Annotated in this window: 46 protein-coding genes, 4 tRNA genes and 1 other RNA gene; 24 read left to right on the forward strand and 27 right to left on the reverse strand. The window is 37.4% G+C overall.

Features of this window, described 5'->3' with window-relative positions; translation table 11 throughout:
- The first annotated feature begins 58 nt into the window (after positions 1-58).
- The 7 genes from Q0N70_RS09125 (at position 59) to Q0N70_RS09155 (ending at position 4,800) form a co-directional block, all read left to right on the forward strand.
- Complete coding sequence (locus Q0N70_RS09125; RefSeq protein WP_294016069.1) at positions 59-796, forward strand: EpsG family protein; 738 nt, start codon at positions 59-61, stop codon at positions 794-796.
- A 12-nt stretch (positions 797-808) separates the two neighbouring features.
- Positions 809-1,084 (forward strand): hypothetical protein, encoded by a 276-nt coding sequence (locus Q0N70_RS09130; RefSeq protein ID WP_294016006.1) that lies wholly within the window; start codon positions 809-811, stop codon positions 1,082-1,084.
- Positions 1,069-1,767 (forward strand): hypothetical protein, encoded by a 699-nt coding sequence (locus Q0N70_RS09135; protein WP_294016007.1) that lies wholly within the window; start codon positions 1,069-1,071, stop codon positions 1,765-1,767. The genes Q0N70_RS09130 and Q0N70_RS09135 overlap by 16 nt, the downstream gene beginning before the upstream one ends.
- Positions 1,764-2,873, forward strand: coding sequence for a glycosyltransferase family 4 protein (locus tag Q0N70_RS09140; RefSeq protein WP_294016009.1), 1,110 nt, complete (start codon positions 1,764-1,766; stop codon positions 2,871-2,873). The genes Q0N70_RS09135 and Q0N70_RS09140 overlap by 4 nt, the downstream gene beginning before the upstream one ends.
- Positions 2,874-2,941: 68 nt before the next feature.
- The gene (locus Q0N70_RS09145; RefSeq protein ID WP_294016011.1) at positions 2,942-3,433 is read left to right on the forward strand and encodes a glycosyltransferase; all 492 of its coding nucleotides are present in this window, start codon (positions 2,942-2,944) and stop codon (positions 3,431-3,433) included.
- Positions 3,408-4,097, forward strand: a complete 690-nt coding sequence (locus Q0N70_RS09150; protein WP_294016013.1) for a glycosyltransferase — start codon at positions 3,408-3,410, stop codon at positions 4,095-4,097. Before Q0N70_RS09145 ends, Q0N70_RS09150 begins: the two co-directional genes overlap by 26 nt.
- A gap of 46 nt (positions 4,098-4,143) precedes the next feature.
- Complete coding sequence (locus Q0N70_RS09155) at positions 4,144-4,800, forward strand: glycosyltransferase (protein ID WP_294016015.1); 657 nt, start codon at positions 4,144-4,146, stop codon at positions 4,798-4,800.
- A 302-nt stretch (positions 4,801-5,102) separates the two neighbouring features.
- Here the strand turns inward: Q0N70_RS09155 and Q0N70_RS09160 are convergent, their stop codons facing one another.
- Positions 5,103-6,140, reverse strand: coding sequence for a helix-turn-helix domain-containing protein (locus Q0N70_RS09160; protein WP_294016017.1), 1,038 nt, complete (start codon positions 6,138-6,140; stop codon positions 5,103-5,105).
- Between the two features lie 133 nt (positions 6,141-6,273).
- On the opposite strand from Q0N70_RS09160, the gene Q0N70_RS09165 reads away from it, so the two are divergent.
- Positions 6,274-6,402: a type II toxin-antitoxin system HicB family antitoxin gene (locus tag Q0N70_RS09165; protein WP_294016019.1), complete on the forward strand. Its 129-nt coding sequence runs from the start codon at positions 6,274-6,276 to the stop codon at positions 6,400-6,402.
- Between the two features lie 62 nt (positions 6,403-6,464).
- Here Q0N70_RS09165 and rfbD read toward each other — a convergent pair whose 3' ends face one another.
- From rfbD to Q0N70_RS09180, 3 genes are read right to left on the reverse strand one after another with little or no spacing between them, the layout of a single operon-like run.
- Entirely contained in the window at positions 6,465-7,424 is a 960-nt protein-coding gene (gene rfbD / locus Q0N70_RS09170) for a dTDP-4-dehydrorhamnose reductase (RefSeq protein WP_294016021.1), read from the reverse strand.
- A 27-nt stretch (positions 7,425-7,451) separates the two neighbouring features.
- Positions 7,452-8,567 carry a mannose-1-phosphate guanylyltransferase gene (locus tag Q0N70_RS09175; RefSeq protein ID WP_294016023.1) on the reverse strand — a complete coding sequence of 372 codons (1,116 nt, stop codon included), beginning with the start codon at positions 8,565-8,567 and terminating at the stop codon, positions 7,452-7,454.
- Entirely contained in the window at positions 8,568-9,323 is a 756-nt protein-coding gene (locus tag Q0N70_RS09180; RefSeq protein WP_294016026.1) for a DUF6675 family protein, read from the reverse strand.
- A gap of 351 nt (positions 9,324-9,674) precedes the next feature.
- Between Q0N70_RS09180 and Q0N70_RS09185 the strand changes: the two genes are divergently transcribed.
- Genes Q0N70_RS09185 through Q0N70_RS09205 form a run of 5 tightly spaced genes read left to right on the forward strand, consistent with a single transcriptional unit; the run spans position 9,675 to position 15,810 of the window.
- Positions 9,675-10,601, forward strand: a complete 927-nt coding sequence (locus Q0N70_RS09185; protein ID WP_294016027.1) for a ribonuclease Z — start codon at positions 9,675-9,677, stop codon at positions 10,599-10,601.
- Complete coding sequence (locus tag Q0N70_RS09190; RefSeq protein WP_294016028.1) at positions 10,591-11,310, forward strand: ABC transporter ATP-binding protein; 720 nt, start codon at positions 10,591-10,593, stop codon at positions 11,308-11,310. The genes Q0N70_RS09185 and Q0N70_RS09190 overlap by 11 nt, the downstream gene beginning before the upstream one ends.
- Positions 11,307-13,538, forward strand: coding sequence for a GldG family protein (locus Q0N70_RS09195; RefSeq protein WP_294016031.1), 2,232 nt, complete (start codon positions 11,307-11,309; stop codon positions 13,536-13,538). Before Q0N70_RS09190 ends, Q0N70_RS09195 begins: the two co-directional genes overlap by 4 nt.
- Positions 13,535-14,380, forward strand: a complete 846-nt coding sequence (locus tag Q0N70_RS09200) for a hypothetical protein (protein WP_294016033.1) — start codon at positions 13,535-13,537, stop codon at positions 14,378-14,380. Before Q0N70_RS09195 ends, Q0N70_RS09200 begins: the two co-directional genes overlap by 4 nt.
- Complete coding sequence (locus tag Q0N70_RS09205; RefSeq protein WP_294016035.1) at positions 14,377-15,810, forward strand: folylpolyglutamate synthase/dihydrofolate synthase family protein; 1,434 nt, start codon at positions 14,377-14,379, stop codon at positions 15,808-15,810. Before Q0N70_RS09200 ends, Q0N70_RS09205 begins: the two co-directional genes overlap by 4 nt.
- Here the strand turns inward: Q0N70_RS09205 and alr are convergent.
- Complete coding sequence (gene alr, locus Q0N70_RS09210; protein ID WP_294016037.1) at positions 15,804-16,955, reverse strand: alanine racemase; 1,152 nt, start codon at positions 16,953-16,955, stop codon at positions 15,804-15,806. The two genes, Q0N70_RS09205 and alr, sit on opposite strands and share 7 nt — an antisense overlap.
- 112 nt (positions 16,956-17,067) lie before the next feature.
- Between alr and Q0N70_RS09215 the strand changes: the two genes are divergently transcribed.
- Positions 17,068-17,787 (forward strand): HAD family hydrolase, encoded by a 720-nt coding sequence (locus Q0N70_RS09215; protein ID WP_294016039.1) that lies wholly within the window; start codon positions 17,068-17,070, stop codon positions 17,785-17,787.
- 3 nt (positions 17,788-17,790) lie between these two features.
- Here the strand turns inward: Q0N70_RS09215 and Q0N70_RS09220 are convergent.
- The 3 genes from Q0N70_RS09220 to Q0N70_RS09230 form a co-directional block, all read right to left on the reverse strand.
- Positions 17,791-17,874: transfer RNA gene (locus Q0N70_RS09220), tRNA-Leu, on the reverse strand.
- 77 nt (positions 17,875-17,951) lie between these two features.
- Positions 17,952-18,341 (reverse strand): zinc ribbon domain-containing protein, encoded by a 390-nt coding sequence (locus tag Q0N70_RS09225; RefSeq protein WP_294016041.1) that lies wholly within the window; start codon positions 18,339-18,341, stop codon positions 17,952-17,954.
- Positions 18,341-19,318 (reverse strand): hypothetical protein, encoded by a 978-nt coding sequence (locus tag Q0N70_RS09230; protein WP_294016043.1) that lies wholly within the window; start codon positions 19,316-19,318, stop codon positions 18,341-18,343. The genes Q0N70_RS09225 and Q0N70_RS09230 overlap by 1 nt, the downstream gene beginning before the upstream one ends.
- Positions 19,319-19,424: 106 nt before the next feature.
- On the opposite strand from Q0N70_RS09230, the gene mfd reads away from it, so the two are divergent.
- Positions 19,425-23,162: a transcription-repair coupling factor gene (mfd, locus tag Q0N70_RS09235; RefSeq protein ID WP_294016045.1), complete on the forward strand. Its 3,738-nt coding sequence runs from the start codon at positions 19,425-19,427 to the stop codon at positions 23,160-23,162.
- Between the two features lie 111 nt (positions 23,163-23,273).
- On the opposite strand, the gene Q0N70_RS09240 is transcribed toward mfd, so the two are convergent.
- From Q0N70_RS09240 to rpsF, 18 genes are all read right to left on the reverse strand, one after another.
- Complete coding sequence (locus Q0N70_RS09240; protein ID WP_294016046.1) at positions 23,274-26,000, reverse strand: DUF2344 domain-containing protein; 2,727 nt, start codon at positions 25,998-26,000, stop codon at positions 23,274-23,276.
- Positions 25,997-27,316: a rod shape-determining protein RodA gene (rodA, locus tag Q0N70_RS09245; protein ID WP_294016047.1), complete on the reverse strand. Its 1,320-nt coding sequence runs from the start codon at positions 27,314-27,316 to the stop codon at positions 25,997-25,999. Before rodA ends, Q0N70_RS09240 begins: the two co-directional genes overlap by 4 nt.
- The gene (gene mrdA / locus Q0N70_RS09250; RefSeq protein WP_294016048.1) at positions 27,313-29,226 is read right to left on the reverse strand and encodes a penicillin-binding protein 2; all 1,914 of its coding nucleotides are present in this window, start codon (positions 29,224-29,226) and stop codon (positions 27,313-27,315) included. Before mrdA ends, rodA begins: the two co-directional genes overlap by 4 nt.
- The gene (gene mreD / locus Q0N70_RS09255) at positions 29,223-29,735 is read right to left on the reverse strand and encodes a rod shape-determining protein MreD (RefSeq protein WP_294016049.1); all 513 of its coding nucleotides are present in this window, start codon (positions 29,733-29,735) and stop codon (positions 29,223-29,225) included. Before mreD ends, mrdA begins: the two co-directional genes overlap by 4 nt.
- A gap of 20 nt (positions 29,736-29,755) precedes the next feature.
- The gene (gene mreC, locus Q0N70_RS09260) at positions 29,756-30,634 is read right to left on the reverse strand and encodes a rod shape-determining protein MreC (protein ID WP_294016050.1); all 879 of its coding nucleotides are present in this window, start codon (positions 30,632-30,634) and stop codon (positions 29,756-29,758) included.
- A gap of 21 nt (positions 30,635-30,655) precedes the next feature.
- Positions 30,656-31,708, reverse strand: coding sequence for a rod shape-determining protein (locus Q0N70_RS09265; RefSeq protein ID WP_294016051.1), 1,053 nt, complete (start codon positions 31,706-31,708; stop codon positions 30,656-30,658).
- Between the two features lie 37 nt (positions 31,709-31,745).
- Positions 31,746-32,708, reverse strand: a complete 963-nt coding sequence (locus tag Q0N70_RS09270; RefSeq protein WP_294016052.1) for a tetratricopeptide repeat protein — start codon at positions 32,706-32,708, stop codon at positions 31,746-31,748.
- Positions 32,709-32,774: 66 nt separating this feature from the next.
- Positions 32,775-33,168: RNase P RNA component class A (gene rnpB / locus Q0N70_RS09275), an RNA gene on the reverse strand.
- Between the two features lie 3 nt (positions 33,169-33,171).
- Positions 33,172-34,035, reverse strand: a complete 864-nt coding sequence (locus Q0N70_RS09280; protein ID WP_294016053.1) for a C4-type zinc ribbon domain-containing protein — start codon at positions 34,033-34,035, stop codon at positions 33,172-33,174.
- 79 nt (positions 34,036-34,114) lie between these two features.
- On the reverse strand, positions 34,115-36,073 hold the full coding sequence (rpoD, locus tag Q0N70_RS09285) for an RNA polymerase sigma factor RpoD (RefSeq protein WP_294016054.1): 1,959 nt from the start codon (positions 36,071-36,073) through the stop codon (positions 34,115-34,117).
- A 3-nt stretch (positions 36,074-36,076) separates the two neighbouring features.
- Positions 36,077-37,879, reverse strand: a complete 1,803-nt coding sequence (gene dnaG, locus Q0N70_RS09290) for a DNA primase (protein ID WP_294016055.1) — start codon at positions 37,877-37,879, stop codon at positions 36,077-36,079.
- A gap of 6 nt (positions 37,880-37,885) precedes the next feature.
- Positions 37,886-38,941 carry an endolytic transglycosylase MltG gene (mltG, locus tag Q0N70_RS09295; RefSeq protein ID WP_294016056.1) on the reverse strand — a complete coding sequence of 352 codons (1,056 nt, stop codon included), beginning with the start codon at positions 38,939-38,941 and terminating at the stop codon, positions 37,886-37,888.
- The gene (locus Q0N70_RS09300; RefSeq protein ID WP_294016057.1) at positions 38,938-39,888 is read right to left on the reverse strand and encodes an MBL fold metallo-hydrolase; all 951 of its coding nucleotides are present in this window, start codon (positions 39,886-39,888) and stop codon (positions 38,938-38,940) included. The genes mltG and Q0N70_RS09300 overlap by 4 nt, the downstream gene beginning before the upstream one ends.
- Positions 39,889-39,955: 67 nt before the next feature.
- Positions 39,956-41,284 carry a replicative DNA helicase gene (gene dnaB, locus Q0N70_RS09305; RefSeq protein WP_294016058.1) on the reverse strand — a complete coding sequence of 443 codons (1,329 nt, stop codon included), beginning with the start codon at positions 41,282-41,284 and terminating at the stop codon, positions 39,956-39,958.
- 93 nt (positions 41,285-41,377) lie between these two features.
- The gene (gene rplI, locus Q0N70_RS09310; protein ID WP_294016059.1) at positions 41,378-41,899 is read right to left on the reverse strand and encodes a 50S ribosomal protein L9; all 522 of its coding nucleotides are present in this window, start codon (positions 41,897-41,899) and stop codon (positions 41,378-41,380) included.
- A gap of 68 nt (positions 41,900-41,967) precedes the next feature.
- The gene (gene rpsR / locus Q0N70_RS09315; protein ID WP_013701432.1) at positions 41,968-42,282 is read right to left on the reverse strand and encodes a 30S ribosomal protein S18; all 315 of its coding nucleotides are present in this window, start codon (positions 42,280-42,282) and stop codon (positions 41,968-41,970) included.
- A 49-nt stretch (positions 42,283-42,331) separates the two neighbouring features.
- The gene (locus Q0N70_RS09320; RefSeq protein ID WP_294016060.1) at positions 42,332-42,820 is read right to left on the reverse strand and encodes a single-stranded DNA-binding protein; all 489 of its coding nucleotides are present in this window, start codon (positions 42,818-42,820) and stop codon (positions 42,332-42,334) included.
- Between the two features lie 23 nt (positions 42,821-42,843).
- The gene (rpsF, locus tag Q0N70_RS09325) at positions 42,844-43,134 is read right to left on the reverse strand and encodes a 30S ribosomal protein S6 (protein ID WP_294016061.1); all 291 of its coding nucleotides are present in this window, start codon (positions 43,132-43,134) and stop codon (positions 42,844-42,846) included.
- A 253-nt stretch (positions 43,135-43,387) separates the two neighbouring features.
- Here rpsF and Q0N70_RS09330 point away from each other — a divergent pair, with 253 nt between their 5' ends.
- From Q0N70_RS09330 to Q0N70_RS09370, 9 genes are all read left to right on the forward strand, one after another.
- Entirely contained in the window at positions 43,388-43,666 is a 279-nt protein-coding gene (locus tag Q0N70_RS09330; RefSeq protein WP_294016062.1) for an HU family DNA-binding protein, read from the forward strand.
- A gap of 185 nt (positions 43,667-43,851) precedes the next feature.
- Positions 43,852-44,196: a helix-turn-helix transcriptional regulator gene (locus Q0N70_RS09335; RefSeq protein WP_294016063.1), complete on the forward strand. Its 345-nt coding sequence runs from the start codon at positions 43,852-43,854 to the stop codon at positions 44,194-44,196.
- A gap of 70 nt (positions 44,197-44,266) precedes the next feature.
- Positions 44,267-44,340: transfer RNA gene (locus tag Q0N70_RS09340), tRNA-Val, on the forward strand.
- A gap of 8 nt (positions 44,341-44,348) precedes the next feature.
- Positions 44,349-44,421: transfer RNA gene (locus tag Q0N70_RS09345), tRNA-Pro, on the forward strand.
- A gap of 282 nt (positions 44,422-44,703) precedes the next feature.
- Positions 44,704-44,776, forward strand: a tRNA-Phe gene (locus Q0N70_RS09350).
- 53 nt (positions 44,777-44,829) lie between these two features.
- Complete coding sequence (locus Q0N70_RS09355) at positions 44,830-45,006, forward strand: hypothetical protein (protein WP_294016064.1); 177 nt, start codon at positions 44,830-44,832, stop codon at positions 45,004-45,006.
- Between the two features lie 56 nt (positions 45,007-45,062).
- Positions 45,063-46,100: a S66 peptidase family protein gene (locus Q0N70_RS09360; RefSeq protein WP_294016065.1), complete on the forward strand. Its 1,038-nt coding sequence runs from the start codon at positions 45,063-45,065 to the stop codon at positions 46,098-46,100.
- Positions 46,101-46,106: 6 nt separating this feature from the next.
- A complete protein-coding gene (locus tag Q0N70_RS09365) occupies positions 46,107-46,661 on the forward strand; it encodes a GNAT family N-acetyltransferase (protein WP_294016066.1) in 555 nt (184 codons plus the stop codon).
- A gap of 18 nt (positions 46,662-46,679) precedes the next feature.
- Positions 46,680-47,795, forward strand: a complete 1,116-nt coding sequence (locus Q0N70_RS09370; protein WP_294016067.1) for a class I SAM-dependent methyltransferase — start codon at positions 46,680-46,682, stop codon at positions 47,793-47,795.
- Here Q0N70_RS09370 and Q0N70_RS09375 read toward each other — a convergent pair.
- Positions 47,782-49,236 (reverse strand): DUF3943 domain-containing protein, encoded by a 1,455-nt coding sequence (locus Q0N70_RS09375; protein ID WP_294016068.1) that lies wholly within the window; start codon positions 49,234-49,236, stop codon positions 47,782-47,784. The two genes, Q0N70_RS09370 and Q0N70_RS09375, sit on opposite strands and share 14 nt — an antisense overlap.
- Positions 49,237-49,396 lie beyond the last annotated feature (160 nt).

The raw sequence follows: 49,396 nt of genomic DNA on the forward strand, positions 1-49,396 counted from the left end.
ATTTGGTTTTTCTTGGTGAACTATCTGTGGTTAATTCAGGCGAACTCTAATAGCGGTTATAACTTATGCAAATATAGGAATATTGATAAATAAATATAGCGTTTCAAAATTTGAATCTCTTATGATTTATTTATGTTTGTTTTATCTTACTGACTTAAGCACGATAAGACAGGCTGTAGCCGTTTCTTTTGTGTTTTATGGATTCAAATATATTGAGCAAAGAAAAATATTTAAATACTTTTTGATTTGTATTGTATCAATTCTCTTCCATAAATCAGCTGCAATAGCTTTGCTTTTTTATCCTTTATATTATGCAAAGCCTATGACAACAATGCTTGCTGTCATAGGAATATATGTCGGAATGAAAGTCGTTCTTCCAAAAATCCTTGGAAGTATTTTGCCGATTTTTCTTATGTATCTTGAAAAAGGCGGCATAAAAGATTCCAGCGGAAGTTTTCAGAGGCTTGTTTACTTGATTCTTTTTTTATATGCCCTTGTATTTCATAGAAAAAATTCTTCTGGGTTTGTTAATATCTGTGCTGTTGGCGTGATTCTCCCTTTTGTTTTGGGCGGACACACAGGCGGACGTTTAGCTCAGTATTTTTTGATTTATTATTGTCTTCTGATTCCTGAGTGTAATAAACGCTTTAACATTAACTACAGAATTCTTTTTATGATTCCTTTTTATGCGTACTTCTTTATGTATTTAATAGTTTCTGTAACTGCAAACCACAGCAATGAATACGTGCCGTTTAGGTGGTACTTTTTTGAAGACCTAAATCAAAATTTGATGTAATGGAGATTTTTCATGAAAATTAGTTACTGTATATTGGCCTATAACGATCCGGAACTTCTTTCAAGAACTGTAAAGAAATTGGATGGACCAGACGTTGATTTTTTTATCCATGTCCAAAAATCAGTTGACGCGAGTCCTTTTAAGGCTCTGATTCCTGAACACTGCTTTATAGATGACGATGAGCGTATTGAAACTATTTGGGGCGATATTACTTGTGTAGAAGCTTCTATTTTGCTGATGAAAAAAGTTTTAGAGAAAAATAGAAAAACTCCGTGGGGGGGTACATAATACTAGCATCTGGGTCTGATTATCCAATAAAATCAAACAAATATATAAAGGAATATCTTTATAAAAAATATCCGACAAATTTTTTTGCTTTTTTGAGTTTTGACGAACTTGAAACTTATGGTAAAAAATTTAAAAAAATGTGTCTTTCAAATAGAAATAATTATTGGCTGTCATTTCTGCATACTAAATTTAAATTAGAGATAAAACCATTCTGCTTTATTCGTCCTAGATGTTTTAAAGGACAAAGAGTACCAATAAAAGAAATAATTAAAAGATTACCTGAAATTTTTGGTTTCTTTTTTCATGTAAAAAAAATTAAAAATTTGAAATTGAACTGGTGTACATCTGAAACCTGGATGGAACTTACATATTCAACTGTGGATAAACTTCTCATCTATATAGATAAGAATCCATACATTTTTGAAATTGGAAAATATATTCATAATCCTGAAGAAATTTTATTACAAACGATAATTAATACAATTGAAAAAGAAATCCCTAGAAAAGACTATCTTGTTAATTGTGAACAACGGCTTAGAAAGAATGGCTCATTAGAAATAACTGATGATGATAGAGAATTTGTGATTAAAAAAATGAGTGAGAATGATTGGCTTTATATGAGAAAATTTAGCTCTGTAAATAAAAACATATTGGATTTTATAGATAAGGAAATAGAAAAATGAAAATTACAGTTTTATATTTAGGAAAATCGGGGGGAGGCTGTGTTTACACTTATGAGATGGTTCGCCATCTTTTGGAGCAAAAAGTGGAAATTCAGCTTATTCTTTCAACTTTGATTGAAAACAAGATCGACTTTGATAATTTAAATAACAAAGAAAATCTGAACCTGATTTTTACACCGACATATAAAAATGGAAAGGATTTTGTTTTAAAAAGTCTGAATATTCTCAAATTTATAAAAATTGGAAACAGAATAGACTCATTTTCACCTGACTGGATTTACATACCTATGATTTCTATTTGGGCAAGAATGATTTTGCCTTCTGTAAACAAAAAAACAAAAGTTATAACAACAATCCATGATGTTTCCATGCATTTGGGTGAGAAAAATTCCTTAATTGATAGATTCAACGATTATATTATAAGACACTCACATAAAATTGTTACTCTTTCCGAAAGATTTATACCTTTGATTTCTGAAAAATATGTTCTTAATACAAAACAGATTTGCTGGATAAGGCACGGAAATTATAATTATTACAGGTCAGTAAATTTCCAAAATAAAAATTCAATAACAAAAAGGATTCTTTTTTTCGGAAGAATCCATGAATATAAGGGAATTTCTGTTCTCCTTGATGCAATGACTATAATAAAGGAAAAAGATCCGGATATTGTGCTGAACATTGTTGGAAAAGGAAAATTTTCAGATTCTGATAATGAGAAAATAAATTGGCTTGGAAAATCTTGCAATGTTGTAAATAAATATATCCCGAACGAAGAGATTTACAGATATTTTGAGGATATTGATTTTGTTGTAGTTCCTTATATAGAGGCTTCCCAGTCCGGTGTTGTAATGCTTGCGTATTCGTTTTCAAAACCTGTTATTGTTACAAATGTAGGCGGATTGCCAGAACAGGTATTTGAAGATACAGGAATTATTATTCAACCAAATGACAAAAATGCTCTTGCTGATTCGATTCTAAAAATGTATGAAGAACCGCAAAAGATTCCTGAAATGGGAAAAGCCGCAGAAGAAAAAAATGAAACTATTTTCTCGTGGAAAACATCAGCAAACAAATTACTTAAGTTTTTAGAAACTGATTTCTAATTCGTTCGTTTATTTCAATTCATATAAAAAATCTTTTACATAACATTCTTCTCAAAATGAGGCTAACCATGGATAAAAATAATTCGTATCAACGTAAAGTCCTTTTCCTGTCCAACACCGCCAACTTCTCCAAGTTCAACCGGCCCTTCATGCGGTGGTTCCGGGAGCAGGGCTGGCAGGTGGATTACTGTTCCGCAGGGGAGGAGCAGGTTGCCGACTGCGACAGGCAGTTTGCCATCAGCATTGCCCGGACTCCCTTCAGCCTCAAGAATCTTCGGGGACTGCGGCAGCTGAGGGGAATTTTAGCTAGCGGGAACTACCAGATTCTCCACTGTCACACCCCCATGGGCGGTGTCCTGGGGCGGCTGGCGGCTAAAAAGCTCTGGAAACAGCACAAAATCAAGGTTATTTACACTGCGCACGGATTCCATTTTTACAAAGGTGCGCCGGTCTTGAACTGGCTTTTGTATTATCCAATGGAAAAATGGCTTTCGCACTGCACTGATGTGATTGTAACAATAAACGAGGAAGACTATGAACGGGCAAAAAAATCATTCTGAGATTTTCAAGATCGACGGCGTTGGAGTAAACCTTTCAAGATTTCATCCTTGCTCTCTGGAAGAAAAAAATGCGCTGAGAACGGAGCTTGGATATTCTGAAAAGGATTTTATCATCACGGTTGTTGCGGAACTGAACAAAAACAAGAACCAGATTATGCTTGTGAGGTCTGTTCCAGAGCTTGCAAAAATCATTCCGAATCTGAAAATTCTTCTGATTGGAAAAGAGACTCTTCCGATTGTGCGCGAATTTGTCCAGAAAGAAAACCTTGAAAAATACGTGGAATTCTTAGGCTACAGGCGCGATGTCGAAAAACTCACGATGATGAGCGACGTGGCGTTTTCCGCAAGTCTTCGGGAAGGGCTTCCTGTAAACATCATCGAGGCAATGGCGTGTAGTTTGCCAGTTGTTGTAAGCGACAACCGTGGACACCGTTCGCTGATAAAAGACAAGGAAACAGGCTTTATTTTCAGCCCGAAATCAGAAAAGAAAATGACAGATGCGATTATTCTTCTGTATAAAAATCCTTTGCTGCGTGAGGAAATGGGCAGGCGGAATGTTGAGGAAGCGAAGAGATATTCCGTTGATATTGCAGTGGAGAAAATGGCAGGAATATACAACGAGGTCATTTCTGAAAATGTCGTGGGGGGGGCAACTGTAGAGTAGTTTTGCAGTTCTGCTTGCCTTCATTCTTGAATGTGGAGGCTGCGTGATGAAAAAACATGCTCAGGTTTTCATGATGGACGGAGTGGGAATAAACCTTGAAAAATTCAAGGCTGTTTCTCCTAAAGAAAAACTTACGCTCCGCTCAAAATACAAATACGATTCCGATGATTTCATAATCCTCTACATTGCTGAATTCATTCCGCGGAAAGACCACGGTTTTTTCATAAAAAACATTCCGGAGCTGAAAAAGCGGATTCCGAATCTGAAAGTCATAATGCCAGGACGAGGCGTTCAGCTGAAAGAAATGAAAATTCTTGCCGTGAATCTTGAGGTTGAAGACATAATCTGGTTTCCCGGCTACAGAAAAGACATAAATCTGCTGTGTGCGATTTCTGACCTTTACGTTACGACAAGTCGGCAGGAAGGTCTTCCAATCAGCGTGATTGAGGCGATGGCGAGTGGTCTTCCGATTGTGGCAAGTCGTATACGTGGTCAGACCGATGCCGTTGCTCCAGGACGGAACGGAGAACTTTATCAGCTGGATAACAACGCTGACTTTGTTGAAAAGATTGTGGTTCTTTATAAAAATTCCGAGCTTCGAACAGAAATGGGAAAGAGCAACATAGAAGATTCTAGAAAATATTCAGTTGACATTGCGGTAAGGAAGATGGCTGAGATTTATGGGGAGTGTATGAAAGGGTAAACTGTATTTTCTTATTATATAAAATATATTCAGTTTTTAAAAATAAAAAAAGGTAGAGTTATAGGATATATAAAATTTCTGATTATTCTGTTGTGCAATTAGAAAATATGAAAAAAAATTATCCAGATGGTATATATGTTTGGTTTTTATGGACTATAGATTACAAGACTTATTTTTATCTTTTGTGATGTGCTTTTTATTTGTCATAGCAAGTCTATGATTTATTTTATCATAAACTTACTATTTTGGGAATTTACAGAAAGACTTTCACAGAAACATTATGTTTAGGATTGATGTTTATATTAAAGTCCTTTTATAATCATATCACTATCAAACTGTTTATTGAAAACATTTAAGTTTATCCAATTTTTTATTTTATCATATTTTGTTAATTCCTTTGTTTCAAATCCACAGTATTCAAGAATATTTTTAATTGTCGGGTTTTCATAAACTGATTTGTTATCCTCATAATAAAAAGGAAACCAAATCTGATTTTTATTTTTATCTTCTAAAATCAATTTGAAAACAATTGTTTGTCCAATACTATATGATTTCAAGAAGTAACCATTCTGAATGGCTTCTTCATCTGAACGTATAAAACTTATTGAATAAGGATTAGGCATAAAGTCTTTGTATTGGTTTAATATTTCAACGATATTTTGTTCAAAAATGAAACTGTCATCCTGAACAAGAATTAATTTGCCATCTTGTGTAAAAAATTTTAGTCTCGTTTTATTTTCGATATTGTCTTCAAGACTGGAGTTTCTGTTTATAGAAAGAATCCATTTTCCATTTATTTTATTGTATTCAATTATTTTAGAATTGATTTTTCCCTCAGAATTATCTATACCAAGGTCTTCAAGTATTTGTACTGATCCGGATGCTCCAGTTCCGCAATAGCCACACTTGCAGCCGCTTAACCACATTTCATTGTATGTTCCTTTTATTATCATATAAGGAACGTCTATTCGATAAAGGTTCCGACCATACAAATCTTCTGATTTTTCATAATTTCCATCATGTATAGCATCTATAGCATTTGCATAGATTGTAATTCTATAAATTTCACCTATTTCACTTTTATGATTTTTGTAAAATTCCAGGGATCTCGATGTTATTTCTGCTAAATCTTTCAGTTTCTTACTATGAAAAACATCCTTGTTCATGTATTCTTCAATGTCCTGCCGCAAAATAATCAGCCCACCATTCGACTGTTTTTTGCAGTGAATTTTATTCTCAGCTATTAAAACAGAAAGCCGTTGCTTTGAAACACCTAATATTTCTGATGCTTCTGATGCTGTTAAAATATCTTTTGTAATTTCTTCATTAATGTAACTCATGTGATAAATATAATGTTAAAATAGACAAATGTCAATTTCAACTTAATTGCATTTTGTTCAAAAATGATTCAAAGAACAATTCTTGTCATTTCGTTTTCCGCATGTTAATATTGTTGAAAACAGAAGGTTAAAAATGACATTAAGGGTTGTATTGGAATACGACGACGTTGTTAATTCTTGGGCGGCATATTGCCCGGAGCTTCCTGGAATAAATTCATGCGGAGCGACTTTGGAAGAGGCTTCTACTGTAAATTTGCAATAGATTATCAGCCCGATAATGACATTTTTGGCATCAAAAAAAATTTTATCCAATTTTTCAGTTGGCTATTTTATTAAAAATCTGTCGTTTTTTATAAACTTTTCTAGGCTTTCTTGCCATTCAGGAATTTTAATTTTCAGCAAGGTTTGAATTTTTTCTTTGCTTAAAACCGAATATGCAGGACGTTTTGCAGCGCATGGATATTCATCGGTTGTGCAAGAATTTATAGCGCAGTCCTCTGTAATTCTGCCGTACTTTTTTCCAAGCTCATATATTTTTTTTGTAAAGTCAAACCAAGTCGTTTCGCCTAAATTTGTAAAATGATAAACGCCATAGGGCAGGGCTGATTTTTTTCCAAACAGGCTTTTTGCTTTTTCTGATGTGGACATAATTTTTAAAATTGCAGAAGCCAAGTCCACAGTGCAAGTCGGAGTGCCTTTCTGGTCGCAAACAACGCTCACTTCATCTTTTGAATTCATTGCTTTTGTCATTGTGTAGACAAAATTTTTTCCGTCGAAACCATAAAGCCATGCAGTACGCAAAATGTAGTACTGGGTCATTTCTTTTTCTACAAAATCTTCGCCCGCCGCTTTTGTTCTTCCGTAAACTGAATCAGGACATTTCAGCATATCTTCTGTATATGGAAAATTTCCAGTTCCATCAAAAACATAGTCGGTTGAAATGTGAATCAGCTTTGCGCCAAGTTCGCGTGTAATCCTTGCAATGTTCTTTGGACCTTCAGCGTTTAGTTTTTCCGCAAGTTCTGAATCTTCTTCGGCTTTATCCACAGCAGTGTAGGCGGCACAATTTATTACCCAAGTGATTTTTTCTGGAACAGTTCCGCGGGCAACAGAAATTCCAGTTCTTCCAGCGGCAGTTCCGTGATTGTGCGCAAATTTTGAAAGCTCTGCAGGATTTGTTATGTCAACATCTCTGTCGCTTCCAATCCAGTCAATTTTATTTTCTGTAAGCTGCTTGGCAATTTCACTTCCAAGCATTCCTTTGTAACCGATAAGCCAAACCATTTTTTGCTCCAAAGTAATAAAACGCTTTTACTGTTTTTCCTTGAATTTTTTTACAACATCTCTAACGGAAGAACTCGCGCCTTTTTTCATAACAAGGATTTTACCATTTTTTACAACAACAATCAAATCCTGCACTCCGCAAAGGGCAACCGGCATATCGGAATAGACAAAGTTTCCGCCGCTTTCAACTGAAATAAATTCTTCTTCGGCTTGCTCAAAATATTTTTCAAATGAATCCCAGCTTCCAACATCGTCCCAGTTAAAAGAAGCTTTTACACAAACCGCATTCTGTGTCCGCTCGGCAACGGCATTGTCAACTGCAATTGATTTTACAGATTTATAGGCTTCATTAAGCGGCTGCCAGTTTTCAATGTACTTTATCGAATTAAGAAGCGCTGGCTCTGGAAATTTTTCAGCATCAAAAATTTTAAAAGTTTCGTACATTTCACTTTCATACTTTTTTATTTCAGACTCAAAAAGCGAATTTGAAAATCCAAACATTCCGCTGTTCCAAGCATATTTTCCGCTCGCAAGATAAGCCTTCGCAGTTTCCAAGTCAGGCTTTTCCTTGAAGCTTTCAATCTTTAAAACTGAATTTTCAGAATCCAAAGGCTCGCCCATATTTATGTAGCCGAATCCAGTTGAAGGTTCATAAGGCGGAATTGCAAAGCACACAAATTTTCCCTGATGCGCAAAATCCGCAGCTTTCTTGCAGTCAGAAACAAAATTTTCCAAAGGCGAAATAACTTGGTCGCTTGTCAAAACCAAAATCAAATGCTCTGATTTTTCCGCAAGCTCAAGGAATTTGCAGGCAAGCAAAAGGGGCGGGCAAGTGTGCCTAGAGCAAGGTTCTGCAATTACGTACAAGTCATTTTCAATTTTCTTTTTTTGCTGTACGGAAACTTTTTCTTTTAAAATTTCAACTTGCTTTGTAAGCTCTACGCAAATTTCAGGACGCGAAATAATGAGAATTTTTCCTGAAGGCTCAACTGCCAACGCTCTTATGACTGCATTCTGCAAAAAAGAAATTCCGTCTGCAAAAGCCATAAACTGCTTTGGAAATTCCGGAGTTGAAGCGGGCCAAAGCCTTTCACCAAATCCGCCAGCAAGAATCACAACATCAGTAAAATTTGAATTGCCCATTTATTGCTCCTGTTGTTTCTGCTCTTCCATTTTTGCAAAGAAGTAGGCGCAGAAAGTTTTTATCCTGTTCATAAAAGATGTGTCAACGCGTTCTCTAAGAAAAAAAACACTTGGAGCTTTTACCGCTCCGATTCCATAAAGAATCCATTTGTCATCAGATCTAAAAATCACAATTATTGACTTCATGTTTTCCGGACTAACGCAATTGAATTTATCGTAGTAACGCATTGTAGAAAGATTCGTTGATTCATAGTAATAATATCCGTCGTTTTTTTCCGAAGTGATTTTCATCGGAACAAGGCCAAAAGGCTTCATTTCAAAATCGGCATTTACAATCTGAGTATTTCCATCTTCCTGAGCTGACTTTATTTCCGCGGAAGTATACAAGTCATACCATTCTTCGGCTCTTTCTGAATAATAAGGAATTCCTGCATAAGATGGAATGTCCATTACAAGCGAAGAAAAATTTTCAAGAAGATTTTCATTGCCTTCGTAAGGATATTCTTTTATGACTTCCGCAAAATAAGCAGGCTTAAGTTCAGTTACAGTTTCCACAGCTTTTTTCAAGCCTGGATTTTCGCCTTTCATGCACATTTTTTTATATGAGCCTGTATTTTTAATTACAGTTTTTCCGCTGCCTAAAGATTCAATATCTTCAGCTGACAAATTTTTATTATAAGGCGATTCTGAAAATGCACCGGCAAAAGCAACAGAAAATAAAGCAAGAGCAACAATATTCTTAAAAATAGTTTTCAATGTTTTCCCCTATAAAAATAAAGACTAATTATTATAGTAAATAAAAATCAAACTTGCAAGGTTACATCAAGAATTCTAAACAGGGCAAACGCATTATAAATATATTCAGCATAAAACTGGCTCCCAGTCACGGTTTCGTGGTTCAAAAACGCGCAATAATGCGCTACACGCTGATTGTTGCAAAGTAACTATAGAATTGCCCGCTCACGCGGTCGCACCAATCAGAATGTTTTTGCCACAGAACCGTTCCTTTTCGCAAACTTTACTTAAATTATTTATAATGCGTTTGCCCTGAAGAATTCTAAATACGCTAGATTGAAGAAAGTCTTTTTTTTGTATAAAATCGTTTCCATGAACATGGAAGCTTTTATTTTGGGCTGCGGAGGAATGATGCCGTTGCCATATCGCCACCTTACATCAGTTTTGCTTCGGCGCGACGGAGACTTGTTTTTATTTGACGGCGGAGAAGGCACGCAGGTTTCTTTAAGGCGGCTTAATTTAAAGTGGAAGAAAATCAATGCGATTTTTGTTTCGCATACGCACGCAGATCACGTTACAGGGCTTCCTGGAATTCTTATGCTTTCTTCACAAGTTGACAGAACAGAGCCTCTTTATATTTTTGGTCCGCCGAAAATTGCAGAATATATAGAAACAAGCCGCAAAGTTCTGGATATGTACATAAATTATCCGATTGTTGTAAAAGAAATAACAGAGCCGGGCGTAGTCTATGAAGGCGACGGATTTTATATAAGGTCATTTCCGCTTGAACACACAAAAACTTGTGTAGGTTATACGCTGGAAGAACTTGACCGCCCAGGAGAATTCAATCCAGAAGAAGCAGAGAGATTAAAAATTCCAAAAGGACCTTTATGGGGAAAACTTCAGCGCGGCGAAAGCGTCGTAAATAAAGACGGAATTGAAATAAAGCCAGAGCAAGTTGTTGGCAAAAATAGAAGCGGACGGAAATTCAGTTTTGTGACAGATACAATGTATCTTCCGTCGATTGCAAAAGAAGTGAAGGGCAGCGACCTTTTAATCTGCGAGGGAATGTTTGCGGACGGATGCGAAGATCAGGCAAAAGAAAAAAAGCACATGACTTCACGGCAGGCAGCCACAATTGCAAGAGATTCCAATGCGCTAAGAATGGGACTTATTCACTACAGCCCGCGTTACAACGACAAAGAGCTAAATGTTCTTTTGGAGCAGGCGCAGCAAGTTTATCCAGAAGCACGCCTTACAAAAGACAGGATGAGAATCGAGATTCCTTATGTCGAATGAAGTTGAACTGATTTCTTTCTGCAAAGACTACGGAAAATTTTCAGCATGCAAAAATATAAATTTCTATGCGGGAAAAAATTCCATCACTGGAATTCTCGGACCAAACGGAGCAGGAAAAACTTCTGTCCTAAAAGCAATTTGCGGGCTTCATTACCAGACTAGCGGAACTATAAAAATCTGCGGAACAGAAGAAACCGATGAATTTAAAAAATTAACCGCTTTTGTCCCAGAAGTTCCAGAGCTTGATTCAAGCCTTACCGTAAAAGAAACTCTTTTTTTTGAAGCTGAAATTTCAGGACAGAAAAAAACTGAAGCTGAGCTAACAATAAAAAATGCTGCGGAAATTTGCGGACTAAAAGAAGTTTTCAGTAAAAAAATTTCAAACCTTTCAAAAGGATTTAAGCAAAGAACGAGCCTTGCAAAAGCAATCTGCAGACTTCCAAAAATTCTTGTTCTTGATGAATTTTCAGCAGGACTAGATCCAGCACAAATCGCTTCGTTCAGAAAAAAACTAAAAGAACTTTCAAACTCAATGACAATTATTTTTTCAACGCATCATATTGAAGAAGCAGTTTCTTTGTGCAATAGAATTTATATAATTGCAAACGGAGAAGTTGCAGCTTGCGGAACTGAAAAAGAAATAACAAAAAAATTTAACTGTAAAAACCTTGAGGAAGCATTTATTTGCGCCACGGAAAAATCACAATGAAATCTATTTTAAAAAGATACTTTTTTAACTTTGCAATAAATCCGTTCACATACATTTTAGTTGCCGCATTTGAAATTTTTGTAAACCTTAGATTTTTTATCGGGCAGCAATTTTTTCTTGGAGCAGGTTCTACAGATTTGCACAATTTTTTTTCAGCATTTCCGCCAGCCTGCATTTTGTTTTTGCCTGTACTAGTTTCAATTTCTTCAAATGTAAAAAAGGATTTTCCTTTAAAATCAATTTTTGTATTTTTTCCTGAATTTCTTTCAGTTTTTTTTATTTGCTGCTTTGCAACATTTCTTTCTATCTTAGTTCCAGTATGCGTTTCTTTTTTTGGGGACATTGAGATTTCTCAAGCTTGCGTTGGATTTATAGGAATTTTATTTTACTTTGCCGCAGCAGTTTCTTTTGTAATTTTTATTTTCAGCATAATAAAATCCGCTGGAGTTTCTTTTGTAGTTTCCGCATTTTTTCTTGCAATCATAAATTCAATTCACAACATTCCGCTTTATTTCAATCCGCCGGAATTTTTAAGCGCAATAATAAAATTCATTTCATTCGCCTGGAGATTCGATTCTTTTTCAAAAGGAATTTTCAGCATCACAGATTTTCTTTTCTTTGCTTCATCTGCTGCATTTTTTTATGCGCTTGCATTTTTTATTCAGGAAGACAGAAAAGAAAACAAATCCGTTTATTTAAAAAAAATAAAACGCGCATTTGCATTTTCTTTTTTACTTTTTACAATTGCAAATGAAAGTTTGAATTTAAAAATTGATTTTACTTCATCAAAAAATTTCAGCGTAAGCAAATACAGTAAAAAAATTTTAAGTCAAATTGAAGATCCGCTTTCAATTTCTTATTATTTAAGTCCAAAACTAAAAAGCCTTTATCCGCAGGTAAAAGACGTAACTGATTTTTTGCAAAGCTACGCAGGAGAATCAAAAAAAGTTTCAGTTGAAATTATAAATCCCGCAAAAGAAAATATTTCACAAAAACTTTCTGAAATTGGAATACGAGGCTATCCGATTAGAACTTCTTCCGCAGATTCTGCAAGCATCACAAATGTTTATTCTGCTATAAAAATTGACTATCTTGGCAAAAGCGAAACAATTCCGTTTGTGCTGAATATATCAAGGCTTGAATTTGATTTGACTAGAAAAATAAAATCTCTTGTTGAAGAAAAAGAAAATCCAGTTCAAGTTGTCTGCGCTTCATCTTTTGCAAATGGATACAAACTTGCGTTTCAATATCTTGAGGCGGAAGGCTTTTCTGTTATCCAGACATCGCTTCCTTCTGAAAAAAATTCAGGCGCTGATATTTCGTTTGATGAGCTTCCTAACATTCCGCTGATTATTTTCGGAAGCGACAACTTCACAAAAACTGATTGCAAAATTCTTGAAAACTTTATTCTCAATGGCGGAAAAGTTTTTATTGCAAGCCAGCCTTATTCCATAGATTTTGAAGACAACTGGTCTGTAAAGCAAAATGAATCAAATCAGCTTTTTGAGCGGCTCATGTTTACTTTTGGAATTTATTTTAAACAGACATTGACTTGCGATATTTCAAATTTAAGAATTACAATGACAAGCAATTCCGATGTCAACGGAAATGAAAAAGCCGCGCAGACAGAATATATAAATTATCCGCTTTGGATTTCCCTAAGAACACAAGAAAATGCGCTTTCAGGACTTTCAGTTTTTTGGCCTTGCGCATTTGATATTGACAATGAAGTTGCAGAAATTGAAAAGTTAAAAACAGTTCCGCTTCTTTTTACAAGCAATCGTTCATGGCAAATTCCAAGAACAGAAAATTTTATAACCAATCCTTTTGCAGTTCCAAAGACAGCAGAATCAGAGGAAGAATATTCTACTTTTACAGTCTGCGCTTCATCTACAAAAGAAAATGAAAAATCTCCGTCGCTCATACTTTTTGCAGATCAATATGCTTTTTCAGATTCGCTGCTTTCGTATAATTCAAATTCAATTTTCGATGTTGATTCAAGAAGCCTTGATTTTTTGTGCAACGGAATTTTTATGCTGAACGGTGAATATGAGCTTTTAAACTTAAAAAATAAAACTACATTCAACACAACGCTTTATAAAATCAGCAATGAAAATATCAGAGACGCCGCAATAAAAACACTTTTTACAACATGCGTGCTACCAATATTTACAAACCTAACAATAAGTTTTATTTTCTTTTCAAAGAGAAGGAGGTTCAACAAATGAAGCGCATTTCATCAAAAAAAGCTCTTCTTATATTTTACGGATTTGACATAATTCTTGTTCTAGTTATTCTGCTGCTTTTTCTTCCACTTTCAAGAAAAAATATTCCAGAAACTTCAAAAATGAGATTCATCAGCAATGCCAAAGAAATTTCTTCTGTTGAAATTTACAACGCAAAAGAAAGAAAAAAAATTATAATATCCCAAAAAGACAATATATGGCTTGGAACAGATGACGATTCAAACATGACGCTAAACTGGCCAGGCGACATTCAGACAATAAAAAATTTTTTGGCGGAAGCAGAAAAAGAAAACACTTTATATAAAAAAGCTGAAAAAGTTTCGTCCTGGGCAAGCCTTGGTGTAGATGAAAAAAATTCATGCCGCATAACTTTTTTTAAAGGAACTGAAAAAGTTTCAGAATTTTTCTTTGGAATAGAAGATCCAATTTCTGAAAGAATTTCATTTAGGACATCAAAAGAGCAAACAGTCTGGGAAGCAAAAACTTTTGTTTCAAATTTTCTTTTTAAAGACGCTTCATTTTGGGCAGATCCGTACATCGAGCCTTTATGCGTAACTGATGAAAATGAAACTTCCGCAAAACTAAGAAGAGGGCAGTTTATTTATCTTTCGCCGTCAGAAAATATCAAGCCGGAAAAAGTTGTTTTAAAAATATTCAGCAACACAAACAAAGCCGTCTATTCAATTTACAAAAAAGATGATTCGTACATTGTCATACCTTCATTTTCTTCGCTAGAAAAAAACGCAGACGCAATAAAGTCAATAAACTACAGATATTCAATAAGCCAATGGACTTATGAAAAATTCCTAGAGGCAAGCAAATGAATGAAAAAAAATCTGCTATCGGTGTCTTTGAAAGTTTTGCAGAAGAATATTTGAATTTTGAAAAAACTCCAAAGAAAAATATTTTTTGGCTCGACACGATGGAATTTCTTTGCAAACGGCTTTCAAATCCGCAAGACCGCTGTCCAAGTTTTCACGTCGCAGGAAGCAAAGGAAAAGGCTCAATTTCTAAAATGATTGCCTGTATTCTGGAGGAAGCTGGATATTACACAGGCTTGTATTCGTCTCCGCATATTTTGAATTTCAATGAGAGGATAGGTACAGTTTCTGGCCCCTTTCCTGAAGAAGTTTACGAGAAATCTGTAAAGCAGCTTATAGACAGCATAAATTCCATTAAGACAGAAGAACTTCCCGGAAAAAGACCTGTTACTTGGTTTGAGCTTGCAACATTGCTTGGAATGCTTTGCTTTAAAAATGCCAGAACAAAATATGCAGTTTATGAAGTCGGAATCGGAGGAAGGCTTGATGCAACAAATGTTATAACTCCAGTTTGCAGTTGCATAAGCCAGATTGAACTTGAACACACAGAATATCTTGGAAACACAGAGGAACTCATCGCCACAGAAAAAGGGGGAATTATAAAGCAAGGAATTCCTGTAATTGTTTCTGGACAAAAAGACTCAGTAAAAGATGTTTTTAGAAAAATTGCAAAAGAAAAAAATTCCCCAATACTTTTTACTGATGAATGCTGCAAAACATCTGAAATTGTATATAAAAACATACAGCAAAATTCAACAATTTTTAAAGATGTCTATTTTTTTAGACAAAATTCGGTAAAAATGTGCTTTTCGTTAGATTCTGAAAAGTTTTCAAGACCTTTAAATGTTTCTCTTTCGCTGCTAGGAGAATTTCAGGCAAGAAATGCGGCTGTGGCATCACTTGCCGTAAAAACAGTGTTTCCAAATCTTGATGAAACTATAATCGAAAAGGGTCTTGAAAAAACTGTTCTTCCCGGAAGATTTGAACCAGTTGATTTGACAAATTCGCAGTTCAGGAATATTTCAAATCTAATATTAGACGGAGCCCACACAGTAAAAAGTATTGGCTTTACAATGGATACATTCTGTAACCTTTTTTCAAATGCAAAAAACGATTCATACCTTCTTTTTGCTTGTGCTGCAGATAAAAATGCAGAAGAAATAGCAGAATTATTCAAAGGAAAATTCAGCCACATAATTTTAACAGTGCCAGGAGGAACAAAAGAATCTGACTTTCCACGGCTAAAGGCAGCTTTTGAAAAATCCAGCATAGAATACACTGCAATTCCCGATTATTTAAAAGCCATTCCATATATACTTTCCAAGGCTACAGAAGAAAAGGCGACAGTTTTAGTTACAGGCTCGTTCTATCTAGTTGCTGAAGTAAAAAAGTATCTTTTAGCGCAAAAAACAATTATTCAATTTTCTCACTGAATAAAAATACGCGGCACACGTTTTGAGATTCCGCAGGTTATTTCGTATGAAATTGTACCTGTAAGCTGCGCAATATCATCGGCAGTCTGCAAAGCTCCGTCAGAACTGTCCCCAAACAAAACGGTTTTATCCCATCGCTTTGCAGTACAATCTGCACCCAAATCTACCATGCACTGATCCATGCAAATGCGACCGCAAATAGGATAGTTTTTTCCATTTACTGCAACTTTTACACCGCATTCAGAAAAACGCCTGAACCATCCGTCTGCATAGCCAATTGGAACAACGCCAACATTGGTATCAGATTTGGCTTCCCATCTGCATCCATAGCCTGCAAACTTTCCTTTTTCAAACTTACGGATTGAAGAAACGTAGCTTTCCAAAGTCATAACAGGCTTTAGCTCTATATTTTTTCCTTTTGAAACCAAATATTCTTTTGAAACTTCATCCGCGTAATAGCCATAAACAATAATTCCAGGACGAACCATATCAAGGTGCATTTCCGGGGAATCAAGAGTTGTTGCAGAATTAGCGCAGTGGCAGAGCCCGGGATTAATTCCAGCTGATTTTATGTTTCTAATTGCCTCAAGAAAATTTTCAAACTGAAACTTTGTATACGATTTTCCCTTTTCTGAAACACAATCGCTAAGCGCAAAATGAGTTGCAGTTCCGCCTAGGAAAAGATTTCCGCAGTTTTTTATTTTGAGAGCAATTTTTCCAGCTTCAGAAGGAAGGCATCCGATTCTACCCATTCCAGTATCAACTGCAAGGTGAACTTCAAAATTTTTTATTTCAAGTTTTTTACAAGCGGAAGAAAAAAGCTCTATGTATTCCTCATCAAAAACAAAAGGCGTAATTCCAGCGGAAACAACTTCTTCAACTTCATCAGGAGAACAAAGGCTAAGCATAAGAATGGGCGAGTCAATGCCAGCATTTCTAAGCTCAACACCTTCTTCACAAGTCGCAACAGAAAGATAATCCGCGCCAGCTTCAAGAGCAGCCTTTGCGCAAGGAACAGCTCCATGTCCGTAAGCATCGGCTTTTACAGCAACGCACATTTTTGTTTCAGGTTTTAAACATTTTTTTATTTCTATAATATTGTTTTTTAAATTATCCAAATGAATCAAAGCTCTTGTAGCACGCATAATCAAAAAGTCTAGTCAAATCACAAATTTTGTCAATAGAAAGGGAGATTCCTCCATCTAAAAACATTTTCTTTCTATAGAATATAAGCAAAAAAAATGCTAACTTAGTTTCATGGTATTTTTTTTCGACTTGGACAGAACGTTAATGGATTTTGAATCTGCGGAAAATCTTGGAATAAAGGCAGTCTTTGAAAAATATAAAAATGAAATCTATATGGATTTTGATGAATTTTGCTTTCAATGGAAAAAATGGGCGCAGCATTTCTTTGACAAATATTCAGCAGGAGAGTTGACTTTTGACGAGCAGCGGAAAGGAAGAATTGCAAAAGTATTCGAGCTTAACGGAAACCCAATAAAATCAAAAGAGGAGCTTGATTCAAGATTCAGCCTTTACTGGTCAACTTATGAAAAGGAATACAATCTTTTTTCCGACGCGCCTCCAGCATTAAAAAAACTTTCAGATTTAAATATTCAAATGGGAATTATAACAAACGGCGATTCTGAAAATCAACGGTCAAAACTAAAAAAAGCCGGCGTAACAGATTTTTTCAGCCCAATCATTATTTCCTCGGAAGTTGGAATCAGCAAGCCGGATTTGAAAATTTTTCAGAAGGCAATGGAATTTGCAAATTCATCAGAAAGCGAAACTTGGTACATCGGAGACAGCCTGGAGCATGACATAGTTCCAGCTAGAAAACTTGGAATAAACACGTTGTACCTTAACAGAAAACGGCAAGGCAAATTGAAAATCGAGCAGGAAAATCCACTTTATGCAGAAGTAAAAGATTTTTATGAAATGATTGAAATAATAGAAAATGCATTAAAAGACTGAAAATGCCCAGAACGAGACTTGAACTCGTACATCCTTGCGGACTCTAGTACCTGAAACTAGCGTGTCTACCAATTCCACCACCTGGGCAAGATTTGAATAGTATATTTAAATATCAGTTTTTTGTCAAATATATTTAGCGGAATTCAACAAAAGAAAGTAAAATTTCAGCTTTTGCATCTCATAAACAAAGCCGCAAAAATTACAATTAAAGCGACAATGCTTGCAACAAAAAGCCATGCTGGAACATCATCTGAAAAAATCGATTCTTTATGGAAGCCAAATGCCTTTTTTATTTTTTTCCGTGAATTTCTTGAAAGCTGTTTTTTTTCTGAACCATTGCCGTTTTCAGAAGTTCCATAGAGTTCTTCCTGACTCACAGCATAATGGCAGGCAGGACAGCCCCTTAAGAAATTTCTTACAGTTCCTATATGGCCACAGTTCGGGCATCTTACCGCCGCAAAAAAACGTCCGCATTTTGGACAGAATTTTGCATTTGGAGCGACTTCTGAACCGCAGCCTTCACAGAAATATTTGGCTCGTTTTGCTTCAGCCATTATTCAGTTCCCAAATTGTCTACTGTATAATCGTAAATCTGCCAAATTCCATCACGCTGGCGGACATAATAAGTGTAGCGTTTGCGTTCCATGAAATTGTCATTTTTAAACCATTCAATTACTTTTACAGTGCCTTCAGTCTGCGAATATGAAGTTGTTTCAATTTTGAATTTAGACGGAATCGCCACAATGTCATAGTCAATTCTCTGGAGCATCAAGTCAGCTTTAAACGAACGAAGCATATCGGCGCGCTCATCTGCGCTCACAAGATTGTATTTTCTTCCACGCGAAGGATCACGCTTGAGCATTTCCTCCAAATCCATATAAAGGAAGAACTGATCCCAAAGGCTTTTTTGGCGCGCAACAATTGTCTGTTCAACAACACGGTCAGGGCTTATATCTTCCGGCTGAAGAACAACCGCGCTGTTTGTCTCAACTGGAAGGGCTGATGACGAAGCTGCGGACGGGCTAGGGCGGACTTCAAGGCTAAGGCGGTTTGAAGTCAAGCTGATATTTTTATTTCTGTAAAGTTCCGGATAAAATCTAAGCTCAACATAATAAATAGAAGGATCTTTTATTTCAAGGTAGTCTTTTAAATTTTCGCGGAAAGAATATTCTTCGCCCGGCTCAAGGGAAATTTCGCGAAAATATACAGTCTGATTTGTTGTGCGCTTTCTTATCAAGCCTTGAGTTGAAGGAAGCTGTGTCTTTTTCACATTGAAAGCAATAAAATCCACAGAAAACATTTTGTCATCAGCAATTTTAAATCTCAAAGTGGATGAGCCTTTATTTGAAACAGTTATATAAACATAGACAGGATTATTTTCCGAGTCTCCCGGATAATAAACAGTTCTATCATAAAACTTTATTGAAACTTCCGCATTGTCAAGTTTCTGTTCTGATTTTTCTGGAACCTGCGCATAGGCAAAAAAACAGGAAATTGATATAACCGTAAGCAAAAAGCGTTTAATGTTCACAAAAATACTCCCGAGGAAAACCTCTTTTTTTGATTTACAGGGCTTTGCAATTCCCTCAAATAAAGCTAAAATAAGCAGATTATTCTATATACTATATCGGACAATTATGAAAAATACATTATCAACAAAAAGTCAAAATCCGCTGTTTAGCCTTATTAATTCCTGCACTGAATTTCACTCGGCAGCAATAAAGTGCGCAGATGCGAAGCCTGAAGAATTTCCGCTTCAAATCTCAGGGCTAAAGGGAAGTCTTCCAGCTTTTTTTATCAGACAGACTGAAGAAAGGTACAGACAAAACTGCATCCATGAAACTCAGTATGAAAATAAATTTTTCCAGTTTCAAAAAGATATTGTTATAATTGTTCCGACTCAAAAAGAAGCTGATGAATGCGAAACTGATTTAAATACAGTTTTTGAAGATTCCGTAGAAATTTTTAAGTTTCCTTGGTGGGGAACAATCCCGTACAGACCTGCGGCAAAAGGCTCGGCTGTTTTTGGGGAAAGAGCAGGAATCCTTGCAAAGCTCGCAGTAAAAAATCCATTTTCTGAAAAACCAAGAGTTTTCATAATAACGCAAAGGGCTTTTTTAACTCCAGTTCCGCCGGTTTCATACACAAAATCATTGGTTACAGTTTTAAAGAAAGGCCAGGAATTTGATCCTGAAAAACTAGCTGAAAAACTGGCAGAGCAGGGCTACCTTAGAGTTCCAAAAATCGGAATGAAAGGCGAGTTTGTTCTGCGCGGCGAAGTTCTTGAAATTTTTATGAGCGGAGAAAAATTTGCGCACCGAATTGTATTCGATTTTGATACCATAAGCCAAATAAAGCTTTTCGATCCAGAAACTCAGACTTCAAAGGAAAACATAGAGCATCTTGTAATTTATCCGCAAAAGGAAATTATTTGGACAGAAGAGCTTATTGAAAAACTAGAAAATGAATGGAAAAAAGAAGATGAAGCCGGCATAAAAAATGATTTTGCTATTTATGATAAGGTAAAAAAACAGAATTCAAACGAACGTTCATTTGAAAAAAGCAACACCACCAACAATTTACAAACTAACAAACAGTCGGATATTGATAAAAAAGAAACAGATTACAATACCAGTATTAACAACCGGTTGTTAGACAAAAAGAACATACACCTAGCCCTTACAGATGCTGCAAAACAAGAAAAAGATAGAATACTTGCAGAGCTCATTGAATTTAAGGAAACAGAAGGAGAAGAACTTTTTTACCCAATCCTATTTGACAAACTGTATTCAATTTTAGACTACTTAACAAACAATACAGATGTTTATTTCTTTGACTGGGATAGACTTTTGAATGCAGAAAAAATGCTCGAAAACGAATATACAGTGGCATACCGGCTTGCCCGCCAAAATCTTCCTGTGTTTTTGCCTGCAACCATGCAGCTTGACTTTTTCAATCTGGCAACCGAATGCAAAAAACTTGTTGCATTCAGAACATTGGATACACTGAGCAATTCAGAAGAAAATATTCAAGACAATTCCATTGCATTCAACACATCGCTAGAAATAAAATCAGAAGCGGGGCAAAGTTATTTTGGAAACATAAACTATCTAAAAGAGCAGCTGACATCATTCTTGAAGGAAAAGTACAATATTTTTGTTTTCGCCGACAACGGAAATCAGGCTTTAAGAATAAAAGAAATTATAAAGGAATTTTGTGATTCCGGAGTACAAGTTCTTCCGCAGGCTCTTACAGCCGGATTTATGATTTCAGATGAAAAGCTTCTTGTTATCCAAGAAAATGAAATTTTCGGACGCAAGAAAAACACGCCAAAGTCAATCAGGAAAGTAAATTCAAAGCCAATTGATACGTTTGTTGATCTGACTCCGGGAGACTACATTGTCCACGTAAATTATGGAATCGGACTTTTCAAGGGAATCGAGCGCGTAAAAGCAATGGGTACAGAACGCGACTACATAAAGCTTGAATATGCAGACGAGGAAATTGCTTTTGTTCCTATAGAGCAAGTGAATATGGTTCAGCGTTATATAGGAAGTGAAAATGAAAAACCAAGGCTCGACCGAATCGGCTCAAAAAGCTGGAGCGCAAGAAAAGCAAAAGTTCAGCAAAAAGTTGAAGAAATCGCCGAAAAACTGATAGATCTGTACTCCAAGCGACAAGCTTCACGCGGATTTCCATTTCCAAAGGATACAGAATGGAACGCAGCATTTGAAGCCGCATTTCCTTACGAAGATACGCCGGATCAGTTTTCAGCGACACAGGAAATTAAAGCGGACATGGAAAAGCCAGTTCCAATGGACCGTCTTGTATGCGGAGATGTCGGCTACGGAAAAACTGAAATTGCAATGCGCGCGGCATTCAAGGCAGTAATGGGCGGAAAACAAGTCGCATTCCTTGCGCCTACAACAATTCTTGCAGAACAGCATTTTGAAAACTGCCAGGAACGCTTTAGAAATTTTCCAGTTACAATCGCGCAACTTTCAAGATTTGTCTCTCCAGCGGAACAGAAAAAAACAATTTCAAAACTTGCAAGCGGTGAAATAGACATTCTTATAGGAACCCACCGAATTCTTCAGAAAGATGTCATTTTTAAAAATCTTGGACTGATGATAATTGACGAAGAGCAAAGATTCGGCGTAAAAGACAAGGAAAAACTCAAGACTTTAAAAACAAACATCGACTGCCTTGCAATGAGCGCAACACCAATTCCGCGGACGCTGCACATGAGTCTTCTAAAAATTCGGGATATGTCGCTTCTTACAACGCCGCCTCAAAACAGACAGCCAATCGAAACTGCAATCGAAGAATACAACGATGAAAAAGTCGCCCGCGCAATAAGAAATGAAGTTCAGCGGGGAGGACAAGTTTTCTACCTTCATAATAGAGTTGAAACTCTTGAAGAAACAAGGCTGAAACTTGAAAATCTTGTTCCCGAAATGCTAGTTGAAACCGCGCACGGAAAAATGACCAGCGAAGAACTTGACGACATTTTCAGAAGATTTAAAATGGGCGGATTTCATATTCTTGTGGCAACTACAATTATAGAAAACGGAATCGATATTCCAAACGTAAACACAATAATAATTGACCGTGCGGATATGTATGGAGTAAGCCAGCTTTATCAGTTGCGCGGACGTGTAGGGCGAAGCGACAGAAAAGCCTATGCATACCTTTTTTATCCGCAGAACAAAGCTTTAAGCGAAGTGGCAATGAAAAGGCTTCAAGTAATAAGCGATTTTACAGAACTGGGCTCCGGATTTAAAATTGCAATGAAAGACATGGAAATCCGCGGCGCAGGAAATCTTCTTGGAAAAGACCAAAGCGGCGAAGTCTACGCAGTCGGATTTGAAATGTACCTAACACTTTTAAATTCCGCGATAGAAAGACTTTCAAGCAGCGACTGGACAGCACCAGAAGAAGTTCTTCTTGAACTTGAATACACCGGATTTATTCCAGACACTTACATAAAAGACACACAGACAAAAATGGAGCTTTACAAAAAAATCGCATCTGTTCAAACGCAGGATTCTTTAAATTCAGTTTGGGAAGAGCTTTTTGACAGATTCGGGCCGATTCCAGATGAAGTAAGCAGCCTCTTAAGCCTTGCAAAAATCCGCATAATCTGCAATAAATTATCGATAAGCTCTTTAAAAGAAAAAAAAGGAATTGTTCAAGTTGAATTCAGCAAAATTTCAAAAGTCAACATTGACAAACTTCTCGGGCTGATAAAAACAAGCTCAGGACGCGTAAAACTAAATTCAGCAAAACCAAACCAAATTATCTTGCAAACTGAAGCAATTGACTTAAAAAGCAAAAGCGAATTCATAAAGGAAAAGCTTGAACAACTGATTTAAACACAGTTTTCTTCCATAAAAAGTGTAACTTTTAGAACATATATAACTGCTTATAATGCGCATTCTGTCTACTAAAATATTATTATTCTCTTTTTCTGTTTTTTTGTGTTATCAAACTTTTCCTCTAAAAAAATCAGGATGGGACTTCAAGAACTCTTCCTGCTCAATTTGCAGTTCTTTACGTTTATTTATGAGATCAATGTTTATTTTTGCAATTTGCGAATAAAGTTCTATAAATGAAACTGGAGCCTGTTCAGATTTACAAGAAGCTGACTTTACAAAATTCTTATTATCTTTTCTCCACATTTCTTCATCTTCAGCAGTCCAGCCATTTATTTCATTTTTGGCAAGCGTGTGAAGTTTTTCTACACATACAATTTCATACCATTTTTTTTCATAGAAGGATTCAATTGCCATACGGAAATTTTTATCACTGACTGGCAAAATCGCTTGATATTTGTCTTCCCCTATGGATTCAATTTTGGCAGCCGAATTTTTTTCAAGAAATTCCTTGCATTGCTCTGATTCAAAAAAAGCTTTCGCTGGCAAATAAAAACTGTACCTATAAATTCCTCCCCAAAGCCCTTGGCTCAAGGATTCACGCTTTCTCATATTCGTCACAGGAAAAATAAAAGCTTCTGTAATCTGCAAATTTGAAGGCAAAACTTTATTCATCTTCAAAATAAACTCAGAAGTTTCCATATTTTCATAAAGCAAACAAGATGCTGTTTCTTCAAAAGAAGGAATTCCAAGAGTCATTGCAGAAGCAAATTCCAAGCGCGGCAATGGATTAAAACCAGATGAAAATACAAAATTTAGCCCGGAACGCAAAACCGCTTTGTGAAAAATTTCAACTTGGGACAAGTAAGCTGTAAATTCCCCACCGTTTTTTCTTGTAAAATTAAAAACTACTCTATAAAGAATAGGAATATTGCATTCAGGCATCTGTAAAGGAGCTTTTAGTGTATTATTTTTTACACACTCTAATACAGGTTCTACAGTCTGTTTTGTAAACACTTCTATTTTTTCTTTTTGATTGCAAACTCCGCACTTATGGTTGCAGTCTGTACTGCATTTTTCAGTAAGTTTATGTTCAAGAGATTTTTGCCATTCTTTTTTATAGAAACCCTGCGCAGGACCAAGACTGACAGAATTCCAAGGTAAACTGTCTTCAGTCCAGTCATGAAAAATCCAGTTTCTGACATTAAAATCAGCTTCTTCAAAAGCTTCTTCCCACAAAGGAAAATCTTTTCGTAGATAATCATCCCAGGCATCAAACCGAACACCCTTTTTGTAAGCATTCAAGATAACTTTGCCCGCATTAAAATCGCCGCGGCTAAGAAGCCCTTCAAGAATAGTCGCATTGTAATTATGCCGTCCCATTTTGAATTTTCCACGTGGAAGGCTTTTGAATATATATTCAATTTTTGCCTCTGCGACTTCCGGCTTTATCTGCTTTACACGCTCATAAGGAGTATGCGGCTTGGGAATAAAAACTCCGACATTTACATTGCATTGAATTTTTGTTTTTGCCTGAAGCTCAAGAAGAAAATCAACAATAGCTTTTTCTTCACTGCCCTCAGCTCCTGGAGCACAATTTCTGTCTTCAAAATAATCGCCAAGAGGAAGCCCCACCATAAAATAAAATTTTGCGCTTGACCAGCCACGGTTCTTTGCTTCCTTTATAATTTCTTCAAGATGGCTTGCATAAACTTCCTTATTTAGACTTAGCTGCCACATTTCCTCTGGAGTTTCAACGGCAAATGTTAGACCGCTTTTTCTGATTTTCGAAAGTTTTTCAAGAATGTCAAGTGAAACTGCATTTACTTTTAACGATGGAAGCTGAAACGAAACATTGAAGCCTTTGTAACGCTCATTTAAAATGTCAAGCAAATTTGAAACTTCAGGAAAATCCGCGCTGCTCAAGGAATTAAGGCTGACTTCTCTGTAGCCGGCATCAAAAACTAAATGGTCTATTTCTTCTATTATTAAATTTTTGTTTTTTACGCGCATAGGCCGGTAATAAATTCCCGCATGGCAAAAACGGCAGCCATTTGGACATCCGCGCATAATTTCAACAACGCCATGATCTTGCACAGGCTTGCTAGACGGAAGAGGAAACCATCCAGAAACAGACGGAACAAGACCAAAATCAGCCTGCACTGCTCTTCTTGCAACTTTTTTTTCAAGATGCTTTTTTTTAGTCCAAATAAAATTTTTAGATTCTATAAATTCAAGCAATTCTTTTCTTGACACACCATTTTTTTTCAGCTTGGATAAATCTTCAACTAAATTAAAAAGCGCAGGCTCGGCTTCTCCAATAAAAAATGCGTCAAAAAAATCACTGAACGGAGCCGGATTTGTAACGCCGCATCCACCTGCAATAACAATTGGCTCATCTTCAGTTCTTTCGTTTGCAAGCAGATGAACTTTTCCAGAATCAAGCATTGCCAAAACTTCCGTTATTCCAAGCTCGTAGCCAATTGAAAAACCAATCATGTCTGTTTTAAATAACGGAATTCCAGTTTCAATTGTGTAAAGCGGCACATTATTTTCTTTTAAGAGATTTTCAAAATCAACATCTGGCGCAAAAACGCGTTCGCATCTCACATTCGGAAGAAGATTCAGACCGTTATAAATAATTTTTACAGCAAGATTTGACATTGCGATTTCATACAAATCAGGAAATGCAACTGCAAAATTAAAATATTCGTCCGAATCGGAATGCGGCTTTACAGTTATTCCGAATTCTCCGCCAACATAACGCGACGGCGACTGAACAGAATTCAACTTGGAACCAAAAATTTTCAGCGGAGCAATTAAATCAGAATTTTTCATAGAGTCGTTTTAAAATCAAGACGGCGTCTGTTAATGCTCATCAAAAGACCGATAGCAAGCATATTTGTCAAAAGAGCCGAACCGCCATAAGAAAGAAACGGAAGCGGAATTCCTGTGATTGGCATTATTCCCATGACCATTCCAACATTTACAATAAAGTGAAAAAAGAACATTCCAAGAATTCCTGAAGCAATGTAGCAACTATAAGAATTATTAGTCTGCCTTATTATATAAGTAATCCGCAGCAAGATTGCAAAAAATGCGCAGAACAAAACGATTCCGCCTGCAAATCCCATTTCTTCCGAAAAAATGCTGAATATAAAGTCGGTGCTTTGCTGAGGAAGAAAACGTAAATGGCTTTGCGAGCCTTGCATGAATCCGCGGCCAAAAAGAGTTCCAGCTCCAATTGCTGTTTTTGACTGAATTATATTCCAACCGGCTCCACGAGGATCGCTGTTCGGATCGATAAAAACAATAAGTCTTGCAATTTGATAAGGCTTTAAAACTTTTCCGCAAGCCCAGGAACCAGCAATAGCGCATGAAAAAATTCCAAAGAAATACGTAATCCAATAATAATATTTTTTCTTGAAAAACATATTTCCTAAAATTCCGATTATGCAAATTCCAAGGGAAGCTGAAAAAACAAGAATTCTAAGTTTCATGTTTGAAAGAACGTGAATGACAGGAACAGATTTCCGCAAAATTTCAGTTTCCCAAATCGGAAGAACCGCAAAAATAATGGTAAGCATTCCAGTCAGAAAAACAATCATAAGATAGCGGACAGGAACATCGGCCATAAAACACATAAAAAGAAAAATGGGCAGAAAAACACTTGCAGTTCCCAAGTCAGGCTGAAGAAGAATAAGTCCCATTGGAACCATCATTATGCAAATTGCAAGCACGAAACGTTTCATGGGCTTTTCCGCAGAAGACTTGTCAAGAAAACGCGCCAAACAAAGTATAAACGCAATTTTCATCAGCTCAGAAGGCTGAATTCCCAAATCCCCGATTCCAAGCCAGCTTCTAGCTCCATTAACATATCTTCCAAAAAACCTTGTGTATACAAGAATTGCCACCATAAAAATAAAAAAGTAATGGGAATACCGTTCCAATCTTCTATAGTCAAGCAAAGCCATTATAGTCATTACAGAAAATCCAATGCAAAACCAGATAATCTGCTTTATATATTCATTGGAAACAAGAACTCCTTCAGAATTTATTCCGGAAGAATAGATAAAAGCAATGCCTATAGTTATTAAAAACAAAACGCACAAAAGAAGAATATAATCAATTGAACTAAAAAATTTGATTTTCATTCGCGTCTTCCTCCGGCTGCTCTTTGTCTGTTCAGCAAATAACGGAATTTCAAGGCATCCACAGATTCTTCAAAAGTCTGATTATTGAAAATTCCCTGGATAATTATATTTGTTGCATAAGGAGCCCACCATTCCCAAGTGTTTACAGCTTCAACTAAAACCGCGACAACAACTTGATCTTCCGGCGGAGCATCAAAAGGAGCATAGGCAACCATCCAGGAATGCCAGTGATTTTTTCCAACGCCATTAACTTCGGCTGTTCCTGTTTTTCCCGCAATTTGAACAGAAGTATTGTGCATCGGATAAACTGCTGTTCCGTCTGAAATTGTGTATCTTAAATTTCTTTGTATTTCTTTCCAAACTTCAGGAGCTACAGTTGATTCATGCATTACTTCAGGCTTTATTTCTTGAATCGAATCATTGGAAGAATCACGAACTTCCTTAAGCAAATGAGGCTTGTAAATTTTTCCGCTATTGCAAACCATGGCCATCATATTTGCAACATGAAGCGGCGTTGCAAGAGTATACCCCTGCCCGATTGACATATTCATTGTATCGCCGCCAAGCCATTTTTCGTGGTAACGGCGTTCTTTCCATTGCGGCGTAGGAACAAAACCGTTGCTTTTAGCAGGCAAATCAATTCCGAGGCTTTGTCCAAAACCAAATTCCTTGGAATAACTTGCAATTCGCTCAACTCCAAGATGATCTGTTCCTATAACCCAGAAATAAACATCACAGCTCTGGGCAAGCGCATTTTTTAAATCAAGCCAGCCATGGCCGGGAAGCCCGATATGGCAACGGAAAACTCGGTCTCCATAAGTAATTCTACCGGGACATTCTATTTTCTTTTCCGCAGGGAAAACCTTTTCCGAAAGAACCGCAGTGCTCATAATGATTTTAAAAGTTGAAGCTGGCGGATATTCCGCATTTACAACTCTGTTCAACATTGGCTTGTTTTTATCCGCCGCAAGTTTTGCATATTGAGCAGAAGCATCATCTTTTGAAAATATATTTGCATCAAAATACGGATATGAAACCATGGCAAGAATTTCCCCGGAAGCTGGCTTTAGAACAACCGCAGCCCCTACCCGCTCTCCAAGCGCTTTTTCTGCCAAAGTTTGAATTTCGCTGTCAATTGTAAGAACAAGATTTTTTCCGCTTACAGGCGGAACTACGACAGGATCTTCATTTAAAATTCGCCCATAGACATCAACAGTGCGGCTTATGCTTCCCTCTTTTCCCTGAAGCAAACTGTCGTACTGCCTTTCAATTCCTGTTTTTCCAATGATTGAATTTGAAGTATAGCCTTTGTTGTACATCAGCTTAAGCTCTTCATTCGTAATATCGCCAACGTATCCTAAAACATGGCTCATAGAACCAGTTTCCGCATAATAGCGGACAGGCTTGTTTCTCCAGGAAACTCCAGGCAAATCGGTCAGATTTTCCGCAATATTTGAAATATTTTCAAAGGGAACATTCGTTTTTATTTCAACAGGCGAAAAACTTTTTCTAAGACGCGGCGGAATTTTTGTGTCAATGTTCGCTTTTGAAATTCCTAAAAATTTTGCGAGCTTTGTTGCAACGGTATCAAAATATCCCTGAGGAATTTCACCAGGAATCAAATCGACAGCAAAAGAATCCGTATTAATAACCATCGGAAGCTTTGCTTTTCTGTCAAAAATTTCTCCACGCTGAGCCGCAATCGTCGTTATAGTTCTTGAAATTCGAACAGAGCGTGTTTGATACTGCGCGCCTTCCAAAATCTGAAGACTAAAAAGTTTCAGCGCATAAACAGCAAAAAAAACAGAAATAAGTCCTAGCAAAAATGAAGCTTTGTAATTTTTTTTAAGCGAGCCGCTTTTGTTTTTTGAATCTTCAAAAGCTGAATCAAAACGATTTTTTCCGCTCATTGAAAAATATTCTCCGGTTTTAAAATAACGCTATTTCTAAACAATCGTAAAAATTTAAAAACAAACGGACTTAAAAATCCATTCAGTAAAATTTCAAATAAAAAACTGAAAGAAAAAATTTTATACGAAGCGACAATAAGAGGAAAAAACACGGAAATAAGATAAACAAAAAGAACTTTCAATATCGTAGCGCAAATTCCAAGAAAAAGCGGAACAAAAAATCCTTCTGTATTCAAGGACTTATTGAAAATTCCGCCCAAGTAGCCAAGCACAGATCTAAGAAGGCAGTTCAATCCAAGCGGACAAGCGCTCAAAAAATCCAAAAACAAGCCTGAAACAAAACCTGTAGTTTCCCCGATTATTTTTCCGTTATTTATAGAAAAAAACAAAACGCAAATCAAAGACAAGTCTGGCAAAGCCGGAAGAAAAACAATATTCGAAAGAACTGCGGCTTCAAAAACAGAAACAAAAAGCAGAATGGCAGAACTTGAAAAAAAAGCTCGTAACATTTTTTCTCCAAACAATAAAGCTAATTTTTTGCAAGCGGCGGCTTGTCATTTAAATTTTTTTGGTCAACGACAAGCACATTTTCCAAGCGCAAAAAATCTATTACAGGCTCAAGCTCAATGCTAAGCGACGAATCGTAATCAAGAATTTTGATTTTTGAAATGCGGCCAATCGGAATATCTTTGACATAATTGCCATTTTCACCGCTAGTAACAACAATATCGCCATGATTCAAACTGTCAAAAACTCGTTTTCGTATATACTGAAGATTCAACGGGCTTCCATAAGAACCGTTTCCAGAAACAATTCCAATATCACGTGTGTTTTGAACCCGAGCGGAAATATTGCATTTTGTGTCATAAACAGGCATTACAAGACTTGTATCAAGACCAGCTGTAACGACCTTGCCTACAACACCGACATTTCCACTTTGAATCGCAATAACAGGAAAGCCTTTTTTTATTCCGCTTCTAGCGCCTTTATTTATTGTAATTCCCGAATAAAGATTGTCTGGATCACGCCCGATTATCTGGGCAGGAATATTTTTATATTCAATTTCAGAGGCAAACTGAAGCTGTTCACGCAGACGTTCATTTTCTTTTCTGATTTCGACATTGTTGCGCTGCATGAATTCGTAGTCTTTCAGTTTTTCCGAAAGCTCTTTGTATTCTTTTTGAAGAACCGCAATATCCCTTATTGACGTAACAACTCCAGTTACAGCACTTATTGCGGAACTGCTTCCTTTCTGAATTAAAGAAACTACCGAAAAACCAACTTTATTAAAATTAACAACAAATCCGCCGCCAGAAAAACCTAAAAGCACTCCGCTGAAAACAACAAGAAATGCCAAAAGAATTTCCGCAGTTTTTATGCGGATAGAAGCTTTAAATTTTCCCGCCATGAGCAAACAACCCGATGTTTTTTAGTCATTCAGATTTTCATAAATTGAACGACGAGTAGACATATCCTTGAACAGTTCAAATGCTTCACCTGCGCCTTTTGCAACACATTCAAGAGGCTTTTCTACAAGGAACACAGGAACACCTGTTTCTTTTTTTATCAAATCTTTCAAGCCTTTTAGCATTGAGCCGCCGCCAGACATAACAATTCCGCGCTCAACAATATCAGCTGCAAGCTCAGGAGGAGTACGGCCCAAAGTTTTCTTTATTTCTTCAATGATTTTTGAAACCGGTTCTTTCAAAGCTTCGCGGACTTCTACAGAATCAACTTCAAGACGGCGTGGAAGACCAGTAATCGCATCTCCACCGCGGATTTCCATTTTTCTAATTTTGTCATCATCAATATTTTTTTCAGCAATTGCGTTTCCAATTTCAATTTTAAGACGTTCCGCAGTCTGCTGTCCAATAATCAAGTTATGAACAGAACGAATATGCTTTATAATCGCCTCATCAAAAGCATTTCCTCCGATTCTGATTGAACTTGTAACAACCATTCCGCCCAAAGAAATAACTGAAACTTCTGTAGTTCCGCCGCCAATATCGCAAACCATGTGCCCGGCCGGCTCATAAATCGGAATTTCAGCGCCAATAGCAGCGGCAAGACTTTCCTCAATCAGTTTTACTTCTTTTGCTCCAGCCTTCAAAGCAGCAGCCATTACCGCATCCTGCTGAACCTGAGTAATGCAAGAAGGAATTCCAATTTTCATTCTTATGGATTTAAAAAGATTATGACGCGGAATTACTTTTGAAATAAAATACTTAAGCATTTTTTCAGTTGAATCGCTGTCAGAAATAACGCCGTCCGCCAAAGGTCTTATAGCGACAATGTTTCCAGGTGTTTTCCAAAGCATTCTTTTTGCCTCAACACCAACGGCTTCAATTCTTCCAGTTCCCTTTTCAACTGCCACAACTGAAGGCTCGTCAATAACAATTCCCTGTCCGCGGACATAAATCAATGTATTGCAAGTCCCCAAATCAATTCCTATATCAGTTGTAAAATTATCAAGAAAGCTCATTTTTCCTCCTCCAAGCTTTTCTGTAAAATTCAAATTTTTATAGCTCTGACATTTTTTTCAGCGCGCCTTTGTGGTTGAACTGAATTTTCAGGCATTTGCGCCATTCAGACCGAGCTTTTATATTATCGCCTTTTTTCTCATATAATACACCAAGTCCGTAATGCGCGTCAGCAGAATTTTGATTTTTTTCAAGAATTGAATTAAATTCTTTTTCCGCATCCGAAAAATTACCTTCACTTGTATATATCTGCCCAAGAAGAATATGGCTGTCGTCCAAAAGCTCTTCATTCTGGCTTGTTTCCATAACGCGGACAAGATACTGCTTTGCAACAGATTCCTGGCCATTATTACAATACTGCTTTGCAATGTTGAACAAAAGCGTGTCAGTTTCACGAACAAGAAGCGCCTCTGTAAATGCGGCAATGCTTTCGTCAGTTTCGCCAAGAGACGCATAGCTCAATCCAAGCAAAAGCGGAATATCAGCCGATTTATATCCATTTGAAACTGCAAGCGAAAGATATTTTACAACCAAGTCAGCGTAGTAATGGTAAGCTGAAACTTTGTTCTTGTAAAAATACGCGCGCCCCAGCATATATTGAATCTGCGGAAGTGTATCTTTTTTGCATCCATGCATCGCTTTTCTAAGGCTGAAAATAGATTTGTCCAAAAGTTCCTGCGACTTTATATTGTCAGTTTCTGATTCCGCAAGCATAAAAGAACTGTAGCCTAAAAAAGCAAGAGCGGCATTATGATAAGGATTTTCATCAAGAATTTTTGAAGCGGAACTATAAACAGATTTATAGCCTTCTTCCGTGTGAAGCGACCAGTTTTTGTACATCGAATCAACTGAATCAAGCTTAAAAATTTTATTTCCGATAAACTTTATAAAAATAAAAGAAAATAGCGTTACAGAAACAATTGCAAGAGACGCGATTATAAACTTAATAACAAAGGTTTTCCTTTTATGATAGAATAAGTCTAAACCGTATCTAGCTTTCATTTTCCCCACCCGAAAAATGCAATAAACAAAATAAAGTCTGCTTTCAGAAAAACTGATGCAAACAAAAATAAAAAGGATATGATAAGCCGGGTTCTGGAACGTCTTATTGAAAAACGTGTTGACCATCTATCTGCAATGCCAGTTGCCCGGCACTTCCAGCAATCTACCCGCAGCATAAGGCCGGAAAACCAAACTGCTATATGATTTTGCTCCTGATGAGGTTTACTTATGCCGTTTCTGTTGCCAAAAACGCGGTAGGCTCTTACCCTGCCTTTTCACCCTTACCCATTACAGGCGGTAATTTTCTGTAGCACTTTCTGTCGGTAAAGAAACTTTACTGAAAACCAGCAGTTTTTCTTTTCCGCCCGGTTATTGCCCGGCATCTTTTCCGGAGGAGCCCGGACTTTACCTCACTAAAAAGAAATCATCATCTCATTTAGCGCGGTCAACATATCCTTATTTTTTAATTCTCATAATCAAGGGATTTGATAGAAGAATCTGAATCTTCTGAATCGTCGCCCTCAATATCAATAAGATCCTCATCTTCAAGAAGATCTTCATCCAAATCATCAGCTGAAACATCATCATGGATAGAAACATAGTTTTCATCCAAATCAGCGGCTTCTTCATAGAAAAGAATTCTGCTGCAATAAGGACAGAAAAGTATTTTTTCTCCATGGTGAACTTCATTTGCAAACTGCGCAGGCAAAATCATGTGGCAACCATCGCAAACTTTTCCTTTTACAGCAACAATTCCCTTGCGGTTTCTTTTTATGATTCTCTGAAACTTCATAATTGTTTCTGAATCGATGCCTTCTGACATTTCTGCTTCTTTTGCTTTTAACGCCTCAAGTTTTTCATTGCAAGCGGCAATTTCCTTGTCAAGATTTTCGCGGGCTTCGTTTACATCTTTTTCTGTTGAAGCAATCAAATCTTCTTCGCTTTTAAGCAAATCGTTAAGCTCAGCCATGCTTTTTTCTTCACGCTGAAGCTCTTTTCTTTTCGAGTCTTCCAAAGCCTGCGCTTCTGAAATCTGTTTTTCAAGAATTTCATATTCACGGTGTGTGGAAATTGCATCCATTCCCTTTTCGCCTTCTTCACGCTTTCTCTGGGCTTCATCAAGCTCAACTCTTAAACGGGCGACAATATCCTTTTTTTCTTCGTAAAGCTTATTTTTTTCGATATACTCTCTCTTGAAACGGTCAAGGCTTTCCGTGCTGCCATCAAGAGTTTTCGGCAATTCCTCGACTTTCGCTTCAATTTCATATTTTTCAGCAAGCACGTCCTGCAAGCTTTTTAATCTTTCCAATTCTTCTGTCATTTGCATAGATGGCAACCTCTTGTAAATTCTATATATAGGTGCAATATTTTACACAATTTCGGCTTTTATGTCTACACGATTTCTCTTAAGAATCAATGTAGTCCCTAAGACCGCTTGAACGGCGCGGATGTCTAAGCCTTCTTAAAGCCTTTGCTTCAATCTGGCGGATTCTTTCCCTTGTTACATTGAAATAAAGTCCAACTTCTTCAAGTGTAAGAGAATATCCATCATCAAGTCCGAATCTCATCTTCAAAACTTCCTGCTCACGCTGCGGCAACGTGCTTAAAACAGAACGAAGCTGCTCCTGAAGCAATGTATACGCAGTCTGGTTAGCCGGATTTTCAATTTCCTTGTCTTCAATAAAATCTCCCAAAGATGAATCTTCTTCCTCGCCAATCGGAGTTTCAAGGGAAATCGGCTCTCTAGCAACATTTTTCACTTGCTTTACACGCGCAAGAGGCCATGAAAGCTGCGCTGCGATTTCTTCATCAGTCGGTTCTCTTCCATATTTTTGCATAAGCTGACGGCTTTCACGGACAACTTTATTTATCTGCTCAATCATGTGAACAGGAACACGGATTGTTCTTGCCTGGTCAGAAATTGATCTTGTAATCGCCTGGCGAATCCACCAAGTCGCATAAGTTGAAAATTTATAGCCTTTGCGGTATTCAAATTTTTCAACAGCCTTTATAAGACCGATATTTCCTTCCTGAATCAAGTCAAAAAGCTGAAGTCCGCGGTTTGTATATTTTTTTGCAATCGAAACAACGAGACGAAGGTTTGCATTTATAAGGCGGTTTTTCGCCTGCTCAAGCTGCAGTCTTCCGCGCTCGATTTCTTTCTTCATTTCAAGAATTTCATCAACGGAATTTTCAAAGTCGTACTCAAGCTCGCGGAGTTTTCTGTCAATTTTCTGAATTTCAGTGTAGTCCGAACGGATTTCATCAGCAGACATCGCAAGCTCTTTTTCAAGTTTTGCGGATTCAGTTCTGATTGCAAGGCGGCGGCCAATTGAACGAAGCCCGACAGCATCCGTAATCCGCAGTTTTTTCATGCGGCGCTCTTGAATCAAATGGTACTCGTCAATTTTCTTTGAAGCCGTGATAAATTTTGCGCTGAAAGTTTCAATTTCTTCAGTCTGAAGATCTGCATTCAAAAGAGACTCTTTTATAAAATCTCTTACGCGCTTTAAATTTTCATCAGAAAAAATATTTATCGTAGGATCTTCGGAATGAAGCTGTTTTTTCAACGCCATGTATTCAGCCATTTGCTCGCGGATCGGCTTCACATATTCAACATAGCAGCTTCTCAAGCGGCGGCGTTCAGCCATAAGCTCGTTAATTTCTTTTCTGGCTTTTCCAGGCTCATGCGGATCTATTTTTTTATAAATTGTGTGGCAAATCTGATAAAATTCAGGAATAATCATGCCGGAATTTCTTATGACATTTTTTATTATGTTCTGGCCGTCTTCCATTTGCTTTGAAAGAATAACTTCCTGCTCTGCCGTAAGAAGATTTTCCTTTCCAATTTCGCGCAGATAAAGCCTGATCGGATCGTCAATTCCAGATTCTTTGTCATTTGAAACAAGGCGGTGTTTTTCATCAAATTTAGAATCATCTTCAGAATCAGAAAGCGAATCCTCGTCGTCCTCATCCTCATCTTCTTCATCATCCAGAAGATTATCCTCTTCCATAACCTGAATATTGTTTTTTGTAAGAAGCTGAAGGACTTCCTCCATCTTTGGAGAATTCACAAATTCTGGAGTTAAAATCTCGGTGATTTCGTCCCATGAAATAATCTGCTTGCTGCACGCATAATCCAAAAGCTTTTTTACATTCGGATCAAGAACTTCCTCTGAATCCTGCTCAGAATCCGAAGTCTCTTCCTCATCTTCTGAATTTTCTTCCTGAACAGATTCATTTTCTTCTGATTCATCAAATTCGGACAAATCATCATTCTTTTTGCTTTTTTCAGATTTTGATTCAAGCGATTTTTTTTCTTTTTTAACTGACTCAGATTTTTTTTCAGGTGACTTTCTAGCCATTGATTAATCCTTCAAATTTTCAATTTGGAAATCAAGTTCCATTTTCTGTTTTGTAAGCTCCGCTAAAAGCGCCTTGTCTTCCGGCAAAATGCTCCTCGACAAAGAGGAAATTTTTTCCATAATAGACATTTTTTTTCGCTTGCAAGCATTCCTTTTCAAGTAATTTATACAGCTTTCGGCAGACTCTTGAATTCGCCCAGTATTTTTGCTTACAGTTTCAATTATAAGCTTTCTGAAATTTTCCTGATCTATCCGGTTAAGTATATTGCTTACTGAAAAAGAGCCGTTTTTCTGGCACTCTTGCATAACAGCAAATAGTTGCTTGGAATAACTGTCCGACAAATCATCAACAGAAACACATTCGCACATTTTTTGGAAAAGACTGACATCTTCAGTTACGGCTGTCATAACAGCTTGCAGCTCAGCGGTTACTTTTATTTTTTCAGAATCCGCCGGATTTTTCTGCTCCGTACTTGCATTTCTAAAACGGTATGAAACTTTGTCCCGGTTGAAATAATCCCTTCGAGCAGCCTCCTTTTCTATACCGTATGTCTGGCACAACTGATCCAGACAGGCATCTTTCTGAACATCCGACTGCAAAGAATCTATGTACTCAAAAAAATCTAATGACGCTTTAGACTTGCCCATAGGGGTATCTTTAGGATAGAGTTCTTGCAGTTTAGACAACAGATAATCAGAATCAAATATAGCATTATTGACTTCATTCGTCAAGTATTCAGCCCCGAAATTCAGCATAATTTCAGCAGGATCTTTTCCGCCGGAAAGCCTTATAACTTTTACAGCCACGCCTTGTTTTCTGCACATCAGGATTGCGCGTTTTGTAGCTTTTTGCCCCGCTCCGTCAGAATCAAAAGAAAGATAAATTTCTTCAACAAAATGCTTTACAAGTGAAATTTGCTCGTCAGTAAGAGACGTTCCCAAAGGAGCAACCGCCCAGGTAATCCCGCACTGATGGTAAGCAATGCAGTCCATGTAGCCTTCGCAAAATATGACTTTTCGCTTTTCACGTATTGAGGACTTTGCAAAATTAAATGCGTAAAGAGTGCTTCCTTTTTTATACTGAATCAAGTCGCCGGAATTAAGATATTTTGGGGACTTCTGGGCATCGCCGCGCAAAAAACGTCCGCCCATAGCGACAACGTCTCCGTCCTTGTCAAAAATCGGAAACATAAGCCTGTCAGAAAAAAAAGCGCAATCTGGATAATTTTTGCTAAAAAGTCCGGAATTATTCAAAAAATCATCGGAATAATTTTTTTTCAAAAGAAACTGCTTTAGCCATCTTCGGTCTGAAGGGCTGTAGCCGATTTTAAATTTTTCAAGAGTTTCCTGAGAAAGCCCGCGCTTTAAAATGTAGTCAAGGGCAAATTTTCCAGCTGGAGTTTCCATGAGCATATAGTGGAACATTCCGGCGACTCTTGTATACAAATTTTTATATTCGTCTTTTATTTTTGAAGCTGAAGAATCCACAGTTTTTGCAGAACCGCTTGAATATGAAAGCTGAACTCCTGCTTTTTTTGCAAGAAATTCAACAGACTCAACAAAAGAGATTTTTTCCATCTCCTTTACAAAATCAAAGACGTTTCCAGAAACTCCGCAGCCAAAGCAATGGTAAAATTTTTTATCCTGAGAAACACTGAACGAAGGAGTTTTTTCATTGTGAAAAGGACAGCAGCCCCACCAGTTTGAGCCGCGCTGTTCAAGAGGAACGTACTCGGAAATAAGACTGACAATATCAGTTTTTTCCGCAACTTCGTCAATCGATTCCTTAGATATAAGACCAGGCATTTGATTTTAAAAACCTTTTGAATAATAGTTTGTATTTTCCGCAGCCTTGTGCTGGTCAAAATTTTTTGAAAATGTATGGCGTCCAGTCGCAGGATCTGTAAGAACAAAAAAATAATAGTCAGTCTTAGCAGGATTCAATGTGGCAGACAAAGCGACAAGCCCCGGATTAGAAATAGGTCCTGCAGGAAGTCCAGCCCATTTGTAAGTATTATAAGGACTGTCAATTTTTAAATCATCGTAAGTTATGCGGTCAGGATGCGGCTTGCCTTGAATTTCAGTCAAAATATATTCAATTGTAGCGCAGGAATAAAGCCCAATTCCATGTTTAAGCCTGTTTGTAAAAACACTGGAAATCAGCGGAGCTTCAGACTTAACACGATATTCACGCTCAACAACAGAAGCCAAAGTAACAAGCTCATGCAGTTCCAAAGGAGACAAATCTTGAATTCCTGAAATTTCAGCGGTTTTAGCAAAAAAGTTGTCCGCCATAATTTCAATAACATCTTTTGCTTCCATTTGCGCTATAAAGAAATAAGTGTCGGGAAAAAGGTAGCCTTCAAAATTCTGGGCAGGAATTTTATATTTTTCCAAAAGCTCAGAATTTTTGCAGTAAAATAAAAAATCCGCAGCGGAACAAATATTTTTATCTTCAAGAATTCTTGCAATTTTTGACATTGTAAGCCCTTCTGGAACGACAACAGAAATGTATTCGCTCGCGCCGGACTGCAAAATCTGATAAATTTCTTTTAGCCCCATTGAAGTGCTTAAAGTATACGAGCCGCTTTTCAAGCTGAACGGCTTTGTTCTGTCAAATACGCTGAATCTTGCGGCATAATAAAAAGCATCGGCTGATTTTACAAACCCTTTTTCCTTTAAAAGAATCGAAATTTTCCTTACCGAAGCTCCTGAAGGCACGCTGATTTTTTCAACACGGCTATTTTCCGCAGAATCAACAGGCTTGACAATATAAGCCCACATTCCAAAAGCCGCCACAAAAAGAATTGAAAGCGCCGCCAGAATCCAGGTAAAAAAAACAACAATCTTATATAAAATCCGTTTCAAAGCTGAATTTCCTGACCTTCTTTTGAAATATAAAGATTCAAATTTCCATTCGACTTATATTTTTTGTAGTTGTTTCCAGCATCAAGAATTGAATCAAGTTTTTTATCATCGTAGTTCGGCTCGTGGTGAAAAAAGTAAAGGTTCTTGATATTCCAGTTAGAAGCAAAATCAATTGCAGAACTAAAAGAATTGTGCCCCCAGTTCACTTTTTTTGCAGCTTCTGGATTTGTGTACTGGCTGTCAAAAACCAAAACATCAGCATTTTCAAAAAATTTATTTCTTGCGCTATTTTTGTCAAAATCCGAAGTCTGAAGCTCAACATCTGTGCTGTAAATAAAACGTTTTCCGTCCTCTTCAAATGAATAAGAATAAGAATCTCCCGGATGAAACATTCTGTGGCATTCTATTTTCAAACCGCCGATTTCTATTGGAGAGCCTTCTTTCATAAGGTGAAACGAAAGCTGATTTTTTACAGATTCAAAGCAGGCGTTTATTGGAAAATATGGAAGGCTGCTCTGACGCTCAAGGTATTCCTCGGCATTTTCAAAAGGCGTATAAATATCGATTTTTGAATTAGGCGAAAAAGACTGTCCGAAAAATGGAAAGCCCTGAATATGATCCCAATGAAAATGTGAAAGAAAAATATTATAATGTCCGTTTTCCGGCTGTCGGCCAGCAACAGAAAATTCTCTTAATCCTGTTCCGCAGTCAAGCAAAAAAAGCTCGTCGGATTTTGACCTAAGCTCTATGCAAGGAGTGTTTCCGCCTATAGTTCCATAAATCCATTCAGGCAGAGACGAAAGGAATTTCATTTTTGACTCGGCGCTTTCCAAATCTTTTGGAGAAATACGGGAAACAACGGCCGCAATTTTTGCCTGCACCTGAGCACTCTTCAGCGGCGTAGGCAAAGACCCCCGAACTCCCCAGAAATGAATCAGCACTTTCATCCTCCATAAAATTCCGCAGAATTTTTGAGATTATAGTATACAGAAATTGAAACAAACTGTAAACAGATTATTCCTTGCTTTTGTTTTCAAATTTCGTGTAGCTTGAAAGGAATATAACATCAACATCGCCAATCGGACCGTTGCGCTGTTTTGCCACAATCAGTTTTCGTTCCTGAACCGGATTGTAGCCTTCGTTAGTTTCCTTATTATCGCTTCGTTTTCCGTGTATAAACATAACCATGTCAGCGTCCTGCTCAATCGAGCCTGAGCCTCTGAGCTGAGCAAGATTCGGCTCTTCACCTTCTGCGGCTCTGGCAACCTGGCACAAAACAACAATCGGAATTTCAAGCTCACGCGCAAGGCTTTTAAGAGATTTTGAAATTGCGGACTGCTGCTCAAAAAGCTGGGCATCTGGATTTTCACTTGTAATAAGCCCGATATAATCAATAAAAATAATCTGGACTTTCTGGTTGACTTTCATGCGTCTTGCCATCGCCCGCAAATCAAGGAGCTTCATGTTCGGCGTGTCAACAATATAAAGAGGCGCATTGAAACATTCTCCAGCCGCATCCTGAAGCTTTTTGAAATCTTCTATTTTAAGCATTCCGTTTCTAAGCTTTGTTCCAGGAATTCTCGCAATCTGAGAAAGAAGACGCTGCGCAATCTGATCCGCAGACATTTCCAAGCTGAAAAATCCACACGGAATTCCGCGGTCAATTGCAATATTTTGCATCATGCTCAACGCAAGGGCGGTTTTTCCCATTGAAGGACGCGCGCCAATTATAATCATTTCGCTGTTCTGAAAACCGCTTGTCATGCTGTCAAGATCGTTAAGTCCAGACGGAATGCCGGAAAACGCATTTTTATTCTTGTAGCGCGTATCGATTATCTGAATTACCTTCGGCACAACATCTTTCATTGCAAGAACTTGCGCAGACTGGTTTATATCAGTGAGCTTGAAAATTTTCTGCTCTGCATCTTCAAGAATAGAACGGCTTTCCTTTGTTTCGTCAAAACTAGATGCCTTTATTTCAGAGGAAATTTTTATAAGATTCCGCCGAGTTGACTGGTCAAGGACAATTTTAGCGTAATAGTCAACATTCGCGCTTGTGGGAACAATATCTGTTAGGGAAGAAATATAAGCGACTCCGCCTGCTGCCTCAAGTTTTCCATTTTTTGTAAGGTCGTCAACAAGAGTGAGCAAGTCGCCTTTTATTCCAGCTGAAAAAAGATGCATCAAGGATTCATAAATAAGCTGATTCTGCTGACTGTAAAAATTTTCACTTCGCAAATATGTTACAACATCGCTTACAGAACTCCAGTCCAGCAAAAGAGCACCAAGAACAGCCTGCTCTGCCTCAATATTGTGCGGAGGTATCTTATCTTTCAGATCCATTTTTCCTCTTTTACGGTTTTTTATAAATCCTAAATAAAAAAAACCGCAAGAAAAATCTCACGGTTTTATTTTTTTTCAAAGCAATTTCAGCTATTACTCAGATTTTGCTTCTTCAGCTGGAGCTTCATTCTTTTTTGCAGGAGCTTCTTCTTTCTTAGCAGTTGCATCATCCTGAGATTTTACAGTAACTTTTACTTCAGCTACTGTAGTTTCATAAAGATGAACTTTTACAGAATAAGAGCCTGTATTTTTGATTGTGTGTCCAGGAATTTCAACTTTCTTGCGTTCAATCTCAAATCCGCTCTTCTTGTAGAAGTCAGAAACTGTCTGGTTTGTAACAGCACCGTACAATTTTCCATTGTTTCCAGCAGGCATAGAAATAACAACTTCAAGAGCCTCAAGTTTTTCCTTCAAGCTCATGCTGTCCTTGCGCTTCTGTTCCTTGCGGGCTTCAATTTCAGCCTTTTTTGTAGCAAAATAAGCTTCTGTTTCCGGTGTGCATGGAACTGCAAGCATACGAGGGAAAAGATAGTTACGGAAATATCCGTTTGCAACATTCTTTACATCACCCATTTCTCCAAGGTGTTTTACATCTTCATTAAGAATTACTTTCATTTTTCAAGCTCCTATAAAATTTTGATTTTACGCAGATCCACCAGGAGTTGGCTTCTCTGCTGAAAAAATTAGTCTGCAACAAAAGGAAGAAGACAAATTGCGCGCGCACGTTTAATTGCAGCTGCAACTTCTTTCTGATGTCTTGAGCAAGTTCCAGTTATGCGGCGTGGAAGAATTTTGCCACGTTCTGTTGTAAAGCGGCGAAGTCCGTCCGCATCCTTGTAATCAATTTTTCCCTTGTTTGCGCAAAAGCGGCATACTTTCTTGTGAGAGAAAAATTTTCCTTTTCCACGAGCTCCGCGAACTTCGTCTTCACGTCCTGAATCCTGAAGCTGCTCCTGTGTTACATTTGTATTTTCGTTTACTTCTTTTTCGTCTGCCATAATATAGCTCCTGTTTTTAAGAGTTTTTTTTCAAACTGCGGAAACCGAATTAAAACGGAATATCCTCAGGGAAGCCTGCGTTGTCTCCGCCAAAAGCTTCTGAAGAAGGCTCGTATCCGCCGCCGGAAGACTGATTTTGAGAATAAGAAGCGCGCTGCTGATAACCCCCGAATGAATCAGAGCCGCCGCCATTTTGACTTCCAGAAGACCTAGAACCCAAAAGCTCAACTGAATCAGCAAGAATATTTACCCTGCTGAATTTCTGTCCGTCTTTTTCCCACCTGTCTTGGCGTAGAGAACCTTGAACCGCAATTTGTGTTCCTTTTGTAAGATAAGGCTTGATACCTTCCGCGCCTTTTCCGAAATATGAAACATCGAAAAAGTTAGCCTCGCTGATCCACTGGTCTCCGTCTTTCTTGCTGCGGTTTACAGCAATAGAAATTGAAGCGACAGCAGTTCCGCTGTTAAGATACCTTAATTCTGCGTCTCTTGTAAGTCTTCCTACAATAACAACGCTGTTTATATCAGAATTCGCCATAATCTACTCCGGATTTTTTTGTCTTATACGTTCTTTGATTCGATTAAAACAAAAAGATATTTCAAAAGATTGTTGTTGAATTTGAATTTACCGTCAAGTTCAATGATTTTAGCAGGATTCAATTTCACTGTAAAAAGAACGAAGTGTCCGCGTTTCTGCTTTTTTACTTCGTATGTAAGATCACGGTCGCCGAAAACTTCCTCTTTTTCGATTTCTGCGCCGAAACTTGCAAGGTCAGCTCTAAGAGTTTCAAGGCCGGCCTTAGATTTTTCTTCCTCTAAAGGAAAGATTGTCATAAGTTCATACTTTCTCATCGTATGTTTCTCCTTATGGTCAGAATGGGAGCCGCATACGCAACTCCAAGGGGTAATTGATATTAGCAGTTTTTGTATGGATAGTCAACGAAACTTCAAAAAAGTTCAGTATTTTTTAGAAAAATTTAATTTTGCACTAGAGTTTTTATAAATATTCAAGTATACTTTTGCCCATTGCATTTTGAAAAATGCCAGGTCTCTTGTTTTTTAGAGTCAGGGGCAATTTCAAAAGTTTTTAAATTAGGAGAAAAAAATGAACAAAGCTGAACTTATTGAAAAAATGGCAAAATCAACAGGATTGCCAAAAAAAGACACAGAAAGCGCGCTCAAATCATTTCTTGAGATTGTCTCAAAGGAACTTGAAAAAGGACATGACGTGCAGCTCATTGGATTCGGAACATTCACAGTTGGAAAAAGAGCCGCAAGAGAAGGACGCAACCCTGCAACTGGAGAAACAATTAAAATCGCAGCTTCAAAAACACCAAAATTCAAGCCAGGAAAAGCTCTCAAAGACCGCCTGAACAAAAAATAAAAAGTAAATTTCAAAAGTTTTTGCAATTCATGGGAAAAAATTTCAATGTTTTGCAAAAACACACTTTCCTTTCAAATTAAAGTAATCAAAAAAACACCTTACTTAAACCAGCAATTTAATCAGCGTTCGATTTTGCAATTGCAGATTTCTTCTTCTCACTTAAACTGCAAGTATAAAATTGCCTCATGGACAAACCTAGGGATTTATGCAAAATTTTGGGCTCAAATATCCGCTGTTACAGAATAAAACTAAAAATGACGCAGGAGGAGCTGGCTGAAAAAGCAGGAATAACATCAGTTGGAATTTCAAAAATTGAAACAGGAAAAACTTGGCCTAAAAAAGAAACAATAGAAAAGTTTCTAGAAATTTTAGAAGTAAAGCCGTTTCAATTATTCACGGAAACAAAAGAAGATTTCATAAAATACAAAAACATCGTTACAGAAACAATATCTGAATTAGTTGACAAAACTTTTTCCGAGCAGAAAAATACCTCCAAAAGAAACAGAAAAAATTTCAAGCTAAAACATTAATTTTTGAGTTTTTTCATATTTTCCTATTGACAAAAAAAAGATGAATTGCTAATATAGCGACACTTGAAACGGGCTCTTAGCTCAGCTGGTACGAGCGTCTGGTTTACACCCAGAATGTCGGGGGTTCGATCCCCTCAGAGCCCATTTCGTTTCGGGACGTAGCGCAGCTGGTAGCGCATCTGGTTTGGGACCAGAGGGTCGCAGGTTCAAATCCTGTCATCCCGACTTAAAGGCTTGTCTGATTTTGGCAAGTCTTTTTTTATTTTAAATTGAATTTTTGGAATTCTTCTTTTAAACAAGAAACTTTGTAAGCATAATTTTCATCCTTGCTTTCGTCAACAGAAGAAACTAGAACTTTGGCGTTCACAGAATTAAATTTAAAAAGTTATCAGTACACTACCCCTGCCTGCAATTTATCAAGTACCAAAAGAAAAATAATTTTTGGAATTTTTCAGTTTTTCCTATTGACATAAATAATAAAAAAGCATATAGTCTTATACATCAATTGCCGGTGTAGCTCAGCTGGTAGAGCGGAGGACTGAAAATCCTTATGTCGTCAGTTCGATTCTGACCGCTGGCAATTCAAGCACTCTTTCATAGGGTGCTTTTTTTTTATTTTTACGGAAATTCACAATGGATGATGAAGAATATTATTCAGCAATGAGAAAGCAATACTCGCCTGTTTTTCAAAAGCCAAAAAAGCAGAAATTTTCAGAGTGGAATTCTTTTCATGGAAGAGAAGATGCTGAAATGCTGAATGAGCGTGAACGGGAAAAAGAAACTCCGCCTGAAAGCAGCGCAGAAAACTAAAAACTTTTTCCATAAAAAGAATTTATTTTTTTTGACATAAATTATATAATTGCAGAATGGACATAAGAATTCCGCCTTCAATAAAAAAAGGCTGCACAATTGCTGTAACAGCTCCTTCTTTTGGATGCACAACAGAGCCTTACACTTCCCGCTTTAATTTTGCAAAGGAAAAATTCGAATCCCTTGGCTACAAAATTTCCACAGGCAAAACTGTATTCAAAAGCGACGGAAAAGGAATTTCAACAGATCCAAAAAACGCAGCAAGGGAGCTTGAAGAATTTTATTGTTCAGATGAAAATTCCGCAGTTATTTCCGCAGGCGGCGGAGAACTGATGTGCGAAACGGCTGGCTTCATTGACTTTGAAAAAATTGCAGCCGCAAAGCCAAAATGGTTCATGGGATATTCTGACAACACAAATTTTATATTTCCTTTAGTAACAAAATGCAAAGTCGCGGCAATTTACGGTCCGACAATCACGGGCTTTGGAAAAAAATGGCAAAAGCCTGAACTTTATTCGCTCGGACTTTTGGAAGGAAATGTAAAAGAAATTTCAGGATTTGAAAAATTTCAGCTTCCAGAGAATGACAGCGATTCAACAGAAAACCTTGAAAATTTAACTTACAACCTTACAGAAAAAAAAATCCTTAAACTTTTTCCAGAAAAATCTGATTCAGTAAAAATGGAAGGAATTCTTTTGGGAGGCTGCCTTGATGTTCTTTCAAATTTGTGCGGAACAAAACTTGACAGCGTAAAAGAATTTAACCGCAGCGCAGAAAAAATTATCTGGGTTCTTGAAAGTTGCGATGGAAATCCAGCTGAAATTAGGCGGCAAGTCTGGCACTTGAAAAATGCCGGCTGGTTTGAAAAAGCTTCAGGATTTATAATCGGACGTCCGCTCGCCTCGCTTGGAAAAGAAATTTTTGGAATAAACCAATACAACGCCGTTACAGACCTGCTTTCAGAATTTAATCTTCCAATAATAATGGACGCTGACATTGGCCACGTAGATCCGGCAGTTCCAGTTGCGATGGGAATTTCTGCGGAAGTTTTTGCGGACAAAAATAATTTTACAATAAAATACAAATGGAGCTGAATAAGCATGGAAAATTTTTCAATCAGAATAGCAGAAGAAAAAGACGCAAAAGAAATTCACGATATTTACGATTATTACGTAAAAAATACAGCTGTAACATTTTCAACTGAAAATCCAACTGTTGAAGAATACAAAAAGCAAATTTCCGAAACAAAAAAAAATTATCCTTATTTTGTCGCACAAGATTCAAATGGAAAAATTTTGGGATTTATCTACGGACATCAGCTAAGGCCGCACGAATCTTACAAATGGAACGTTGAATCCACGGTTTACCTTTCTTCAGACGCTCCAAAAAGATGCGGAATCGGAACTGCGCTTTATAAAAAATTCATGGAAACACTTTCGCGCCAAGGATTTAAATATGTCTACGGCGTAATAACTTCAGAAAACAAAGTAAGTGTTTCAATGCACAAAAAACTTGGATTCAAGGAAATCGGAAACTTTCCAAACGCAGGAAACAAAAATGGAAAATGGTACGGAATTTCATGGTTGCAAATGCAACTGGGCGAAATATCAGAAAATCCAAAAGAGCCGATTCCGTTTTCAGAATTTAAAATTTAACTGGAGAAAACTACTATTATGGAAGAAAATAAAAACCGTTATCAAGGCGAACTTTTTTACAACAGAATTTCAAAAAACCAGAAACGCCTGAAAAAATGGGCAAGAAAAAATAGAATTTCGTGCTACAGAATTTACGACAAGGACATTCCAGAAATTCCGCTCTGCCTTGACGTTTACACATTTCTTCCAGAATTTGTTGAAAATAAAATCGATGCAGCAAAATATAATTCTGAGCTGAATTCCGCAATAAGTGAAAACGGGCAAAAAGCAAGGGAACTTTTAGCGCAGGAAAAACAAAGAACTTACGCAAGACTTTATCTTTACGAACGCCCTTACGAAAAGTCTTTTGAAGAAGAAGAGCTGTGGTTAAAGGAAATGAGTTTTCAAACTTCAAAAGCGCTGGAAATTCCAGAATCCAATGTAATCGTAAAAATGCGGAAAAGGCAGCGTGAAGACGACAGCGGCAAACGAAGCCAGTACAAAAAAACAGAAGAAATAAACAGCATAAAAGGAATTATCTTTGAGCAAGGGCAGATTTTTTTTGTAAATCTTACGGACTATATAGACACAGGCATTTTTTTTGACCATAGACCGCTCAGGCTAAAAGTCCGCGAAACTTGCAAAGGAAAACGTGTATTAAATCTTTTTTGCTACACAGGAAGTTTTTCAGTTTATGCGGCAGAAGGCGGCGCATCCTTTGTTGAAAGCGTTGACATGAGCAATACTTACACCGAATGGACTAAAAATAACCTTAAACTGAATGATTTTTTAGACATACAAAGCTACAAAACTACAAGAATGGACGTAATTCATTACCTTGAAGAAAAAACAAAGCAAATAAAAGAAAACGAAAAATTTGATATAATAATCCTTGACCCGCCGACTTTCAGCAATTCAAAAAATACAGACACTACTCTTGATTTAAATAAAGACTGGCCAAAACTGATAGAAAATTGCACAAAGCTTTTAAGTCCAAAAGGGATTCTTTATTTCAGCACAAACAGCCGAAAACTAAAAATGGATGAGCAGCTTCTTCCGCCGGCAATGTCAGCAGAAGAAATAACAAGTTCAACAATCCCCGAGGATTACAGAAATTCTAAAATCCACAGGGCTTGGAAAATCACATCAATTTAAATCTTGCATAAAAGTTGACTGCGTTGAAAACTGAAAAAACATTTTCCACATTATCGTAGTCAGCATATTTTATGTAAAAATCATCAGAAAGTCCCAAGGAAACCTTCTTAGAAACAGGAAACTCTACCGATGCTTGGGAAAAAGCAAAATATTCCCAGCCAGTGTCATCGCAGTCCTGTTTTTGAGCTTTATACTTGTACATCGCATATCCGTGAACTGTCCAGTCAAAGACGAAGCCAGAATGCGCATTATAAGCAATCTTTTCAACGATTTCAGCGCCAGTTGTATATCCGTAATCGCAAGAAACATAATCAGGCTTAGGAAAAACTCCACGGCGCAAGTAATAATAATCAGCAGTTCCCATTATAATTCCTGCCAAATGAGACTGCCAGACAAAAGCTCCGTTTTCTGTATTGATTCTCTGCTTTATGGCGAATCCAGGCGCAAGTGAAGAAAATTCCATGAACGAATGCCACATAAAATCATATTCAAGAACAATGCCGACAGTCGTATCGCGGTTTTCGCCAAAATCAGGATTTCTAGCAAGAAGCATTCCGTTACTGAAAATATTTATGCTGTACATGATTTTTTCTTCCGTGGAATCCGCGCCTTCACCAGAACCAAGACCTGCCGAACCTTGCATAGAAAGCTCAAACTGACTATACGGAGTATTTGAGTCGTGCCCATAAGGATCGTCATACACAACATCAAGCCCAACAGAACCATAAGCCGGGAAAAATTCAGAGCAGTTGTCATAAGGCTCTTTTAACCAAGTATTTGCAAAAGCAAGCCCGAATCCTGTTTTTAAAGAAAAACTCTGCAAAAGTCCGCTCGGTCCTTGCGGGGCTCTTTTTAGAATTGGATCTGTATAAAGTCTCAAAGGATTCGCAACATAGCCAAGAATTTTGTGCCCTTTTGCATTAGCTTCAAGACCAAGCCTGTAAACCATTTCTCCTGTAGCAAAGCCGCCAATTGGAGTATATGTAAGGTCATTTGTTGACGGGGAATTTGTTTCAAAAAAGTATTCCCACATAAAAGAACCAGCCGCCGAAACAAGCAAAGATTCAAACCAGTTCAAATTTGAATTTCTTGCGGCAAGATAGTAAAGTCCGCCCTGATATGGATGCAGAACGAAATTTGTCCAGTACCAGTCGCGGTCAAATTTTATTTTTCTATTCCAAGGCTCTTTTATGTCGTCCCAATAAACTTGCGCCCAGCTAGCTCTAGCAGGACCAAAGCGGTTCCAGCTGCCAATCACAATGTTTGTAAGCAGCATTCCGCCCGCGGCAACAAAATAGTGTTTTTTTGAATCAAACTCAACAGCTTCACTTGAAAAATCCAAGTCAGCATCTGAAGTTTCTGCGCTTTCAGCGGTTTGCGCAAAAACATTAAAGGTTAAAACAAAAGAACACAAAGCCAGAACTATTTTTTTTAACTTCATTATAACATTCTCCCATACACTTTGGATAAACTCTAAATACGTCTGGCCAAGGTACGCTTACGCTCAAGACCTTGACTCAGCCGTTTTTAAGTTTTTGATAAACCATAAATCACAAACCACCCGTCAAACGGGTGGTTTGCACTTAGCCTATAAGGCTAGG

Source organism: uncultured Treponema sp., assembly GCF_945873775.1.
Classification (GTDB): domain Bacteria; phylum Spirochaetota; class Spirochaetia; order Treponematales; family Treponemataceae; genus Treponema_D.

Coding starts and splice junctions, on each gene's coding strand:
- Q0N70_RS09130 (WP_294016006.1), top strand. CDS start 809: ATGAAAATTAGTTACTGTATATTGGCCTATAACGATCCGGAACTTCTT.
- Q0N70_RS09140 (WP_294016009.1), top strand. CDS start 1,764: ATGAAAATTACAGTTTTATATTTAGGAAAATCGGGGGGAGGCTGTGTT.
- Q0N70_RS09145 (WP_294016011.1), top strand. CDS start 2,942: ATGGATAAAAATAATTCGTATCAACGTAAAGTCCTTTTCCTGTCCAAC.
- Q0N70_RS09150 (WP_294016013.1), top strand. CDS start 3,408: ATGAACGGGCAAAAAAATCATTCTGAGATTTTCAAGATCGACGGCGTT.
- Q0N70_RS09155 (WP_294016015.1), top strand. CDS start 4,144: ATGAAAAAACATGCTCAGGTTTTCATGATGGACGGAGTGGGAATAAAC.
- Q0N70_RS09160 (WP_294016017.1), bottom strand. CDS start 6,140: ATGAGTTACATTAATGAAGAAATTACAAAAGATATTTTAACAGCATCA.
- Q0N70_RS09165 (WP_294016019.1), top strand. CDS start 6,274: ATGACATTAAGGGTTGTATTGGAATACGACGACGTTGTTAATTCTTGG.
- rfbD (WP_294016021.1), bottom strand. CDS start 7,424: ATGGTTTGGCTTATCGGTTACAAAGGAATGCTTGGAAGTGAAATTGCC.
- Q0N70_RS09175 (WP_294016023.1), bottom strand. CDS start 8,567: ATGGGCAATTCAAATTTTACTGATGTTGTGATTCTTGCTGGCGGATTT.
- Q0N70_RS09185 (WP_294016027.1), top strand. CDS start 9,675: ATGAACATGGAAGCTTTTATTTTGGGCTGCGGAGGAATGATGCCGTTG.
- Q0N70_RS09190 (WP_294016028.1), top strand. CDS start 10,591: ATGTCGAATGAAGTTGAACTGATTTCTTTCTGCAAAGACTACGGAAAA.
- Q0N70_RS09195 (WP_294016031.1), top strand. CDS start 11,307: ATGAAATCTATTTTAAAAAGATACTTTTTTAACTTTGCAATAAATCCG.
- Q0N70_RS09200 (WP_294016033.1), top strand. CDS start 13,535: ATGAAGCGCATTTCATCAAAAAAAGCTCTTCTTATATTTTACGGATTT.
- Q0N70_RS09205 (WP_294016035.1), top strand. CDS start 14,377: ATGAATGAAAAAAAATCTGCTATCGGTGTCTTTGAAAGTTTTGCAGAA.
- alr (WP_294016037.1), bottom strand. CDS start 16,955: ATGCGTGCTACAAGAGCTTTGATTCATTTGGATAATTTAAAAAACAAT.
- Q0N70_RS09215 (WP_294016039.1), top strand. CDS start 17,068: ATGGTATTTTTTTTCGACTTGGACAGAACGTTAATGGATTTTGAATCT.
- Q0N70_RS09225 (WP_294016041.1), bottom strand. CDS start 18,341: ATGGCTGAAGCAAAACGAGCCAAATATTTCTGTGAAGGCTGCGGTTCA.
- mfd (WP_294016045.1), top strand. CDS start 19,425: ATGAAAAATACATTATCAACAAAAAGTCAAAATCCGCTGTTTAGCCTT.
- Q0N70_RS09240 (WP_294016046.1), bottom strand. CDS start 26,000: ATGAAAAATTCTGATTTAATTGCTCCGCTGAAAATTTTTGGTTCCAAG.
- rodA (WP_294016047.1), bottom strand. CDS start 27,316: ATGAAAATCAAATTTTTTAGTTCAATTGATTATATTCTTCTTTTGTGC.
- mrdA (WP_294016048.1), bottom strand. CDS start 29,226: ATGAGCGGAAAAAATCGTTTTGATTCAGCTTTTGAAGATTCAAAAAAC.
- mreD (WP_294016049.1), bottom strand. CDS start 29,735: ATGTTACGAGCTTTTTTTTCAAGTTCTGCCATTCTGCTTTTTGTTTCT.
- mreC (WP_294016050.1), bottom strand. CDS start 30,634: ATGGCGGGAAAATTTAAAGCTTCTATCCGCATAAAAACTGCGGAAATT.
- Q0N70_RS09265 (WP_294016051.1), bottom strand. CDS start 31,708: ATGAGCTTTCTTGATAATTTTACAACTGATATAGGAATTGATTTGGGG.
- Q0N70_RS09270 (WP_294016052.1), bottom strand. CDS start 32,708: ATGAAAGCTAGATACGGTTTAGACTTATTCTATCATAAAAGGAAAACC.
- Q0N70_RS09280 (WP_294016053.1), bottom strand. CDS start 34,035: ATGCAAATGACAGAAGAATTGGAAAGATTAAAAAGCTTGCAGGACGTG.
- rpoD (WP_294016054.1), bottom strand. CDS start 36,073: ATGGCTAGAAAGTCACCTGAAAAAAAATCTGAGTCAGTTAAAAAAGAA.
- dnaG (WP_294016055.1), bottom strand. CDS start 37,879: ATGCCTGGTCTTATATCTAAGGAATCGATTGACGAAGTTGCGGAAAAA.
- Q0N70_RS09300 (WP_294016057.1), bottom strand. CDS start 39,888: ATGAAAGTGCTGATTCATTTCTGGGGAGTTCGGGGGTCTTTGCCTACG.
- dnaB (WP_294016058.1), bottom strand. CDS start 41,284: ATGGATCTGAAAGATAAGATACCTCCGCACAATATTGAGGCAGAGCAG.
- rplI (WP_294016059.1), bottom strand. CDS start 41,899: ATGAAAGTAATTCTTAATGAAGATGTAAAACACCTTGGAGAAATGGGT.
- rpsR (WP_013701432.1), bottom strand. CDS start 42,282: ATGGCAGACGAAAAAGAAGTAAACGAAAATACAAATGTAACACAGGAG.
- Q0N70_RS09320 (WP_294016060.1), bottom strand. CDS start 42,820: ATGGCGAATTCTGATATAAACAGCGTTGTTATTGTAGGAAGACTTACA.
- rpsF (WP_294016061.1), bottom strand. CDS start 43,134: ATGAGAAAGTATGAACTTATGACAATCTTTCCTTTAGAGGAAGAAAAA.
- Q0N70_RS09330 (WP_294016062.1), top strand. CDS start 43,388: ATGAACAAAGCTGAACTTATTGAAAAAATGGCAAAATCAACAGGATTG.
- Q0N70_RS09335 (WP_294016063.1), top strand. CDS start 43,852: ATGGACAAACCTAGGGATTTATGCAAAATTTTGGGCTCAAATATCCGC.
- Q0N70_RS09355 (WP_294016064.1), top strand. CDS start 44,830: ATGGATGATGAAGAATATTATTCAGCAATGAGAAAGCAATACTCGCCT.
- Q0N70_RS09360 (WP_294016065.1), top strand. CDS start 45,063: ATGGACATAAGAATTCCGCCTTCAATAAAAAAAGGCTGCACAATTGCT.
- Q0N70_RS09365 (WP_294016066.1), top strand. CDS start 46,107: ATGGAAAATTTTTCAATCAGAATAGCAGAAGAAAAAGACGCAAAAGAA.
- Q0N70_RS09370 (WP_294016067.1), top strand. CDS start 46,680: ATGGAAGAAAATAAAAACCGTTATCAAGGCGAACTTTTTTACAACAGA.
- Q0N70_RS09375 (WP_294016068.1), bottom strand. CDS start 49,236: ATGAAGTTAAAAAAAATAGTTCTGGCTTTGTGTTCTTTTGTTTTAACC.